The sequence below is a fragment of the Psychrobacter celer genome (genome assembly GCF_016107555.1).
In the GTDB taxonomy this organism is placed as follows: domain Bacteria; phylum Pseudomonadota; class Gammaproteobacteria; order Pseudomonadales; family Moraxellaceae; genus Psychrobacter; species Psychrobacter celer.
Map to the genome: position 1 here is coordinate 1 of NZ_JABASU010000020.1, position 57,671 is coordinate 57,671.

Genomic DNA, 57,671 nt, shown 5'->3' on the forward strand with positions numbered 1-57,671 from the left:
ATAGACAGTATATAGCGTTAGACCATACGCCAGCATGAAAAATGTCCATTACACCCATTTTTTATAAAAGGTTATGAAAGCAGATGGATAAAAGAGCGAATATTCAATGGTTCCCTGGGCACATGAACAAAGCCCGTAACGAAATCAAAGAAATCATGCCGCAGATGGACGTGGTCATCGAGGTGATTGACGCCCGTATTCCTTATAGTAGCGAAAACCCCATGGTCGCAGCATTACGCGGCGAAAAACCGGTCATCAAGATATTAAACAAAGCCGATCTCGCCGACCCTGATCTGACCCAAGCATGGATGGCGCACCTTGAGCAGCAAGCGGGCGTCAAAGCCATCGCGTGTGACAATAACAAAGCCGATGACGTCAAGCGCATCATCGCTCTATGCAAAAAAATGGTGCCCAATAAAGTTGGCACCGGTCGCCAAATCAAAGCCATGATCATGGGCATTCCAAACGTTGGCAAATCGACTTTGATCAATACCCTAGCAGGGCGTGCAGTAGCAAAAACTGGCGACGAGCCTGCGGTGACCAAGTCGCAGCAGCTGATCAAACTCGATGATGACATCATGCTCTATGACACCCCTGGTATGCTCTGGCCAAAGGTCGAAAACGAAAACTCTGGCTATCGACTCGCAGCGACCGGTGGCATTCGCGATACCGCGTTTGACTTCGCCGATGTCGCCAGCTATACCGCTGAGTATTTGCTGAGCGCTTATCCTGAGCTGCTAAAAACTCGCTATAAAATTGACGAGTTGCCCAAGACCGATTGGGAGTTTTTTGAAATGGCAGGGCGTAACCGAGGATTTATCAAAAAAGGCGGAGTCGTGGATACCTACCGCATGTCTGAGATTTTGATCAATGAGCTGCGTAGTGGCAAGCTTGGACGTATTACCCTTGAGACTCCAGCGATGATCGAAGCAGAAGAAATCATTGTCGCCGAACAACGTCTAGCGGCAGAAGAAAAAAAGAAAGCCCGCGAAGAAGAAAAGCGCTTACGTCGTCTAAAGACGCGGAAAAATCGGAAGTAAGTTCAGCTCAAGGCTTATTACTCAAAAAATAATTGCCTATATAAAAGCCCTGATGGGCTTTTTTTATGTCTATATTATCTGTATAACATAAGTATCGTATATCAAAATTATAACTATAGAGAGTGCTTAATGATAGATTACAACCTAATGAAAGAGTTAACTTTTTCCAGCAGAGATGAGTTCACACGTAAGCCTATCGCTGAAAAAATTATTAAGTTATTAGACTCAGCTATTGATGTGTCACCACTTATTATTGATGGTAAATGGGGTACAGGAAAGACAGAGTTTTGTTTTAAACTAAAAAATCTGATTGAGGAGAATAATCCGAATGATTATAAGGTTGGTTATGTAAATGCTTTTCAAGCTGATCATGCCAATGAGCCGCTCTTAACACTTATAGCAGAGGTGGCTAGTTTTTACGATGAAAAAGACGACAAGCGAAAGAATTTTATAAAAAATGCAGTCCCTTACCTAAGGCTTATTTCTGGTATAGGTCTCAAAGCAGGATTAGGATTTGCATTCGGTAGATATGCGGCAGATATTCCTGATGCACTGGCAGACGGAATGGAAGAAATAAAGGATGGGTCAAAATCTCTTATCGACCAGTCACTTGAGTCTATGATTAAAGATCAAGTAGAAGCGGAAAAGAATTTATCGACATTGCGCGATGCTCTATCAGATATTGCTTCCACAAACCCTATCATTTTACTCATTGACGAGCTTGACCGATGTCGTCCAGATTTTGCAGTGATGATGTTAGAGACCATCAAGCATGTGTTTGATGTAGATAATGTACAAATTATATTAATTACCAATGCTGAGCAGCTTAAAGCCACTATAAAACATAGCTATGGTAGCGAAACTGACTCACACAGCTATTTATATAAATTTTTTAAATATCAAATTAACCTACCAACGACCATCAAAGATGTTGAAGGCAGGTCTATTGAAAATAACGTCACTTATTTCAAGGTGACAGTTCAAGCTAGCAGGGTAATTCCTCAAGATTTTAAAGACAACGAATTTATCTACGATATTTCTAAATTTGTAAAAATTGCCCATCTGTCGTTACGAAAGGTAGAGCAAGTTGTTCGCTGTATTGAAACACTTATCATATTTGAAGATAACTCCAAAAGTAAAAATCCAGAGGTAGAGCAGCTTTTAATAGTATTTTTATCATTTGCATATATAGCCAACAAAAATTTATTTGAGCAAATTCGTGATAGAAATATACAAGTAACGGATATATTAAAATTCAGCTCTTCTTCCGAAGAGATTTACTTACAAAATGACCAAAGTATTTTAGAAAACTTCCCAACTAAGTTTTTTATCCTTCTAATACTACACGGCCTTTCAAAAGATGACTTTATTCACACTACAACCTATGATGGTAACATGGACTATCATATCAGCAGACTAGTAGAACATATATTAAAGGACTTCGACTTCATACAAGAATCGAATTCTACTTATCATATTGTAAACTCAAGTTACATTTACAAGTACATCGACCATACAATCAATAACCTTCTACTTTTCGATATCGTTAAGTAGTTATTTTTATTATATTATTTAATAGCATTGCGCCAAAGTTGGGTCGTAGCAAATACGTATATCAGGTATAATTGTTTACCTTCAAAAAATCAAATATAAGAGCCTATGACCCAGCCAACTGCCAACTCTATACCTTCTGAAACCAACTTTAATCACTCTACAACATCTCTAAATTCTTTCGCCCCGCGCCTACTCGATTGGTTTGCCGAAAACGGTCGCCATGACCTGCCGTGGCAACAGCACCAGACTGACACCCCCAATCCTTATGTCGTTTGGCTATCCGAAGTCATGCTCCAGCAGACACAAGTCACCACCGTGTTGCCCTACTTCGCGCGTTTTATGGAATCGTTTCCGACCGTGCAAGATTTGGCCGCTGCCGACTGGGATGTGGTCGCCGAGTATTGGGCGGGGCTTGGCTACTATGCACGCGCGCGTAATTTGCATAAAGGCGCAAAGCAACTGACCGAGATAATTGACGAGACCGGTGATTTTCCGCAGACGCTAGCGGGCTGGGAAGCCATCTCTGGCGTTGGGCCGTCGACCGCTGGGGCGATTATGGCGATGGGCTTGCACAAGTATGGTGTCATCTGTGATGGCAATGTCAAACGCGTCCTTACCCGCTGGGCAGCCATTGACGGCGATATCACTAAATCTGCTACGACGAAAGAGTTATGGGCATTAGCGGAGCGTTTAACACCGACAGAGAACTCAGGACTGTTCGCACAAGCCATGATGGATATGGGCGCAACGTTATGTACGCGTAGCAAGCCTGCCTGCTTATTGTGTCCACTACAAGAGGACTGTCTTGCCCATGCACAGGGGCGCGAAACCGATTATCCTGTCAAAGCGAAAAAGCAGCCCAAACCGAGTAAGTTTAGCGATGCGTTACTGATAGAAAATGAAAACGGTGAAATATTGTGGCTACAACGCCCTGATAACGGCATTTGGGGCGGATTGTGGAGCTTACCATTACAGTTTGTGGAGAAAGTTGACGGTAAAGCGAATAACAAGGCAACTGGCAAAACTACTGCTAATAAATCAGCAATGAGCGACGATAAGTCATCAAGCTTGGCAAGTGGCGTGCGCAGTCATGAAAAAGTCTATGAGACAGAATTTACCACTGGTGAGCAGATTATTCATGAGTGGTTAGATAAGCATAATGTGATAGCCGCACCCATTAATCAAACCTTGCTTGATGATGCGCCTATCAAGCATTCATTGACGCATTTTCACTGGTATTTGACGCCGCAATCAATCACTTTAGACAATAAGCAAACAACCGCATTGAGCACAGCCTTGCAAGCGGCAGAGATTAATCTTCATTGGTTGACCGCAGATGATGCGCGGGTAACGCTAGGATTACCGCGGGCGATGGTAAAGATTTTAGAGCGGTAAGTAAGTGTGGTCGAACCACTATAAATAAACACAGTGCTACTGGGATGAGTTTTGCGCAGCATCGGGGTACGCAGCACGCAAGGAAAATTTATACCAGTAGCACGCTGGCATAGCTTGTATTTTTTTATTTAAGATTTGGGCACCCGCAGACGCATCAAGCCTTCTTGCTGCACCGTTGCGACGAGCTTACCATCTTGCCAAAACTGCCCATGATTTAGACCTTTTGCATTGGACGTGGTATCACTCCACATGTCATAGAGCAGCCAATCATTCAAATCAAATTCACGGTGGAAGTGCATCGAGTGGTCGATACTGGCCGCTTGTAAGCCACTGGTCATAAAGCTGACCCCATGCGACATCAGCCCTGTACCGACTAAGTAAAAATCAGACGAAAATGCCAGTAGCGCTTGCTGAATCGCCACCGGCTGATTGCCCAGCTCGCGGATACGCAGCCAGTTGGCTTGTTTTGGCTTCATCGGCTCAGGATGGATAGGATCACGCGGTTTGACAGGCTTAATCTCGACATGACGACGACGCATAAAACGTGCTTTGAGCGCATCTGGCACTTTGCCGACGTACTCTTCTTTTAAATCTTGCTCGGCAAGCAGGTCGTCTGGTGGCGGATAGACGGGCATATCTTCTTGATACTCAAGTCCCTCCTCCATCGGCGAAAACGAGGCAATCATCGAAAAAATCACTTGCTCAATAGGCGCTTTACCGCGTACTTCTTTGTACTGAATCGCGGTCACTTCTCGTGCAGAGAGGCTACGCCCATCGCGTAGACGGCGTACTCGATAAATCACTGGCTGGTTGATATCACCGCCACGCAAAAAATAGCCGTGCAGTGAATGGCAGGGTTTGTCTTTATCCAGCGTATGGGCAGCTGCCATGATTGCTTGCGCCAAGACTTGCCCACCAAAGATACGACTGCCCACATAGTCATGGCTTTTCCCCTCAAAGACATCAGGGCTCACTTCAATAAGCGATACGGTAGCAAGCAGCTCATCAATCAGTTGCGAATAATCAGACATGACGATAGGTTTCCTTATTTTTATCAAAAACGCGGCGCGGCTGCACCAACCCACCTAATGATAGCCAGATGATATAACGGCAAACCTGCTGCGTTTGAATGTAAAATAATATGAAATCACTTGCTAAAAATACACAAGAGAGATGTTAGAACAAAATTTTAGCGTAAAAATACAACGATAGCAGCGCTATACACGTATTTATTATCCACTGAAAGGCTAAACATATTACCCAATATCCCGCGCTTTGACCAGTTATGAGTCGCTTACCCACCAGTCTTGACCGCCTTTTTTATCTCATGACAAAATTACCCGCTGATGGCTTACGCACACGCTTGGCTATCACAAGGTTTGAGGCAGAGGTATCTATCGCAGCATCAGTGCATCAGCCTAATAAAAAACGAGATGATCGGCGCATCTCGTTTTCATTGCTATGCTTCGTTTATGGCTTGACCGCTACCAATACGCGGATAGAGTCTGGTACCAGCGATAGGTTGCCTAATGCCTGCTCGCCTTGTGCTTTTAGCTGCTCTAAGCGCTCTACTTCTTCTGGACGTACATTGGGGTTGATGGTTTGTAGATGTTTTAGGCGCTTGATTTCACGCGACCACTGCTGATTGAAACGGGCACTTGCTTGCTCACCGATTTCTGCCAGCTGCTGGCGGGCGATCTCTTCGGCGTCGTAGTAACGCTGTTCGATCACATCACCGCGCACCTTGATGACTTGGCGGGCGCGGTTTTTGTCCAGTCGCTCGATGTGCGGCATGATCATCTCGCTACTGATGCGCGCTGACAGATCACTGCCTTGCTCACTGATAAATACCCGAATGTTTTGCGTGGTAATGGTCGCAGGCAGATTGAGCACTCTTGGCGCGATGGCCTCGACACGGAAGTTTACCTCGAGCAGCACCATGCCTTGGGGCACGACCGCGCTTTTTAGCATCGCCACCGTGGTATTACCAAAGGTGCTGGTGCTGGCCAACTCGTAAATCGCGCGCATCAGCGGATGCTCATGGGTAATAAAGTCGATATCTTCACGCAGCAATGCCTGCCCGCGATCAAAGGTCAAGGTCATCCCATCTTCATCGCCCAGTGGCAGGCCATCGATGTACTCACTGATCTCAGTACTATCGATAGGAGCGATGACCCACGAGCCATCGCGCTGGATACTATGATCGATATTGGCAGAGGCAAAAAAGCGCTCCATAAAGTGTGGCAGCAGATTGTTCTGATCAAAGTCAATCATGGCATCTTTGATACGCCCAGCGACACGTGGACGGCACGAGTTGTACTCCAGCAGACGGTCACGGCCAGCTTGTAGCTGCGCTTCTAGCCCTAGGCGGGTTTTTTTCGCTTCGGTGATGATGTCTTGTAGCATGGCACGGTTGTCGGGCGTATCAGCACTCTCTAGCACAGGCTTTAGCGTTTGGATGTATTGCTCTTGCACACTTTGGGCAGTCGGTGATATCTGACTAAACATATTGAGCGCTTTGTCATACCAATGATATAAACGCTCCTGCGCGGTGCCCTGCACATAAGGGACGTGAAGCATGATCTGCTGTGTCTGACCGATACGATCTAAGCGGCCTATGCGCTGCTCTAGCGTGTCTGGATTGGCAGGTAAGTCCCACAGTATCAGCTGGCTTGCAAACTGGAAGTTACGGCCTTCTGAACCAATCTCTGAGCAAAGCAATATCTGCGCGCCCTCGGAATCAGCAAAAAACGCCGCCGCTTGGTCACGCTCAAGCAGTGTCATCTGCTCGGTAAAGATAGCAGTCTTAATGCCTGCATGTAAGCGCAGTACCGCCTCAAGACTCTCAACCGTCGCCCCACTACGAGCGATCAATAGCACTTTTTCATGCTTTAGCTCACCGCGCAAGATATCAATCAACCAAGACACACGTGGGTCATCTTCTAGCCAGCCACCATCGGGCTGGTTTTCTTCGCCCCACAGCTGCTCACGCAGTTTGCCCGTGGTTTGGTAGCTATCAACCCATGCGTCAGGCAGGGGCAGTGGATATGGCTGATGGCTTCGTCCATAAAACCCTTTGACACTCTCACGAGTATTGCGAAATAAGATACGGCCGGTACCATGACGGTCCAGTAGCTCGTTAAGGGCATAAGTACGCAAGCGTTCATCGTCATTGATTGCGCCCAGCTCATCCATACTAATGTCTAATAAATGGCTCAAAGCTGCGATTTGCCCATCACTCAGCGGCTTGTCTTCTATCAACACGCCAGCGACGGCAGCGGTTTCGGCAAAGGCTTCTTGCCCATCAATAAACTCATCCAAATCATCAAAGCGATCAGGATCTAGCAGGCGCAAACGCGCAAAATGGCTTTGCGCGCCGAGCTGCTCAGGCGTTGCGGTCAGTAGCATCACCCCAGGCGTCTCTTCAGCAAAGTCAGCAATCAAATCGTATTTGTCATTGCCGCCATGCTCTTCATCCCAGTGCAAATGGTGCGCTTCGTCGACGACCAATAGATCAAAGCCCGCTTCCATCGCCTGATCGTACAAATCAGGATGATCAAGCAACAAATCCATACCCGCGATGATACATTGCTCGGTGGCAAAGACGTTTTGTTCAGGATCATGCTCTTTGATCGCGGCAGTACGTACCAAATCAAACAACGCAAAATTTAGGTTAAAGCGGCGACGCAGCTCGATCATCCATTGGTATTGCAGACTGTCTGGTACCAAGATAAGTACGCGCTCAGCCTTTCCTGTGATTAGCTGCTGATGAATGATTAAGCCCGCTTCGATGGTTTTACCCAGACCCACTTCATCGGCCAAAAGCACACGCGGCGCGATACGCTTGCCGACCTCGTGAGCGATATACAGCTGATGCTCGATAATATCGACACGCGCGCCCATTAGGCCTTTGAGCGGATGACCTGCCAGCGCCGACTGCATGCGCAAGATGTCTTGGCGCAACTCGTACCAGTCGCCACGCTCGATGCGACCAGCGAGCAGACGCTCAAGCGGCTTGGCAAGCGTGATATTGGCCGCGAGTCGGGTTTCCATGATACCGCGCTCATGCTCATCGACGCTGTACTTGAGCACACCCATCACCTCGTCTACCGCATTGACCGTATAGCCGTTGCCATCTTGGTCATAAATGCTATCGCCCGCCTTAAATACCACGCGCGACAGTGGCGCTGAGTTTTTGGCATAAACACGCGTCTCCTCGCTTTGCGGAAACAAGATGTGCACACAGCGATCATCCACATCGATGACCACACCCAAGCCAAGCTCAGACTCTGTATCAGATAAATAACGTTGGCCAACGGCGAATTCAGTACTGTGCAGTGAAGCGATAGAGGTAGTCATAAGGCGATGTCTTTTTTGTACTCAGGTAATAAGAAATAAAATAGATAGCAATGGCCGCTAATGGTGGCTGTGCATAGGGGAACACCCATTTAGTCGACAGCTAAGGTAGACCATTATATAACGTTAGCGGCTAGATGAGTGCGCTTAGTTGACTTTTCAAGTAGACAATTGTGACAGCGCTTGGGTTTCTCAGGTTTTTATGGTTTGGTTTTTGACTAAACCCACCGACGTGCTACATTAAGCCTCACCCCCATAAAACCTTAAAACCATAGAAAAAATCAATACAACAATCAATTCATCAGGGAGTCACTATGCGAGCGGTTTTTTTAGACAAGGGTACTTTTTCGGACGGTATCGATTTGCCAGCCCCAGCTGGGATTACAGATTACATGACTTATCATGACACGCCAAAAGACAACCACGTCATCCTTGAGCGCTGCCGTGACGCCGATATCATCATCACCAATAAAGTCCAAATAGACGCCGAGGTGATCGGTCAACTGCCCACCCTCAAGCTGATTCAGCTGACTGCCACAGGGATGAACAACGTCGATCAAGACGCTTGTGACAGACATCATGTCACCCTTTATAACGTCGCAGGTTATGCGGTCAAAAGCGTGCCTGAGCATACCTTTATGCTGATGCTTAATGCCATGCGCGCAGGCATTCATTATCATCAAAAAGTCGCCGATGGTACATGGCGCGACAATGGCAATTTTTGCTTGCTCGACATACCGCTGATCGACTTAGAAGACAAGACGCTTGGCATCGTCGGCGTCGGTACCATCGGCAAGCGCGTCACCGAGATTGCACGCGCCTTTGGCATGACGGTGTTATGGGCGGAGCATCAAGGGCGTGCGCCGCGCAGTGCAGACTATACTGCCTTTGATGACGTACTGGCGCAGTCAGATGTATTGAGCTTACATTGCCCACTGACCGCACAAACCCAGCATCTTATCAATAAGGACACCTTTGCCAAAATGACCAAGCAGCCCTTATTGGTCAACGTTGCGCGCGGCGGCATCGTCGATAGTCAAGCATTAGCAACTGCCATCCATAACGAGCAAATCATCGGCTACGCCAGCGACGTGTTTGAGCAAGAGCCGATCATGGCAGATGACCCGCTACTCAGCCTCAGCGAGCATCCACGGGTGATATTTAGCCCGCACAATGCTTGGGGCAGCAAAAGCGCGCAACAGACCTTATGGCAGATATTAACTAAGCAGGTGAGCGACTTTATCGAGCACTGTCATCAACCCTAAATAAAGCTGGCAGGCAAGATACTAGGGCGCGGCGTCATTTTAAAGTAGGTAAAAAATGCGGACATGCCCTAACCGCAAAACCGTAGCCAGTCGTACTTTATGTTGCGATACTTAAGCATGATGCGATCACTGATATCGTTATTGCTCATATGGTTAAGTCATCATCTGGTTCAGTGGCCAGATTAAAACGGGCACGGACTCTCCCAATCCATCCACGCACCCAGTGTCGGGTGCTTTAGGCGTAACTGCTGTGCGTGCAAGTTTAGCCGCGGGGCTATCATCAGTGCCGCCCCTTCGGCATAAATCGGATCACCAATCATCACATGACCGGCATGCACCATATGCACACGTAACTGGTGACTACGGCCCGTGACTGGCTTTAGTAGCACGCGCGTGACGGTCTGATCATTGCACATTTCGTGAGCCAAGACCTCATATAAAGTCAGCGCCTGTTTGGGCCAATCGTGATCGACGATATGCCGCGGTTTGGTCGTGGGCTCATAACGTACCGGCACCGATATCTCACCGGTCGCCCCGATACTTTCCCATTGGCCAAAGACGCGCGCTTGGTAGCTTTTTTGTGGCAACCGCTCAATAAACTGCTTACTAATATGGCTTTGGGCAGCGGCATTTTTGGCAAAAATCAGTAGCCCTGAGGTGTCCATATCCAAGCGGTGAATGAGTTTGACGGCTGGATTGACGCGCTCAAGCCGCGCAAGCAAGCTGACCTTAAGGGTTTTGCCATCGACGCTGAGGAGGCCCGCTGGCTTATCCACCACCCAAATATCATCATCTTCATAGACTGTAATGTCTTGGGCAAATGTTTTAAAAAACGCCAACGAATACGCGCACTCTTGCCGGTTTAAGGCGTTGACTTCTTCTTCAGTAAAAGGCATAAAAATCGGTTACTTATATAAATGAGAGTAAAGATGACATGATAGAGGCAATGACATAGAAAAAAAACCAAAAAGTGACAAGTGACAGCGCACTCACTGGCTGTAGGGTTGTGTTTCGATTTATTGTATCAATCGTAATTGTTAAACAATTTAACCAGCCTGCATCTGTCAAGTAAGAACAAACATGTTAATATGATGGCACATTTTCACCATTTCGAAACGACTCTTTAGCCGCCTATCATTACTTTATACCGCTGGTCTTTAGCTACACAAAGCCGCGATAAATTAATGAACGACGATAAAGACAATAAAACAAGAGAGATAACTATGTCAGACCTAATCGTAAATACCACCGATGCAAACTTTGACCAAGACGTGCTGCAATCAGACCTGCCTGTATTGGTAGATTTTTGGGCGGCGTGGTGTGGCCCTTGTAAAGCCATCGCGCCTATCTTAGAAGATCTAGCCGGCGAGTACCAAGGCAAAGTAAAAATCGTCAAAGTCGACGTCGACAACAACCCACAAGCTGCCAGCCGCTTTGGTATCCGTAACATCCCAACGCTATTTGTCTTTAAAGACGGCGAAAAAGTTGACTCAGTCATGGGCTTACAGCCAAAAGCAGAGCTAGCCAAAGTACTTGATAAGCATCTATAAGCACTGCTATCAGTGTCGATACGCTCGTGTCAGTCTATCTGCTGCGAGTGTCTACACGTCATAATAGATGCACATCAGCAAAAAACCATTGTCCTGCTAAGATAATGGTTTTTTGCTCGTTTTTTATGCAAAAAAACCAATAATACGACTTTTTTGGCAAAATTTATTGACAATGCCATTGTGAAGACCGTATAGTCTGCTGACAAGAGAAAACGAACCGTTTTCCTAAGTGTCTTGTCGCTATTCTCCTCGTGTTTATCAACAAAAACACAATCGTCATTATAAACACCATTACTGAACGAAATGACTAAACACAATTACTGATACTGAGTTTTTGACGCAGACTCTTATGTAGCCTTCTGTATCCTTATTTCTTATTACCTTGCACTCTATTCTTGCAACTTGTACATAAGTCAACACGCAATACCCAAACTACATAACTCTGGCTCTGTGCTCGCGCCCTCTATCGCCATACTATCGTTGTTTTAATCACTGTCGTGACTTGTGCTGCTAATGGCATCTCTCATCTGATCAATTGCTAATGACCTACCTATGAATCTAACTGAACTAAAGAAAAAATCAATCTCTGAGCTATTGGCCATCGCCAAAGACATGGGTCTTGATAATATGGCGCGTAGCCGTAAACAAGACATTATCTTCGCTATCTTAAAGACCCACGCCCGTAACGGCGAAGCCATCTATGGTGACGGCGTGCTCGAGGTCTTACCCGATGGCTTTGGCTTTTTGCGCTCATCAGAGGGCTCTTACTTGGCAGGTCCTGACGACATTTATGTCAGCCCCAGCCAAATCCGCCGCTTTAGCCTAAAGACAGGCGACAGTATCGCTGGGACGATTCGACCACCAAAGGATTCTGAGCGTTATTTTGCGCTACTAAAGGTCGGCGAGATCAACTTTGATACCCCCGATCGCTCACGTCACAAGCTGATTTTTGAAAACCTCACGCCATTATTCCCCACCGAGCAGTTAAAGCTAGAATTAGGTAACGGTACGACCGAGGATTTGACAGGCCGTATCATTGATTTGATCGCACCAATTGGTAAAGGTCAGCGCTCTATTATTGTCGCACCGCCAAAAGCGGGTAAAACCATGCTTTTGCAATCGATTGCCCAATCTATCACTCGCAACAACCCCGAATGCTATCTGATCGTCTTACTCATTGATGAGCGTCCAGAAGAAGTGACCGAGATGGAGCGCACGGTACGCGGTGAAGTCGTTGCCTCAACCTTTGATGAGCCGCCGCAGCGCCACGTACAAGTTGCCGAAATGGTCATCGAAAAAGCCAAGCGCTTGGTCGAGCATAAGCAAGACGTGGTCATCTTACTTGACTCCATCACTCGCCTCTCTCGTGCGTATAACACCGTCATTCCATCATCTGGTAAAGTGTTGACCGGTGGTCTAGACGCCAATGCCCTTGAGCGTCCTAAGCGCTTTTTTGGCGCAGCGCGTAACGTCGAAGAAGGCGGCAGCTTGACCATCATCGCCAGTGCTTTGATTGACACCGGTAGCAAAATGGACAGCGTCATCTTTGAAGAATTTAAGGGTACCGGTAACCAAGAAATTACCCTTGAGCGTGACTTAGCCGAAAAACGTGTTTTCCCAGCGATCAATATCAAAAAATCTGGCACTCGCCGCGAAGAGCGCCTGCTTGATGAAGACAAACTACGCAAAGTCTGGATCTTGCGCAAATTGCTACAGCCAATGGATGGTGTCCAAGCCACTGAGTTCTTGCTTGAACGCCTAAAAGAAGCCAAAACCAATGATGAGTTTTTTGAACAAATGAAGCGTAAATCACAAAACTAATGTGCGATGATAAGCTTTACTCATACCAATAGCACTATGTCGTTTTTGATATGGATCGACTATAGATATTAAAGACAAATAGCAAAAACCGCCTTAGGGCGGTTTTTATGTGTTGGGTCGTAGCAATATGGCCAGACGACAAGCTATAGTAAGTGCTAAATAAAAAAATTACAGCCTCTATAGCGGATTGCCTATATCACACGAAGCAAATATAAGACCCTATTTCTTTACATATAGATAGCGCTAGCAGTGACAAAAACAGTTAGCGTATTATCAATACAAATACAATGACACTAAGCAAAATCCCTACCAAGGATACAGTGGGGAAACATCTTTTACAGCTTGCTTGCAAAGCTTAGCGCTTTTACTACGCCTAGAGACGAATTAATGGGTTAATATAAGTGTTAACATAGATATACTCTGCTATCAGGTGCGATAGCAGTACACGTACTGAAATATTGAAAACTCTTAATATAATCCTATGTCTTGCGATAGCAACACAGATTATTCTAAGACAATTGCTGGATTCGCTTGGCATGGTTTATCTATATCAAACACATAGCACTAAAAATCTCGTATTCTTTTTTTGACCCAACTTGATAATTTGACAGGTGATATTATGAAATTTGCTAAAACTATCGCAATGAGTGCCATTACTAGCTCTGCTTTAATCATGGGCGGCTGTGCGACCAATGGATACAACTCTGGCTTGAGCAATACCGCTAAAGGTGCAGCAGCAGGCGCAGCAGCGGGCGCTTTGATCAGAAGTGGCGGCGACAGTAAAGATATCGCTCGCGGGGCATTGGGCGGTGCTGCTGTTGGTGGCGCTGGCGCTTACATCCTAGACCAAACCAGATAATTTGGTTTATAACGGATAGACAGCACTTCTAGACAACACTTCAAGCAGTTTGGTTAGACAAGTCTTTTCAAAGACATACCTTCTGAGTATTTTAAGCTTAGATAAGTAAAGACGCTTTGAGCTTAAAAGACACTGATGTGAACTTTCTCATAAGCTGTCTAAATAGTATGTAGAGATAAACAAAGGGCCTGCAATCATTGCAGGCCTTTTGCGATTAGCAGGCGTGTATTTTTATTTTAAACAACGGTCAAATCAGAATACATCAAATATGTGACTAAAAAATCGCTCAATTAAGTATAGTCAACTCAAAATCAAATGACGATACCGTTAAGTGCGCGACTCGGATGCTGTCTTTAAGTGTAGGTTGCACCACTACTGGCAGCGTAGACGAGCCAGCACGCAAGGAAGACTTATACCAGTAACGTCATATCCTTTTTTAAAATGCATCAACTCTAACCTATCAGCGTTATAGAGCGCCACTAAAGGTATCACATGCCTGTACATTGCCACTCTGCAGACCGCGAGTAAACCATTGCACACGTTGTTGGCTGGTACCATGCGTAAAATTATCTGGTACAACTGCGCCGCCGCTTGCACGAGCGAGACGATCATCACCGATTTGGCCTGCAGCATTGATGGCCTCATCAATATCACCTGCTTCTAAGAACTGTACGCGCTCCTGATTGCGCTGCGCCCATACCCCAGCAAAACAGTCCGCTTGTAACTCTTGCATGACCGACAGTTTATTGGCCTGTGCACGGCTGACTTGACGACTAGCCTCATTCACCTGCTGGGTAATGCCAAGTAACGTCTGCACATGATGGCCCACCTCATGCGATATCACATAGGCTTGTGCAAAGTCGCCTGCCTTACCTTGGTTATCTTGATCCCCTGATCCTTGCTGATCGCCTGCGATACCTAGGTTTTGACGCATTTCCACAAAAAACGACGTGTCCAGATAAATGGTTTGATCCCCCGGACAATAAAATGGCCCTGTTGCAGCGCTGGCACTCCCACAAGCAGAGCTGACTTGACCGTTAAACAATATGAGCGACGGCTCTTGATACGTACTGCCCGCTTCATTAAATATCTGATGCCAAACGTCTTCTGTATCGGCCAATACGACTTTGACAAACTGCGTATCGCGGTCGTCACTGGTGGCAGGCTCACTCGCCGTACTGCCGCCACCGCCTGCCACCACTTGCCCTGTCTGTAATGCCGTCATGGGGTTGACCCCAAAAACCAACCACAAAATACCCGCGATAATAATACCGCCGATACCACCCCCTATCATCTTACCGCCGCCGCGACTACTGCGCACGTTTGAGCTGCCTCGCCTACCTTGCCACTTCATACCATCTCTCCTTAAATATATGATTTATACCATCATACTATCGACCATTTATACAAGTATTTTTAGTTCTTTATTGTCTGACTCATTGTCGCACCTAGCTTTTACGGTATCTCCAAGCTTTTTTCTTATTATTTTTTATGACTTTTATATAGTCAGTTGAAAATAAAACTGGCATAAGTTCCAAAGCGCTACTGGGATGAATTTTGCGTAGCCCCTGTGTATACAGCACCCAAGGAAAGTTTATACCAGTAGCGCTATAACATTTTTGAATTGAATATACTATATGCCTATCAGTAGCCTTTAGCAGATACAGTACAAAAACAACGCCGAAATTGATTACGTTATCGTAAAATTTACTGACCACAATACGCCAATTACCGAATACCAGCCATATTCAATGAAAGCACTACACAACACCAACAGTTAAAGAATATCAAGACAGCAAATATGCTTTTATAATAGGCCGATCTTATTGATTATACGCATATTATTTGGTGTTACTCTTTAAGAAAAGATAAGAGGCTTAAGATGTAAAATTACATTTACAATTTTATTGTTACTGAATTGTACAGCCTCTTTCCATTCAGAAAGAAAACATATAGAATGCGTGAAAGCTGAGTAGTTGTAACTAAGATTAGTTGGACTCTGAAAAACATCAGATTTCGACCTTTTTTTGGCTTTTGTTACTACTACTGCTCATTTCATTTTTTCGGAGAAACAACTATGAACCTTAAATTACTTGCTCTAGCTGGTATCATGACTGCATCTATGGGCCTAACTGCCTGTGATAGCAACACTGAAAACGCTGCTGAAGATCTATCTGACGCACAAGAAGAAGTACAAGACGCTCAAGAAGAGCTAAACGAAGCTGCTGCTGACGGCGAAGCTGTACCTGCTGACGCAGAAGCTGCTGCTGCTGAAGCTGAAGCTGACATCGCTGATGCACAAGCTGCAACTGCAACTGACGAAATGGACGCTGAAGTACCTGTAGACGGTACTACTACTAGCGTTGATGTAGCTAGCGAAACTGACACTGCAGCTGTTGATGCAGCTGACGAAGTGGTTGTTGAAGAAGCTCAGTAATTTTATTGGTCATACAATAAACACTGTAGTAAAAAAGAGAGCCTATGCTCTCTTTTTTTATGCCTGCTATTGAAGCAAGATGATAGCAGGATAGCCTGCTAACTAGATGGACACTGATTGTTTGCGCTAAGCTAGTAGACAAGATATACCCAAAAAGTCCCTATTAAACAGCGTTATCTTTGGTTCTTTTTTCTCTGAGCAGCGCCTATATGTATAGACACAGATTAAGCATCAAACAAACGCTCATCAACCTGCTGGCGAAATTTTTGACCTGTCTTAAAGGTCACCACTCGGCGCGCAGATACGGCAACGGGCTCCCCTGTCTTTGGATTGCGACCAGGTCGGCTATTTTTGTCTTTTAGCTCAAAGTTGCCAAAGCCTGAAAGCTTGACTTCTTTGCCATCAATCAAACTCTCTGACAATTCCTCAAAAAAGCGCTCTACCAAACAGCGGCTATCTTGGCGCGTTAGGTTTAGGTGGCTCATCAAGTGCTCAATCATGTCAGATTTGGTTAAAGTGCTCACAGTACGACTCCTATGCTATGTCGTGATGTCGAATATCATGGTTTAGCGGTATGAGGGGATAGCAGTTATTATAAAGGTTTTTTGTGGTCTTTTTAATATAGACGTTATAAAATCTCTTTTATTAATAACCACTTACCATTTTTTAGACAAAAAACGTCTCGATCATAATTTTTTTGACAAATAAGGCACCACAGCCTTTTAATTAAAAAAGGCCATGATGCGTTATCAGTTTTCGGGTGTAGAGGTTAGCTGTCACGCAGCTGTACTGAATGCTGCTCAATTAAAGCTTGAATGACTTTATCAGTGGCAGTTTTTACTGCCTCGTCAGATAGGGTTTGTGTCACATCTTGCCATATCAGAGCAAACGCGAGCGAGCGCTGACCTGTCGGTACTTTGTCACCTTGATAGACATCAAATAACCACATATCACTCAACAAGGCTCCAGCAGCACGGCGCACCGTCGACTCTAGCGTCTGTAGGCTAATCTCGGTATCTACCAAGATGGCTATATCACGGCGCACTTGTGGAAACTTACTTGGCGTGGTGATGTCATGCTGCTCGCGGGCCAAGTTAAGCAGCGGCGCAAGCGATAACTGGGCAACCCAAGTGGCAGGTAGATCCAGCTGTTTGGCAGTGCTCGGATGCAGCTGACCCAACCAGCCGACATAGATATCATCGATATACAGCTTGGCGCTTTGACCAGGGTGCAAAAATGCTAGCTGGCTACGCTCGTAGTGTACGCGCGCACGATCGATTTGGGCTGGAAGTAGCTGCTCGATATCGTGCTTGAGATCATAAAAATCTAAAGCTCGGTTTTGATAAGCTTGCTCATCCCAAATATCGCCAACTGCGACCAGCGCCATGCTCGGCGTCTGCACCAAGTCACTGACACTCTGACCGACAAAGCTCAGACCTGTTTCAAAAAAACGTACACGCGGCTGCTGACGATTGAGGTTGTACTGCACACAAGGCAACAAGCTTGAGAGCAATGTACGGCGCATGACCGCCAGATCGCTTGAGATCGGATTGGCCAATGCCAACACTTCACCTAACGCTTCATCATCAAGTAGCGTCTCAAGTTTGGCATCACTAAAGCTAAAACTAATCGCTTCCATATAGCCATTATTGACGAGTGCCAGCTTCATCTCATGCGTCAAATCAGCCGTATCGTCATAATCCATACTGACTTGCAGATGCGGCAGGACGCTTGGAATATTGTTATAACCGTAGATACGGGCGATCTCTTCGATAAGGTCTTCTTTAATACTCATATCAAAACGGTACGACGGCGGCGTACAGATCAGACTCTCCGCTTGCTGCGCGACCTCAAAGCCCAGCTGGGTTAAGATACGCATCATGACCGCAAGCTCTATCTCGATACCGATGACCTCACGGACTTTACTGATTGGCAAGGTAATCGGCGTACGGGCTGGCAAGTGCTCGCTATTTTCTACTTTTACTATTTGCCCAGCTTGCCCGCTTGTGACACTAGTAATCAAATCAACAGCACGCGCCAAAGCAAGTGCTGGCAGCGCAAAGTCTACCCCGCGCTCAAAGCGCTGCGAGGCATCGGTATGCAAGCCAAAACGACGCGCGCGCGCCGCGATAGCCAGCGGATTAAAAAACGCACTTTCTAAAATAATATTGGTGGTGCTATCGGTGACGCTACTGCGCTTACCGCCCATGATTCCCGCTAAGGCAAGCACGCCCTCATCATCGGCAATCACCAGCTCATCACCAGTTAGAGCAATGGTTTGCTCATTCAGTAGCGTCAATGTCTCTGCAGGCTGCGCCAAACGCACCACAATATCACCTTGAATGGTATCGGCATCAAACGCATGTAATGGCTGACCAAGCTCCATCAATACATAGTTGGTCACATCCACCAAAAAGTTATGCGAGCGTAGTCCTGACTGAACCAAAGCATCAGCCATCCATTTTGGCGTATCGATACTACGATCAATATTGCTGATTGATTGTAAGAGATAGCGTGGGCACGCTTCATTGGCACTAATGGTGACCGCAGGCGTTGCATCACTGTTCGTTACCGCTACATCAGTGGCAATCTCCGGCTGCTGCATCGGCAGATCATTAATCACTGATATCTCACGGGCAATACCGCGCACGCTAAAGCAGTCGCCACGGTTTGGCGTGATAGAAATATCGAGTATTTGATTGTCTAAACCTAGATAGTCACGGATATCAGTGCCAATGGGTGCATCTGCAGGTAGCTCAAGTAGGCCATCTATGTCGTCAACCAGATCGATCTCGGAGGCACCGCACAGCATACCGTTTGAGGCCACGCCGCGTAGCTTGCTTTTCTTAATCTTAAAGCCCGATTTACCATTACTGGCATCATCACTTGGCAGTATCGCCCCAACGGTTGCCACGGGCGCTTTCATACCGACCGTCACATTCGGCGCGCCGCAGACGATTTGTAATGGCTCAGACTCACCAATATTTACCTGCGTGACGCGCAGCTTATCGGCATCAGGATGCGGCTCGACACTGATGACCTCACCGACCACCACACCGCTAAATGCACGGGCAACGGCAAAGCGATCATCAATCTCAAGCCCTGCCATGGTCAGCTGTTCGGCCAATTGCTCGCTGGTATTATTGGGGTTCACCCATTGACGTAGCCACTGTTCGCTAATTTTCATAAATATCTCGGATCAGAATTTTGTAATAAAGATGTTGGAGTAAAGCTTGGCACATACACTTGTTGTATCAACAAGGCGCGCTTTTTATATAAAAAAAGCACTCTAGCCAAATTGCTTTAAAAAGCGCACGTCATTTTGGAAAAACAAACGCAAGTCATCGATGCCATAATACAACATGGCAAAGCGCTCAATACCCATACCAAAGGCGAAGCCAGTGTATTTATCGCTATCGATACCGCAGTTGGTCAGCACCTGCGGATGTACCATGCCGCAGCCCATCACCTCTAGCCATTTGCCATTGTCATCGAGGATATCCACTTCAGCTGAAGGCTCGGTAAATGGGAAAAACGACGGACGAAAACGTACAGTCAACGCTTTGGCAAAAAACGCCTCTAAAAACTCACTGATCAAGCCCTTTAGCTCAGCAAAGGTGCTCGACTCGGTCACCATCAGCCCTTCTAGCTGGTGAAACATCGGCGAATGCGTTTGGTCTGAGTCGTTACGATAGACGCGGCCTGGGCAAATGATACGAATCGGCGGCTCGTTCTTTTCCATGGTGCGAATCTGTACCGGACTGGTGTGCGTACGCAGCAAGTAGTGCGCATCAAAATAAAACGTATCATGCATCGCGCGCGCAGGGTGATGCGATGGGATATTAAGCGCTTCAAAGTTATAGTAGTCGCTCTCAACTTCAGGGCCTGTCGCGACGTTAAAACCTGCCTGCACAAAGTACTGTTGCATACGCTGGGTCACCATCGTCACTGGATGCAAATGGCCTTTTTGGCCGCCGCGCGCTGGCAGGGTGATATCGATACTCTCGCTTGCAAGCTTGGCATTCAATGCAGCGACTTCTAGCTGCTGCTGCTGCTCGGTGAGCGCCTGTCCGATACGGCTACGCACACTGTGCAACCAGCCGCCGTAGGTTTTTTTGTCATCGCTACCAAGCTTACCCATCTGTTTTGACCAGCCGGTAAGCGAGCTTTTTTTGCCCGTTAGCTGTACACGCAAGTCTTGTAGGGTACGCGCGTCGTTTACTTGCAAAATTAGCGCTTCAGCAGCACTGGCAAACTCATTGAGCTGTGCTTCATTTAGCTCAATAAGCTCTGGAGACAAGGTCGGTAGCGCCGACAAATCGGTGATAGCAGCAGGGGTAGTCATAAGACGCATTATTCCTGATTTAAACGGACTATTAAGTAAGTATAGTGCTTGGTAATTGTAGGGGTTTGACCAAATATTGCAAACCATTTGCTCGGTTATCTCACGATGACCATGAGTAATGCTAATGGCTTGAATATGTGGACATATATATCTAGCAAAATAGATATTTAGCAAAAATGCGTGTGTTCAACCGCAATAGTAATGACGCCAAAATAATTTACTATAAAAAAAGCCACCGACCAGCGGTAGCTTTTATTAATATCGTACTATTAATCAATATTAGTCCGATCCATCTAGGTATTTGCTAAAAAAGCAGGCCACCTAACGGAAAGGGTAATATTTAGGCCAATTCCGCTTTTGCTTTTTCGACCAATGCGGTGAAAGTAGCTGCATCATGCATAGCGATGTCAGCTAAAACGCGACGATCGATTGCGATGTTAGCTTTTTTCAAGCCATTGATAAAGCGGCTATAGCTTAAGCCGTTGATGCGAGCACCAGCATTGATACGTGCGATCCAAAGACGACGGAAAGTACGTTTTTTGTTGCGGCGGTCACGATAAGCATATTGACCAGCTTTGGTCACTGCCTGTACCGCTACGCGGTAAACACGTGAACGGGCACCGTAGTAGCCTTTAGCACGCTTTAAGATTTTTTTGTGACGGCGATTTGCCTGTACACCACGTTTTACACGGGCCATAAATTACTCCAAGATTTTTTAATCATTATTAAACGAATCACAATGTCGTTATATAAGTGAATACCAGACATCGTTGTCAGATTGCAAAGTCAAATACCTTTAATACATTAAAGCTAAGTGACCATAGGCTATTAGATGTATGGGCACATACGACGAACTGCTGCTTCGTCAGACTTGTCCACCATCTTTAGACCGCGCAACTGGCGAATACGCTTAGCTGATTTCTTGGTCAAGATATGGCTTTTGAAGGCTTGCTTACGCTTAAAGCCATTCGCTGTTTTTTTGAAGCGTTTAGCGGCACCGCTTCTGGTTTTCATCTTAACTTTCATGATGAGTTGCCTCTTTGTCTTTGATAGAACCTGGTCGTCAAATCGTCAGTCATAAATAGTGGCTTTAAAAACAACCACTAAACTGTTATTTGCCTCGAGGTGGGAGGCGCTATTTTAGCAGATAGCGCCCTGTTTTGCCAAGTGAATTTTCGCCCAAGCGCTCAGCTGTTTATATAGCCAGCGCTTTTAGTAAGCGCATATCACTATGGCTCCCCTACACTCCGCCAAATAGCCCGCTACAAAGACGGCGATACACTTTATAAGGTCGGGTCATAAAATCAGGTCATAAAGTCGGGGATTTTTTTGCAAATAGATTGAATGTGAGGCAAAGCTGTGCTTAAGTAGAGGTTGGGCTTGATTGCTTATCGTGCACGAATTGTATACCAATAACGATAGCCATTGACTCGGTATTGTGCTCATCCGTTTTATGACCATAATCCGTCCTGACGCTGTACACCTATAACATGATTGGCAACCCCCATCATTGCCTGCCATCACTCTAGGAGATAACGTGTCAAATCAAGAGTTAGACTTTGATGACAGCCTATTTGTATTTGAGACAGTGATGCGAGTGCGTCATACTGAAATCGATAGGAGTCAGCATATCTCGTTTGAAGCGTTGACCGCTTTGCTTTGTGAGGCGCGGCATCGGTTTTTGCATGCAAAAGGTATACAAGATATCAATGCGGAGCATCGAGGACTGATCATCGATGGCATACAGCTAACCACCAATAGCCGTGTACGGGCGCGCGAAGAGCTGTTGTTTGAGGTGGGGGTCGAGCCGCTGTATGATAACGGCGGCCATATGATCATCAAAATATCACGTATGTATGGTGGCGAGGTGGTGGCAAAGGCGCGGATCCATTTTATCAGCTACGATTTTCACCTCAACAAACCCGCCGCCTTGGATAAAGACACAAAAGCGGCGCTATATCCGCATTGATTTAGGCTGTGATGCCCTTGACGCTCTGAACCCCTACCACCATTAGGCCAAAATATCACACAGAGGGACGAGCGCAGCCCCACTAACTCTCTATTTCCTATTTCTCATCACAAGACAGACATATTATGACTTTACCTGCTTGGCTTGCCGCCATAAAATTTAATGCTGATGGTTTGATCCCCGCTATTGCTCAAGATCATGAATCTGGGCGTATCCTCATGATGGCCTGGATGAATAGCGAGGCCCTCCAGCTCACCGCCGAGACAAAGACAGCGGTGTATTTTTCGCGCTCGCGTGGTCAGTTGTGGCACAAAGGAGAGTCGTCAGGCCACACCCAGACAGTCCATGATATCCGCTTAGACTGCGATGCAGATGTAATCGTGCTGAGCGTGACACAAGCGGGCGGCATCGCCTGTCATACGGGACGTGAGTCTTGTTTTTATCAGCGTTTAGACTTATCAGGCGCGCAGCCTCAGTGGCAAACGGTGGATAAAGTATTAAAAGATCCGGCAGAGATTTATGCGTCTACGTCGGCGGCCGAAGCCGTCTCTGACCCCCAACGTCACGATGCCAGCCCTAAAGGGACTACTGAGAAAGAGACTACTCAGATCGATACCCACTCGATTTTACAGCAATTAGATCAGGTGTTAGCAGAGCGCAAACACGCCGATGCTGACAGCTCTTACGTGGCAAGCTTGTATGCAAAAGGCCTAAACAAGATATTAGAAAAAGTAGGCGAAGAGAGCACCGAGAGCATCATCGCCGCCAAGGACTTGGCTATCTGCGACGTTTCTGGCGACCAAGCACACTATGATGCCGCGCGTCATGAGCTTATCTATGAAGTGGCTGACGTATGGTTTCATACGTTAGTCGGGCTGGCATGGTTTGATATCGAGTCAGACGCCATCTTAAACGAGCTGGGCCGACGCTTTGGTCTCTCAGGTATCGATGAGAAAGCGTCGAGATAACCTATCATATAGTGAGTTCAGTATAAAAACGATACAGTGGGACTGGAATAAGTTTTTCGCAGCCTCTATCTGCGTAGGCACAGCGCACAAGGAAAATTTAGACCAGTTGCACGTTGATATATAATGTATCTGTTTTATTTAGGATCGACTATATGTCGAAAACAAAAGTGCCACTACCTATTTACTCTGTGTGATTGTTGCGACTGTCACCTTTTTGTCATAACAGCAAGGTATAATAGTATTTTTACGTCAGCGTTATGTCTGTATTTTTGTCAAATAGATCAATATTCTATAAAATAACAGTAGCGCGGTGGCGGCAATACTGATGTCAACAACTAAAGAGCAGCATTCACACTCAGAAATCTCAGACATGAGGTCTCAGACATTAAGGATATCATTATGGGCAGTTTTTCTATTACACATTGGCTGATATTACTGGTGGTGGTGGTGGTGGTATTTGGCACCTCAAAGCTTAGAAATGCCGGCAAAGACTTGGGCGGTGCGGTCAAAGGCTTTAAAGACGCAGTCAAAGACGAAAATGCTGAGCATGCCAAAAAGCAAGTGGTACTCGATCACGACGGCGCAGCTCATCCAGCAGAGCGCCAAGCATCTAATAAAGTCGATGAGCATAGCAGCACGCTCCCTACTGACGATAAGCATCATTGATCATAGCAAATACCATGCTAGGTATAATGCCGCTAGCATCCAGATAGTGACAATCCACCATTATGTTTGATATTGGGTTTTCTGAATTACTGCTCTTTGGCGTGATTGCTTTGATCGTCTTGGGCCCCGAAAAGCTGCCGCAAGCGGCGCGCACGGCTGGGCAGTGGTATGCCAAAATTCGCCGCACTGTTTCCACCCTACAATCAGAAATAGAGGCTGAGCTCGACTTGGCTGAGACTCGGCAACAAATGCAAAAAGAGCTGGCAAAAATCCGTCAGACAGAGGCGGAGATGAGACGTGAAATGGCAGAGATGCGCGGCAGTATGCAAGAGTTTGAGTCGTCACAGAACCGCGCCCTAACAGCCGATCCGCATGCAGAGCATCAGCCTGTGATTAACGATGACACAGCACGTCAAAAGGCTGATACTGCGCACAATACCGTAAATGAGCAGCCTGAGATGGCAACGGCATTTGCACACGCCTATGAGCGTAATAAACCCTCTGACGGCATCGATCAGCAAACAGCGCCGCCCATCATGACCAAACCTTGGGAAAACATGTGGTTTCGCCTCGGTGATTATGATAAAGCACGGCGCCTACCCGCTGCCCCCTATCTCCCCAATTATCAAGCAGACATCCTATTAAATAGCGCACCTACCAATCCTATCGCCTCACAAGCGTCTGCCCAGATGCAGGAGGCCGACTGATGGATTTGTTTAAACGCAAAAAAAGCCGACAAGAAAAAATCGGCGATACAGCGCCAGAAAAAACCCGCTCAGCCGATATGGCCTATGATAACGATGATGGAGATATGTTAAGCTCGCTTGGCGATATGCCCATCACTGAGCATCTCATTGATTTACGCCGTCATCTGATCAAAATATGCATGGCGGTGCTGGTGGTATTTTTGGCCTTGGTTGGGTTTTCACGCGAGCTTTATAACCTGTTATCGGACCCATTGGTCGCGCAGTTACCTGCCAACTCGACAATGATTGCCACCGATATCACCTCAAACTTTATGGCGCCGATACGCTTGAGTATCTTTGTCGCCGCCTTTGTGGCCATGCCTTATATCTTGTATCAAATTTGGTCATTTGTCGCCCCAGGTCTGTACAAAAAAGAAAAAAAAGTCGCCATTCCAGTGCTGATGTCTTCTATCGTATTGTTTTATGCTGGGGTGGCGTTTTCTTATTTTATTGTGCTCAAAGGGGTTTTGAAATTCTTTATTACCTTTGCACCGCAAAACGTCTTACCCATGACAGATATCGACAGTTATTTGAGCTTTGCCCTAAAGCTGTTTATGGTATTTGGCTTGACCTTTGAGATACCAGTCGTCACCTTGCTGTTGATATTGGCCGGTATCGTCTCCATTGACAGCTTAGAGGATAAACGCCGTTATATCATCGTTGGCTGCTTTGCAATCGCGGCCGTGGTGACACCGCCTGATGGGGTGTCGATGTTGATGCTGGCTTTTCCGATGTGGCTGTTGTTTGAGCTGGGGCTGTTTTTGGCGAAGATTTTGATTAAAGAAGAGCGCCGCCCTGCTTTGGCAAATGAGAGTCAACTTGATAAAAAGTAATACCTTAGGCAACAAACGACGCCGTTGATGATAAGCTACGCCCCTGACGACTATCGGTATTTGACAAGCGCCATTGACCTAATCGCCAGCCATTGTTTATGCAGTGGCTTTTTTTGCCTTTATGGTTTTTGACCCTATGGTGTTGCCCTTATAGTTGTTGTCCTGTCTTGTTTGTCCGCAGATTGTTAGATCATTTTTTACTCATCCATCGTGTCAGCAGATGTTGACACCGTTAGTATTTTAGGTAGCTTTTATGTCCGCATCTATGCCCGCTTATATGAGCGACCCCACCGATGAGCAGCTAAATGCGCTAAATATGGCGATGGATCACAAGTCGTTTAAAGTGGTGGCGTATGCTGGCGCGGGTAAAACCACTACGCTCAAGCTCATCGGCGAGCGTCTGCGGGGGCGCGGCTTGTATTTGGCTTTCAACAAAGCGATCGCCAATGATGCTCGGCAAAAATTCCCCAGTCACGTGGACTGCCGTACGTTTCACTCACTTGCTTATCGCCATGTCGCGCGTGATATCACTGCCAAATTGTCCTTACCACGGTTTTCACCCAAGCGTTTGGGCGATGATTTGGGGCTACAATCGGTGCAAGTACGTCGGCAAATGGATGGGGTAAATAAATACATCACTTTGACCCCAGCCCGCCTTGCGCGGTTTGTCAGCGATGCGGTCAGTCATTTTTGTAGTACCCATGCCAGCTACCCTGCGCCTAGGCATTTATTGTTTCCCAGCTGGCTCGATGCGGCAGATAGCGAGCAGCTGCGTGAGATGCTCTACCCTGCCGTCGAGCAGCGCTGGCTACAGTCTATCGATGCCCGCCATCCTGCTGGTATAGGTCATGATATTTATCTTAAATTATGGGCACTCTCCAAGCCCAGTATCCCAGCAGATTTTATCTTGTTTGATGAAGCGCAGGACGCCGACCCTTTGATGATGGGTATCTTGACGCAGCAATCAAAGCAAGTTATCTATGTTGGCGATGCTCATCAGCAGATCTATGAGTGGCGCGGCGCGGTCAATGCGATGAAGAAACTACCGCTACCGCAAACCTTATTGACCCAGTCGTTTCGCTTCGGCGAACCTATCGCTGAGGTGGCTAATACGTTACTCAAAGCGCTACAAGAAAACGTGCCTCTTAAAGGCAACCCTAATAAAAGCTCCTCTACTGAGAAAGGCCTCGTACATAGCAAAAAGGACGCCATTCTTTGCCGTACTAACGCGGCGGCTATGGCGCAGTTGTTAACCGGTCTAAAGTTAGGCCACCGTGTGGCGCTACAAGCCGATACCGAGCGTATGCTAAAGTTCTGCCAAGCGGCAGAAAACCTCAAAAACGGTAAATCTGCTTATGGCGTGCCAGAGCTGGCGTATTTCTATAACTGGTCGGATGTGCAAGAGTATTCAGAAACCAATGAGGGCAGCGATCTAAAAACTTTGGTTAAATTGGTCGATGATCACGGTACCAACGTCTTAAGTCAAGCGGTCAATAGTTTGACCAGCATCGATAACGCCGATTATGTCATCTCTACCGCGCACAAAGCCAAAGGGCTTGAATGGGGGCGCGTACAGCTCGATGACGATTTTTATTACGACGTGACCACCAATGCAGTCAAGATCAGCCCAGAGGAGCTGCGCTTGCTCTACGTTGCCTGCACACGCGCGCAGAGCAATCTCGACATTCATCATATCAAAGACTTGATCATCGGATTGCAAACGGGGAAAAAGGTCATCTTTGGCAATACCTAACACCGCTCCGCTCTATTCGATCACGTTATCGCCTTTCATATCGCCTTTCATTTAGATACTAAGCCTTAATCATGACTCAACATTCATCCCTCGAAATACGCCAGCGCACCCTGCAGCAACTATTTGCCCATCCTGTGCGCCTACTCGCTCCAATGGAGGGGCTAACCGATCCGTTAATGCGGCAAATCTTAACACAGATTGCCGCCGATTTAGGCCGTCCCTATGATTGGTCAGTCAGTGAGTTTATACGGGTGACTCAAACGCTGCTGCCCGCGCATGTGTTTTATAAATATGTGCCAGAGCTACATCAAGACACCAAAACGACTGCTGGCACGCCCATACATATCCAGCTGCTCGGTAGTGATGCTAGCCTGATGGCAGAAAACGCCGCGTACGCCTGTGAGCTTGGCGCGCCCGCCATCGATATCAACTTTGGCTGCCCTGCCAAGACCGTCAATAGCCACCGCGGCGGCTCGGTACTGCTCGATGAGCCAGAGGTCATGTATGATATTATTAGTACCGTACGCCGCGCAGTGCCTGCCCATATTGCCGTCTCAGCGAAGATTCGCTTGGGCTACACAGATACCAGCCGTATGGACGATATTCGAGGTGCGATTGGGGCGAGTGGCGCAGACTGGTTGACCATTCATGCCCGCACCAAAACCCAAGGCTACAAGCCGCCCGCTTATTGGGACAAAATCCAAAATTTTAATAAGCTGAATATCCCAGTGATTGCCAATGGCGAGATTTGGAATAGTGAGCAAGCACAGCAATGCATGAGGCAGGCAGGCACACCGCACCTGATGCTAGGACGCGGCGCTGTGACCCGTCCTGACTTGATTGCCCGTGTCGATAGTAGCCATGATGATGAGAGCGCGGCGGCCAGCGTTAGAGCAGATAGCAAGACCTTGACATGGAACGCGCTCATACCGCATCAAATTAAGTTTTTGGAAGGGGCAGCAAAAAACGATGTGGTACTGGTGGGCCGCTACAAACAGTGGCTAGGGATGCTAACCAAAGGCTATGATGAGGCGCAGCCGGTGTGGGAACGCATCAAGCGTGAAAAAGACAAAGCCGTCATCATCGATGCTCTTATCACCAGCGTCTCATCAGCGACGGCATAAATAGCAAAGACAATAACGGCTCGTCTTTTATCATAAAACAGAAGCTCGCCGCGGCGGCTAATTGTTCATAAGACCTAGCGCTAGACGCTCACACGTATTGCTAAATAAAACAGCATGAGTGGACACGCCATCGACAGCGTCCACAGTATCGAACGAAACGTCGCTAAATTGCTGATATAAGCGATGCAAAAGCCAATACGAATCAGTACGTACAACCAAGCCAACACGTTGACAATCAGCTGAGGCACAAAAAACAACATCGCCACCAGCACTGCTGCCAAAAATACCGGTAACGTCTCATAGCTGTTTTGCTGAGCGGCATTGGCGCGCGCAGCGGCGCCTGTTGTCTCTTGCAAAAAACGGCGCGGATGGGCGTTGTCAGCCAGCCGAAAGCCGCCAAGGGCTTTTGCACTCAGCGCCATCACGAGTGGCAACAAGCTTGCCACCACCATCGCCCAAATCGCGGATGCGGCGGTATCAGGAATCAACCCAAAAAATACATTCATGCGCGCCCTCGCCCCTACCCTGCAACCACTTCAAAATCATGCGTGATATTCACCCCGCCCTGTACCAGCATACGACTGGCCGAGCAGTATTTTTCTGCTGATAGGTTCACCGCTTTTTCGACCTGCTTATCCTTGATGTCTTGACCGGTCACGATGAAGTGCATATGAATGTCGGTATAGACAGCAGGGACGGTCTCAGCGCGGTTTGCGGTCAGCTCACAACGTACATCCGTGACCTCTTGACGTGATTTTTGTAAGATAGACACCACATCATAGCTGGCACAGCCGCCCAAGCCGAGTAAGATCAGCTCCATCGGGCTTGCGCCATTTTCTTTGTCGGCGTCGATTTGCAGATTATGCCCTGAGGGTGAGACGCCCAAAAAGGCTTTTTTCTCTTGCCACGTGACACTTGCTTTTGATTCTGACATGTTCGTTTTTCCTTATTTTGATTGGCAGATAACCTGATTATTATTTTCAATAATACACGCGATAAGGTTAGTGTAGCACAAGCCAAAACCAGATTTTATAAAGACCTGATAAAGCAGCAGCCATCTGTATTTATTTGACGGCAACGCACCATCATAACCTTGCATACCTTTTTATTAAGCAATAGTTAACAAACTCAACCTGTGTTTGCTCATGTTTATCAAGATTACCTTAAGAAACTAACTTACAAAAGTCTATTTATAAGCTATTGATTTTAATAAGTAAAACTCGTGAAACATTTTATAGCAAAATACTGTTACACATTTTGCTTGTTTCTTGGTTTAATAACGGTAATGAATCTTATTTTGGCCAGATATAGGTGACAGTCGACTTATAATAATTAAGATAGTCATCATGGTATCGGTTTGAAATAAGCTATTTTTAAACAAATTAAAAGGGTTAGTCATGATAGATGCAGACGGCTTTCGCGCCAATGTCGGCATCATCTTGGCAAATACACAAGGGCAAGTACTGTGGGCAAAACGTATTGGTCACAACGCTTGGCAGTTTCCTCAAGGCGGCATCGACCGCGGGGAGACGCCGATGGATGCGATGTATCGCGAGCTCTGGGAAGAGGTCGGCCTACATCCGCGTCATGTAGACTTATTGGCAGTCACTCAAGACTGGCTGCGCTATCGTCTGCCTAAGCGTTATGTACGCCATGGACAGCACCCTTTGTGTATTGGGCAAAAACAAAAATGGTTTTTGCTGCGCTTAGATGAGCCAAATACTCAACACATTCGCTTTGATGAAGGTAAACCAGAATTTGACCACTGGCAATGGGTCAGTTATTGGTATCCTCTAGGACAAGTGATTCATTTTAAACGTGGGGTATATCGCCGCGCCTTGCAAGAGCTGGCGCGCGAGCTTCCCCTAAAACAAGAGCTGATCCTTCCGGAACAGGACAACCATTTGCTGGCATGACTTTGATAGAGTCTTGATAAAGTTTTGGTGTGATTTTGGCATCGCTAATTAACTATATATGCTCAATATGCTCACTGTGATACTGTTATGGAATCACCGTGAGCATTTTTATGCGCCGGTTGCAGCCGCGCTTGCCTCGCGGCTAATGAGCGTGGCGGTGGTTTTACTACTTGCCCCTTTATGCTTGTCTTGGCGCAAGGTTAAGATGCTTTGAGTACGGGTACCATAAGTAGGGAGAGGGGCCTGCCGCTGATCAAATGCCACAGGCTCGATATAGACAGAGGACAGCATCTGCTCAACCTCTCTACTCATGCCGGTATCGGGTAGCTGATCGGCGGGGGCTTGTCGGTTGTCAGATAGCACCGCATAGGCAGCGTCCTGCCAGTAAGCAGGCGAGCTGTCTTCGGCGATAAGTGGCAGCACTTCTTGACGCAGCCTACCACGCAGTTTTTCGGTTTTGAACCAACCGTCGTCTGGCTGACCGTTTGAGACCACATGCAATCCTGCATACAGTGGCGTGGGCGCATGGCCGCGATTATTGACCATCACTGCTTGCAGCGCATCGCCAATGATCAGGTTAAAACCTGCATAGTCTTGCAACTCAATTTGCCGAGCAAAGTCCATCGGGCTTCTATCACTGGTTAAAAAATCTGTAACCAGTGCCCCACGCGAGCGCTCATCTGCCCCTGCCTGCACCCCATCACGAAAGTTTAGCACCGCCGCCCAGCGTCCATTTTGCTCATAAAGACCGTCGTGCATGACTTGGTGAATACCCAGCCAAGTACCGCCACTTTGCTGATCGCGACCTGCATAAATCGGCTTATCAGGCCACTGGTGCAGCGGCTCAGTCGGACGCTGCAAAAACTCATCTCGATTGGATAAGAGCACCAGCGGCACCTCATCAAACAACTGCCAAGCGATGGCGACGATACACATAATTTTCCTTTTATGGGATTGGTAGTTTATGGGACTGGTCGTCTTTTTAATAGGTAATCTTTTCAGTACAAAATAACGTCGTTTAAAATGTCCTGCATCTTTTTATAGTCGATTCTGAATAAAACAGATACATTATATGTCAACGTGGAACTGGTATAAATTTTACTTGCGTGCTGTGCCTGCGCCGACAGAGGCTGCGTAAAATTTATCCCAGTCCCACTGTATCGTTTTTATACTGAACTCACTATATTCTTATATCAATTGGTGCGGAGTTTTTTATCAGCAGGATAGCTAATCTGTGTGGTCGATCGAATCACTTTTGATTGTTTACTTGGCAAATCAAACTCCCAAGCGACCATGCCGGTATTGTCATTCCAGTCGCGTTCAGTGACGGGCGGGGTATGCACTGTGGTTACTTTAATACTGTCATCACGGCTGATAGGCTCACTAGCCAGTACCTGCAAGCGTTTGGTGCGGCTATGCTGATTGGTCAATTGATAAGCTTCGGTACTACTTAAGGTTTGCTTACGATTAAACGCCCCCTTATCGCCTTGCTTATCTTCGTCGGTTATTTGTTTGATGGGGATATTTGGATCAACGCCAAAGCCGATACCCTGCTCTTTGAGCGTTTGATACTGATAGCGCGCTTGACCAATATAGTTATCATCACGGTAGAGCTGAAGCGCTCCATCGGCCCATGCAGGTGTCAAAAATGGTGCCGATGCATACCAATAAGCCGTTTGCTCAACACTTGGCGTACTGCGGATCCAAAGCTTGCTACGCCCAGACTGCTCATCAATGACCGTACGCACGTGCCTACCGTCACTTGGCAAGCTCACGCGCTGCGGCAACCGGTACTCGATGATGCCGTTTTTGTTTTGACGACTCACGCTAAAGCTCGGTAGCGGTGCCATCGTCGGTGCCGACGCCTCCCTGTCATCGCTACTTCTTTCTGAGACAACGATGGAAGAAGGCTCCATCATGGATGATGCAACCCTAGCACGTGATGCTTGATCTTTTTCATATAAAGACAGGCGCGCCACATTTGGCAGCTGGCCTGTGGTGCGTTGATTGGGGTTGACTGAGCTGAGTACGACAGGGACGTTTTGCCAATTCTCTCCGGTTTGCTGAGCGATGATGGCTGATGCGGTGATGCTAAGCTGCTCGGTATTGGTATCCAGACGCGCCTGATAAGTCGGCTGCCAACCTGCGCCGCGCACTTGATAATGGAGCTTTACCGCGGCGGGCTTGCGGCTGGCAGTACGGACACTGACCTGTGTCACGCGATTTTGCGTCGATGTGCTACTGCCCGCCATCGTTTGATTAAGCGCAGCCTGTGCCCGCGCTTGCCGCTGCTTGATATCCCATATGCGTTTATTGATACTTGCCGCTTGTGTTTCTATATCACGAGCGGTATTGGCCACTGTGCCCTCTGTACTGATTTGACTGACCTTGGTGAGGTTTTGTAGATAGGCTTTTGCCAGATTGGCGGCTTCTAGCTCGGCATTGATTTCAGCAAGCGCGGCTTGTTGCGATTGTACGTTGGCATCGCCCTCATACTGACACTGCGCTGCTTGCTCACCGCTTAGCGTCTCGATACTGACTTCACCGAGATTGACGCCTGTGACGGCCTGCACGCTCACGCTGTCTTTGTCGATATAAGGAGACAAGCAAGAAAACACCAGCGTCTGCTCTCCGTTACCCTTGACAGGTAGCGCGCGGGTGACACTGGCCAAGCCTTGATAAATGGTGACTTGCTCGATAATGCTACTTGCTGCATATGCAGGCGTCAGGGATAGTGCCAGCAGACTGGGTAGACTGAGCAAGATCAGGCCTTTTTTTGCCCAACGGTACTCAGTGGCTGCTTCTACTTTTGATACATCAGCTTGCATAATCTATCCTTAAAATACGGTTTATCCATTCATACGGCCTATCAGCGCCAGCCCATATCCGCTCATGCTTCTGAAAATATTGAGGTATTTATCATTAGCAGCTTTTTTATATCTTAGGGGTTTTCTGTCGTGGTTTCTAGCGGCTGGCAGGCGCAAATCACATTTATGCAGTCTCTGTGATGCAATTGTCTAACCGTAATTTGGTATGCCTGCCAAGCTATTTTTGCTATTATGACCCCCATTCTATTATCAATAATTATGATGTCCTTATGATGATTCATCCTCAGTATGATCCCGTAGCGCTGTCCTTGGGCCCTGTAGAAGTACATTGGTATGGCTTGATGTATCTGCTGGCATTTGCCGCCGCGTTTGGTCTGGCATGGTACCGCAGTGGCCAGCGTGAGAGCTGGACCACTGACATGGTGTCAGACCTTGTTTTTTATGGCGCGCTCGGTGTCATTTTGGGTGGCCGTATCGGCTATGTGCTGTTTTATCAATTTGGTGAGCTGCTACAAAACCCCGCCTATTTATTTAAGGTGTGGGAAGGCGGTATGTCGTTCCACGGCGGCATGATTGGGGTTTTACTCGGCATGTTGTATTTTGCCCGTAAGTACAAAAAAACACCTTTTCAAGTGCTGGATTTTATCGTGCCGTGTGTACCGACGGGGTTATTGTTTGGTCGTATCGGCAACTATATCAACGGTGAGCTGTGGGGGCGCGTCTCTGATGGCGGCTATAACTGGCTGACCTACTTCCCGCAGGCCGCGGCTTTTGATATGCAGCAATTGCAAGCCAATCCTCAATTACAGGAGTTGATGATGGAGGTCAACGGCCAGTATTTACTGCCCCGCCACCCATCACAGCTCTATGAGGCCTTTGCTGAAGGTCTGATGCTATTCTTGTTTTTGTGGTGGTACTCTGCCAAGCCGCGTCCACGTATGGCGGCATCGGCGATATTCTTATTAGGTTACGGTATCAGCCGCTTTATCATCGAGTTTTTCCGTCAGCCAGATGCCGACCAAGGTTTTATTTTACTTGGCTGGATGACCAAAGGGCAAATACTGAGCACACCAATGATTATCATCGGCTTTGTACTGTTGGTTTATGCCTATAAACGCGGTATCTATGACTGGGGTAAGCAAGCCGCCTATTAAGCGCGCTTGCACTATAAATGTCCAAAAACAGATTAAGACTTATTTAATGACGCGCTTTGATAGCGTAGAAGAGCAATATTATGAGCAGTTACAGTAGTAAAAACGAGCAGGCTTATTTGGACTTGCTGCGTCACGTCATGAGTGAAGGCACTGAAAAAGGCGATCGTACGGGCACAGGTACGCTAAGCCACTTCGGCGCGCAGATGCGTTTTGACTTATCAGACGGCTTCCCGTTACTGACCACCAAAAAAGTCCACTTTAAATCCATCGTGTATGAGCTATTATGGTTTTTGAGCGGTAGCACTCATGTCGATTATCTACAAGAAAACGGCGTGCGTATCTGGAACGAATGGGCCACAGCGGAACAGACGGCGCGCTTCAATCGTCCTGCGGGCGATTTAGGGCCAGTATACGGTCACCAATGGCGCAACTACGGCGCGACCAAAGACGAGAATGGCCGCTATAACAATGACGGCGTCGATCAAATCGCCCAAGTCGTGGAGCAAATCAAGACCAACCCCAACTCCAGACGCTTGATTGTCTCTGGCTGGAACCCAGGTGAAGCCGAGCAAGTCGCCCTGCCGCCTTGTCATACGCTGTTTCAGTTTTTTGTCGCGGACAACAAACTCTCCTGCCAGCTTTACCAGCGCTCAGCGGATTTATTCCTAGGTGTGCCGTTCAATATCGCCAGCTATGCCCTACTGACCCACATGATTGCGCAGGTTTGTGGGCTGGGCGTGGGCGAGTTTATCTGGACCGGCGGCGACTGTCATATTTATCAAAACCACCGCGAGCAAGTCGAGCTGCAACTGACGCGTGAGTGTTATGCACTACCGACATTGACGCTCAACCCTGATGTCGATGATATTTTTGCGTTTCGTTTTGAGGATATTAGCGTAAACGGTTATGCATCACATCCCGCTATCAAAGCAAAAGTCGCGGTATAAAGACTGTTTTTTACTTCATATGACTGATGAAAACAATAAGGACATATTATGAGTTATGCCAATACCCAAGTCGCCCAAATCGCTGCTATCAGTAGCAATCGCTGTATCGGTAAGGACAATGAGCTGCCGTGGCATATCTCAGCAGATTTGCAGCATTTCAAACAAATGACCACCAAAGCAACAGGCGGTGCGGTTCAAGGTATCGTCATCATGGGGCGCAAAACCTTTGAATCAATGGGCAGCAAGCCGTTGCCAAAACGTGTCAGCTTTATTATCAGCAGTCAAATGGACTACGCCGAAAAGAGCGGCCTAGTAGGCAAAGACAATGCGCATGTGGTGCATAATTTGGATGATGCTTTAACGCAAGCTGCCAGTCTCGCCCATGGTGCTCACTTAGATACGATTTGGGTCATCGGCGGCGAGCGGGTATTTCGTGATGCCTTTATGTACACCGATCGTATTGAGCTGACACACGTCGATACCGAGATCCCTGACGGCGAGGCGTTTTATCCTGAATTGCCGAGCGACTTTGCAGTCGCAGAAGCGTCTGAGTCGATGCATGATGAAAAAAGCGGATTGGATTTTAAGTTCGTGACTTATAAAAGCGTGGAAAACTAAAAAATGACGAAAAAGCTTTTACCACTTGCACTTCTCTTCGCATTTATGACAGGCTGCCAGAGCCTGCCTCAACGAGAGCCTGTTATAGTTCCCCCTAAAGTCATGCGCTCCGTAGACTTTACTATCCCTCCTCGAGTATCAAGAAGGATGAGTCGGGGAGAAAGTTTGGACCTTGTACTTAAATTATATGTTAATAAGAACGGCACAGTTGACAAGGTCAGTATTCAAAAATCGTCAGGCAATCGACATCTAGATAGAAATGCTATTATACAAGCTCGCAAAATGATATTTCATGCAGCAACTAAAGACAGTAGGTTTATAGAATCAACCGTGAGGTTACCTATTGTTTATAAAATGCTTAGAGATGATATGCTTCACTGAGCTATAGTCGATTCTAAATAAAACAGATACATTCTATTTCAGCGCGGAACTGGTATAAATTTTTCTGGCATCCTCTGCCTGCAATTCATCCCAGTCCCACGATATCGTTTTTGTACTGAACTCACGATATATCTGTTTACTCATGCAGCACTTTATAAATGGTCTTGGCCAATACTGGACCGATGCCCTGTACACCCGACAGCTCTTGCTGCGAAGCCCCTAGCAGTTGCTGCATCCCGCCAAAGTGATTGAGCAAGTCGCGGCGGCGCTTTTCTCCCAGCCCCGGTATCACCTCCAGCACCGACGACGAACGGCGCTTATCGCGCTTTTTACGGTGCGCCGTGATGGCAAAACGATGCGCCTCATCACGAATATGCATCAATAAATGCAGCGCCTTGCTGTCCATGGGCAGATCCAGCGGCTCATGATCGATAAAATGTAATACTTCTAAACCCGCCTTGCGCCCTTCTCCTTTTGCCACACTCACAAGCAGCGTGTCATTTAAAATACCCAGCTCGGTCAAGACGTCTTTGGCGATATTAAGCTGACCTTTCCCGCCATCAATCAGCAACAGATCAGGCAGGGGCTGTTTTTTATAGCGCCGCGTCAGCACTTGCTGCATCGCCGCATAATCGTCACCGCCTTGGATATCATGAATCGCATACTGACGGTAATCGCGGCGGCGCGAGCCTCCTTGATCGAACACCACACAGCTACCGATGGTCGCCTCGCCCATGGTGTGCGAGATGTCAAAGCACTCGATACGGTCTATGGCGCGATCAGTGACATCAGCCAGTACGTCCTTTAGCGCACCAAAGCGCGCATGCAGCTCTAGATAGTCGCCCAGTTTGGTTTTTAGTGCATTGTTGGTGTTCAGTTTGGCCAAATCCAGCCACTCTGAGCGGTGCTCGCGCACATTGGTTTTGATAACGACTTTGCTCTCAAAGTGGGTGGCCAATGCTTCGCTGATTGCTTGTTGGTCAGGTAGCGCATGACTGAGAATAATCTCACTTGGCAAGTCGTCGGTCACCTGAAAATAAAAAGAGGTAATAAAGGCGGACAAATTATCCGCGAGCGACTCACTGCTATCAACATCAGGGAAATAGTTTTTGCCACCGAGTACGCGGCCGCCGCGCACCGTCAGCACATTGACACAAGTCATGCCTGCCTGACTGGCAATCGCAATCACATCGGCCTCGCCTTGCACCGTATAGACGGCCTGCCGCGCTTGTACTTCGCGCAGCATAGAGAGCTGATCCCGATAAAAGACTGCTTTTTCAAAATCCAACGCTTCAGCAGCACTTTCCATCTTTTCAATTAGCGCACTGTGTATGTCACTTGAGTCGCCTTTGAGAAAACGAATGGTGTTATTCACATCTTCTGCATATTCTTCTGGCGACACCAAGCCCACACAGGGCGCACGGCAACGCTTGATTTGATACTCAAGGCACGGACGCTTACGCTGCTTAAAAAACGTATTGGTACACTGGCGCATCTGAAACATCTTTTGCATGAGCACCAAGGTTTCTTTGGCCGCATGAGCAGAAGGAAAAGGCCCAAAAAACCGACCTTTTTGATGATTGCCTTTGCCGCGGCCATAAGCCAATCTTGGATAAGGCTTATCCGCTGAGATAAACACATACAGATAAGATTTATCATCACGCAGTAGGACGTTATAAGGGGGACGGTATTCTTTAATCAGGTTTTGCTCAAGCAGCAATGCCTCGGTCTCACTACGGGTAATGATGGTCTCGATATCGTGAATCCGTGCCACCAGTGCCCGCGTCTTTGGATGGTCAATGGTCTTAGCGAAGTAGCTATTGACGCGACTTTTTAACGATTTTGCCTTGCCCACATATAAAATATCACCGTTTTTACCCAGCATTTTATAGACCCCTGGCAAGTTTGGCAGGCGCTGAATTAGATGTTTAAGGCGGGCTTTTTTATCATCGACGGGACTCGACTCTGAGACATTAACCATAAAATTTATTGCTCTTAAGACACTGATATACAGCTATTTATGGGGCGGCAGCCTATGTTTTACAAGCCATCAAACTTATCCGCTTACACACAAAAAAACCAGCACAAGGCTGGCTTTTCTTTTTTTGTGGTAGGCAAAATTTCTAATGACGGAAGTTCGGTAATAGTGCAGGAATGCCCGGCAACAGCCCAACCACCGCCATGACACCAGTCAATATCACAAAGGTAATGACAGGAATAACCCAGCGGCTCATCTTTGATAGGCTCGCACTACGCTCCTTTGAGCCAATCAAACCTAGGTTATCAAGCACCAAGGTAATCGACCAGCCAAAGGCTGGGTTGACCAATGCCGAGGCAAAGACCACAATCGCAGCAGACTGCGTGGTTTTACCTTCGCGCGTCATCTCCATCCCCGCCTCAAGCAGCGGAATAAAGACCCCGACAATCAGTGCCACACACATCACCGGCTCCCAAATCGCCAAATCCATCGGATAGCCCCAGATACCAGCGATCAAACAAAACAGTCCTGTGAGTACCGCACCCGCTGGAATCGGGCGTTTGGCAATCGCAGCTGGTACGATATACGTACCCCATGATGACGCAAAGTTTGCGCCACCAAGGATAGAGCCTGCGACCTGACGGATAGAGGCACTAGTCATCGTGTCATCGATATCCATCAACACGCGCTCGGTACGCTTTGGGTAGCTGATCTTTTGGAAGACCTGATGACCCAAAAAATCCGGCGACCACATAGCGACGGCCAATACCGCAAATGGCAATACTACCACAAAGCTTTCAATCGTCGGTAAGCCTAGCATCCAGCCCGTGTCCTCCCCCCACCAGTACATCGGGTTCATATTTGGCAGGCCAGGCGCTGTCTCAAAGGCAAAAGGCGCGCCCATGGCAAAGGCCACACCGCCACCTAACAAGCAGCTTAACGGTACAGCCAGCCAGCGCTTTTGAAAGTTTTCTAACACCGCATACAGGATGATGGTCAGCAAAATCACCACAAAGGCGATATGCGCCATGCCGATACCTTCGGCCCATGCAAAAAGATTTTTGACCTGCGAGAGGGTGCCAATAAAACCCAAATAAAGCAGCAGACCGCCACACACGCCTTTACTGGTCAAGTTTGCCAGCAGACTGCCTCCTTTACTAATGGCTAGTAATAGCCCAAAAGCACCGATGAGCAAGCCAAAGGCCATCGGGTGACCACCAGCAGCAACGACGATAGGAATCAGTGGAATCAGTGGCCCGTGCGTACCAGCAAGGTTGGCCGTCGGTAGCAGAAAGCCTGAGAATAAAATCACAAAGAAAGCGACAATTAACAGCTCATAGCGCACGTTTTCTAATACAAAGGCATCGCTTAGCCCAAGCGGCCCTGCAAACGTAGCGGCAATAGCGCCTACCATCACGACCTTACCGATCGTTGCGGCCATCGCAGGGATGGTATCTTCATACTCAAAACGATAATCACGAAACGGCAAGTTTACCCGCCAGCGCTTGGGCTGCATGATTTGTAGTTCATGATTTAGATAGGCGTCACGACTCTCAAAGCTTGAGCTGGGCTTGTGTAGATCAAGGTAGCTGCCTTGTGGCTCGCTGTCGTAATTGGATGGACTTGATGGTGGCGGATTAGACCCTGAGGCAGGGATCTGAGTGTTACTCATCACATTTCCTTATGTCGACTGAGGCTTCGATGGACGGGCAGTGCACTGATGTGACTTGATAGAATCACAGGGCAGTACAAATTGCAGGCTATTGTATGTCACAGGACAGTGAAATGCGAGCGCGGAACCATGTAAAGATACTATGCGTCTCGGTTTGATTGATAACTTAAAGTTTTAAATTATCATTTTTGCAAACTTATCAATCATTTATTTTAGAAAAACAACCACAGATTGCTTAGCGATGACCGTGCTCAGGGCGACATGCTGCCTCATATATTCATCATTTATCTTATTTATAATGAGGCATACTTACGCTTTAAACCTAGCGGTAAAGACGATTTTTACTTATGATAAATAGCTTTCACGCTAGATACCCTGCAACAGGTGTCAGCTATTTGACTTAATAATTAAAAATCGAAAAGAAGTAACAGGATTCCTTTATGAGCTTACTACCCACCAACCTTGAGACCTTAAAGCGTCGCGCCAAACAAAGCATCATGCCATTGTTGACACCGCATTTACTAAAACTGCGTATCAACACCTACGCGCCTTACGTCGGAGCTGGCATCAGAATCGAGCATATCAGCCTCGATCAAGGTTTATGTGTGGTCAGTATGGGTTTGAATAGCTTAAATAAAAACATCGTCGGCACCCAGTTCGGTGGCAGCCTCTACTCTATGGTTGATCCGTTTTATATGCTCATGCTGATGCATCAATTGGGCAGTCATTATGTGGTATGGGACAAAAGCTCACATATCGACTTTGTCGCGCCAGGCCATAGCAAAGTTACCGCAAGGATGAAGATACCGAGCGCTGAAATCATTACCATTCAAGAGCTGGCCAAAGATGGAGGGGCGGTATTTCGCGACTACAGTGTCGATATCGTCGATGAGCAGCAAAAAGTTGTGGCCACTGTCACCAAGACACTGTATATCCGTTTGCGTAAGCACAGTAAATCAAAGGATCAAAGCATACGCATCGACACCGCTGATAGCGCCTAATCTCACGCATCTGCGTTCATAGGCACACATGTATTCTCGCCCATACAAAAACCCCAATCCAGCTATCGCATAGATTGGGGTTTTGTCTTTTTGGTATGGCCCGCTTATTTATAAATAAACCTATGAATAAGGGCTGGTATCTATGCTTGTCCGAGCCTTTGCTGGCGGTGATAATCACAGACTAACAAAGACTCAGAGCAGCGCTTAGATACTTATGATCACGTATGTGCTCACGTAACTTGTGCTTAGATACCTGGCGCTGTTTCAACCGCATCAGGAACACCAGCGTCAGTTTTTTTCTGAGCTGTTGGACGAGCACCAAGCTTTTCGCGGATACGTGCTGATTTACCAGAGCGCTCACGTAAGTAGTATAGTTTCGCACGACGAACCGCACCACGGCGTTTCACTTCGATGCTATCGATCAGTGGTGAATGCAACTGGAACGCACGCTCAACACCGACGCCGCTTGAGATTTTACGTACGGTAAATGCTGAGTTTAAACCGCGGTTACGCTTAGCGATGACCACACCTTCAAAAGCCTGTAGACGCTCACGCTCACCTTCACGTACTTTTACTTGTACGACAATGGTATCACCGGGTGCAAAGCTTGGGTGTTCACGCAATTGAGCGTTTTCGATGACCTGAACCAATGGATGCTTGTTGCTCATGAGAGTTATCTCCTCACATTAGATAATAGAGGCTTCACGCATATCACCTGTTTGTAATAATGAATTGCATCTTATTATGAAAAGACGCAACGTAAATGGGTTATAACCAACGGCCACAATATGATGACTCGTTTTATTATTGCTCAAAATTTTATTGTTTAACTGTTTATCAAATTTAAAAACGATAAAACGACGGGTTAACCCCTATTTTTATCTGTTTTTGCCAGTGCCTTTAGCCACTTCGCTTGCTCTGCCGTTGGGGTAAACGCCTGCCATAAGTCTGGCCGACGCGCTTGCGTGCGACTGACTTGCTGAGCAAAACGCCACTTAGCAATATTGGCATGATGACCTGAGAGTAATACCTCAGGGACGCTCATACCTGCAAATTCATGCGGCTTGGTATAATGCGGACAATCAAGCAAACCATCGACAAAGGAGTCTTGCTCAGCGGACTGATCATCGCCCATGATATCAGGCAAACGACGTATCACACTATCCATCAATACCATGGCAGGCAGCTCACCGCCTGTCAGCACATAATCCCCCAATGACACTTCCCTATCGACATATCGTGATAGTAAGCGCTCATCAACACCCTCGTAACGACCGCACAATATAATCATGCCATCGTACTCAGCCATGCTGACCACACTACTCTCACTGAGCGTCTGTCCTTGTGGCGACATATAAATCACCGGACAGTGCTCACTATCGACACGGCAGCCGTGCTGACTCGCTCGCAAGCGCGCATCCTCTATGGCTTTTGATAATGGCTCGGCCATCATCACCATGCCAGGACCGCCACCATACGGGCGCTCATCAATACGGCGGTAGTTATCGGTGGTATAATCACGTGGATTAATGCACTCAATCGTCACGTGCTCTCCAGCAACTGCCCTTCCTGTGATACCAAAATCACGAATCGTGGCAAACATCTCAGGGAAAATACTAATGACGGCAAAATACATCTGATATCTACTTAATCGACGCAGTGATCATACTGGCGCTAACGCCAAAAAATTGTCTTACTCATACTATTAATAGTTATTAGCTACTTGATTAATAGATATTTGACTAATATCTATTTAACTAATAGTCACTTGGCCATGCTACCAGCACCGTTTTTTCAGTCATATCGACCTCAATAACGGTTTGTTTGTGCCATGGAATCAGGCGCTCTTCATCATCCAAGCTGTCTGAATTTGCTTTCACGCGCATGATGTCATGCGCGCCAGTTTCAAACATCTCGGTGATATCGCCCAGATACTCTTCTTGCTCGTTTATCACGCGCAAGTCGATCAAGTCTGACCAATAATATTCATCTTCAGCCGTTTCTGGCAAGACGTCTTGCTCGACCCAAACGGTCACACCGTTCATCGTCTCCGCAACATTGCGATCAGGTACCTGCTCAAACTGAGCGACGATTCCTGTGCCTTGTTGACGCCATGCTTTCACCGTCAAAGGCTTCATACCAGTGGCAGTTTTCATCCACCACGGCTGCATGTCAAATATCGCCGTCCGCTCCTCTGTATCACTAAATACCCACAGCCAGCCTTTAATACCATAAGGCTTTTTAAGCTGACCGATTTTCATAAGGGTACTAGCGTCTGGAGCAGATGACATAACGGCTAACCTAGTAATGACTAACAAACAGTAAGTAAAACAATCACGATTAAAGCAACAATCATTGAAAACTGCGTTAAAAGCGATAAACAGTTAATGGCGCACCCTGGTCAGACCAGTTACGCTATGTGTTCTCAAGTCTATTGAGACTGCCATAGTCAAACTATAGGCACCTCAGCGACCAACAAACTTAAGCAGTGGCTTCAGTTTGAGCGGCAGACTTGCTATAAGCTTTTGCTAATGAAGCAACGCGATCTGAAGGCTGTGCACCTTTGGCGATCCACGCATTGTACGCTTCCATGTTTAGGCGTACTGCTTCTTCAGACTCTTTAGCGAGTGGGTTAAAAAAGCCGATGTTTTCAATATAGCGACCGTCACGCGCGCGGCGTTGATCAGCAACAACTACTTGATAAAATGGGCGTTTCTTGGCACCGCCCCGTGCTAAACGAATAACAACCATGTGAATTCTCTCTTTCGCAGGTATACCAAAAAGGGCATAATTATATCACAGTCTTGATTTATTGAAAACATAAACTGTGCTTATTTAATTATTTATTAACAATAGCTTAAATGGTTATCGATGTAAAATCCTTCTAGGATTTGCATATGGCAATCCTCTGCTATTGCGCCGTTATTTTTGGTGGATGACATCCTTTCTAGACCAAATAACGCTATACTTTATAACGCCTCATGTAACCTACTGGATTGTTATGACTCCATCAAATTTACCAACCCGTCGCAAAGGCTGGCTTGCGCGCTCTTACTCCAACACTTGGCTGACGACTTTGATGGTCGCCTTTATCGTGCTGATCAGTGTCAGTTTATCGATTTTGTTTTTTTGGCGCAGTCTGTATTTGCCAGAGCTCAAAAATCATGCGCGTTATTTGACCAGCGAGCTAAAGCTGATGAATAGCGTCAATAAAGACTGGCAAGCGCGTCCTGATGTGCGCCAGTGGATTTATCGGCACTCGCATGTGGTGGTGGTGGATAATCCAAGCGACTTTCCGGAGGTAGCTGATAAAGCCTTTGTCGGTATCTTCACCAACGTGTTGCAGCGAGAGATTGGCGCTCAATTAGGGCGACCTGTTGAGGTGTATTTTAAATTTAAGCCCACGCCGCAATTATGGGTACAGGACAGCCGTGACGACAGTTTTTGGATTCGTGAGCCTGTGGTGTATTACTCACAGTATAGCCCAAGTCTGCTGGTGTTATTTTTGATTGGTTTGCCTATCTTGTCCTTGCTCACCATTATTTTACTGGCGCGGCAATTAAACCGCCCGCTGCGCTATCTGCAGCGCGCCGCGACCAATTATATTCGTCTTGGTCACGCCACCACCCTGCCCACCCAAAAAGGCCCAACAGAGATACGTCAGGTCAATATGGCCTTTAATCGCCTATTTACCACGCTCAGCCAAGCGCAAAAAGAGCGTACCATCATGCTTGCCGGTATCTCACATGATTTGCGGACGCCGCTGACCCGAATGCGGTTGACCGCTGAGATGCTGCCGGATGATTTTTTTCGTGAAGGGCTGATTTATGATATTGAAGATATGGATGCGATTTTGGAGCAGTTTATCTCGTTTATGAAAGATGGCTCCGATGAGCCTGTGAGCCTGACCAATCTGGACACCATATTTAATGAAATCATGGTGCAATTTGCGCCAATGGAGTTTATCTATCAATCTGAGTGCCATAAAGTGGTACCCGTCAGGCCGCTTTCTATCAAACGTTTGATTATCAACCTTATAAATAATGCCAATCGCTACGGCAAACCGCCCATTTATCTATCGGCAACCGTCATACCGACCTTTGTCGAAACCGCTGTAGATGAAGAAACCGATGTGGTGACGGAAAACGTAGTAAACCAAGAAGCACAAGAACAATTGGTAATCTGTGTGCGCGATTGCGGCGATGGCGTGGCAGAAGACCAATTAGAGCGAATCATGCAACCATTTGAGCGCGGCGAGACGGCACGTACCACACAAGGCAGTGGTCTAGGCTTAGCCATCGTCAGCCGTATTGCAGGGTTACATCATGGTACGGTTGAGGCCATCAATCACCCTGATGGCGGTTTACAAGTGTGCGTACGTATCCCGCTACTCTCTAAGGTGGCTGGCGATGAAACCTTAGCCGCCGATACGCCCACTACCTCAGAGCCATCTGATGAGAAACAGGCCACAGACAAGCCGCCTAACCCTTAAAATTAAGGTTAGGGGCAGACTCAAGCCGCCCCTTGGTTTTAAATCTCAGTCTTTGCTACCAATCACCGGCGGGATGTGCTTAGCACTATTGGTAAAGGCCAGCGGCTGGGTAATCTCCGCTTTGGCCGCCTCTACGGTCTGAGTGCTACTCGGCTGCTGCACAAATAAATAATACCCCAAGGTAATCGCATTTACTATCACCAACCCGCCAAATAAGTATGGCATCCTTTGCCCTCCTCTACTATTGCTCTGCTGATCACTGGCTGTCTTTGCTTATCATTGGTTTTCAATATCACGCTCACTTCTTTCTTGCGTCAACTCATCTGCCGCCAATATCTGTGTCAAGGGCTTAATCGGCCAAGTCATGACAAACCTTGCGCCGCCAAGCTCACGGCTTTCATCTACCTTCATACTGCCGTTAAACCAAAAGGCAATGCGCGAAACGATAGACAGACCAAGTCCATAGCCACCCGATGCACGGGTGCGACTGTCATCCAAGCGCGAAAATGGGATAAACACCTTTTCGCGGTCTTCTTCTGGGATTCCATGACCGTCATCTTCGACACTGACAAAGGCATTGCCCTTTTTGACGCCTGCACTAATGATAATGGTGGTTTCTGCATAGCGTAGAGCGTTGCCTGCCAGGTTCTGAATCACGCGGTGTAGATAGCGACGATCGGCAATTGCGGTCACCTTTGCATTTGGCAAGTTGGTGACTATCTTGATGGGTTTACCTAGCGCGTTGGTTTCGCGCTCGACCTGCTCTAGCAGCTCTCGAAGATTGACAGGCTCTAGATCAAGCTTTGGTGAGCCCTCTTCTAGCTTGGCGTACGTCAAAATCTCGTCAATCAAACCATTTAGCGACTCAATATCTTCATCGATATAGTCACGCTGCATAAAGCGCGAGTCCTCATCATCAGTATCGGCCAGCATATCGACGGCAAACCGTATACGGGCAACAGGCGTACGCAGCTCATGCGAGACCGCGCGTGTCAGCTCACGCTGTGACTCAATCAAACGCTTGATATGTGAGGTCATGGCGTTAAATGTCGCTGACAAACGCGCAATCTCATCTTGGCCAATGACCTGTACTTGGATATCTAGATTGCCTTTACTGACTTCGTTGACGCCCACTTGTATCAGTTGTAGCTTACGCTCAAGCGGAAAAATCAGCGCATACACACCCAAACTAATAAGGAACATACTGATCAAAATCATACTGATGATCAGATTGAGCGGAAACCAGTTAAACAAAGGAACCGGACCGATCAAGATAGCCATGTCATTGATTTCGGAGGGCACTATCACTCTGATCGCTGAGTTGCTCTTACTACTGTTGGTATCCTGCAAAGAGATGACCACCTCATCACGGCGCAAACGCGCTATCTGATCAGAATCCAGATCGAGGGTGTTGACCGCCTGAAACGCAAGCGGAAAAGAAAACTTGTCTTCTAGCTCAGCGAGGCGTGCACGCTTATCCGATAAAGTCATCTGATAAGACAAATCATCTAACAAAAACACAGCAATAGCACGCACTTGCTGTTCGGTCACCTGTGACACCCTCGCGGTCAAGACGCTTTGGCTGTCGGGCAGAGGATAATAAACATCTGCATATACCGGCTGATTGTTATAGCGAACCACGGCATTGTCATTTTCAAGACGGCGTAGCTCGCTGGCGGTGAAGTCCACTTTATCAATCGGTATGATACTAAACGTCGAGCCAAACAAGCTACTGGCATCTGATAACCAATACGCTCGCTGCTGCTCATTGTCCTGATGCGCAATTCCTTCACTGACCAAATGAAACGCCCCTTTGGCCATGGTTTCTCGATAGGACTGCACCCGCTCTTTATTGATAGTATCCATCAATAACTGCGCGAACAAGGCCACGCATAAACAAACGATAAGCAGCCCGGCATAAATCCGAACGAAAATACTGTGTTTTAAAGAAGAAACTAATGACATACGTGCCGTGACCAACTTAGTAAATAAAATCTGCTGATAGTACCCAGCATAGTGCTGCTACATTATGATGGCTTAATTAAACCACATAACGCTGTATTTAAGTTTAAAAATTAAAATTTAGCCACAAAAAAACCAGCAAAGGCGCTGGTTTTTTTGTGAGAATGCGAGACAATTTGTCTTCACTCAGATGTGAGCTGATTAGTTGCCTTCTTTAACAAACAGATAACCCTTACTACGGACGGTCTTAATACGTTTTGGGTTTTCTGGATCATCACCGATTTTTGGACGGATACGCGAGATACGCACATCAATGGAGCGGTCTTGACCATCATACTCAATACCGCGCAGGCGCTCAAAGATATCTTCACGCGATAAAATGCGACCAGCATTCGATGCAAGTAACCATAATAGGTCATATTCGGCGCTAGTAAAATCTACCAGATCATCACTAAGCGTGACTGAACGACCACCATTATCGATGACCAACTCACCAAACTCTAAACGCTGCGGCACATCTTCTGATGGCGCGTTTTCTGAGCGACGTAGCAACGCACGAATACGAGCAAGTAGGACGCGTGGCTGCGCCGGTTTGGCAACATAATCGTCAGCACCCATCTCAAGGCCGAGTACTTGATCCATATCTTCAGTACGGGCGGTCAGCATCAAAATTGGATTCTGGTAATGGGGACGTACTTCACGGCATACTGTCAACCCATCGCTACCAGGAAGCATGACATCAAGCACCACCATATCAGGCTGTTCGTTGACGATACGGCGAATCGCACGATTGCCATCGGTTTCGATGGCGACTTCTAGACCGTTTTTGACCAAGTAGTCTTGGGTCAACATGGCCAGACGCTCATCATCTTCAACAATCAAGATTCGGGGGGTGTTGTCTTCTTCAGTCGTTGTCATTGTTATATCCTCTAATACATCTCATTTAAAAGCAGTAAAAGTAAGAGCGGTAAAATTAATAGCACCATATTGTGGCACGATTGATGTTTGTATAGCTGTTACAACTTGGTAGCACAGTATACTATTAAACGTACGGCTTCCTATACTATAGCCTATAGTCAGTAACAAAACCTATAAACTATAATGATTAAAACTTTAGTTTACGTCCAAAGATTCTACCTCTTTCATGCAAATTAACGGTTTAAAGACTTTTTTAGCGCTTTAATACTGGCATAGATATTGATGCATCACTGTTTACGCATCGCTCAGCACCTATGACAATAGCAATCATGTTTTCAACGCTCACGCAGCATTTACATACTGTCGTCTCTAATATAACCAGATATTCTCATTGTCGCCAGTGTCTTTTTATCTCTGTTAATAAAGTCAGCAGCAAACCGCGATATTGATTACTTTTGTCATATGATTTTAGCTGATACCGGATATATGACAGACATAAAAAAAACAGCCCATGATGGACTGTTTTTTATGCTTACCAAGCATACCAAATAAGAGAGGCTACTTAGTATGATAGAAAATACATTAAGCGCGGTTTTTATATTTACGAATCGTTTGTAGCTGTGCCACAGACTCTGCTAAAGAAGCCAAAGCGGCATTGGTCTGAACCGTATCAGACTGATTGACCAGCATTTGCTCCGCTTTTTTACGCGCTTCGATGATTTTACTTTCATCAAGATTGTGTGCACGCATGGCGGTATCCGCCAATACAGTGACCATCTTTGGCTGAACTTCTAAAACGCCACCTGAAACATAAATCACTTCTTCTTCACCGTTTGGTGTTTGCACGCGCATCGCACCCGGTTTTAGCAAAGTAATAAGCGGTGTGTGACCTGGCAATACACCAATCTCGCCTTCGGTACCCGTAGCTATTAGCATGCTGATCTCGCCCGAATACAACTCTTCACGAGCACTTACGACGCGACATTGTAACGTTGCCATATTTAACTCCTTACGATCAAAACTCAATCAAAACTGCGATGCGTTATCTACTGGCAAGTAGACAGATAGTAGCCCACTTGCCTTTTAGCAATTGCTAACGCAACTTACGCTGCAGTAGATTTCATTTTTTCTGCTTTGGCCACTACTTCTTCGATGCTACCAGCCATGTAGAACGCTTGCTCTGGTAGGTCATCGTATTCACCAGCGATGATTGCTTTAAAGCTGGCAATGGTATCGCGTAGTGGTACATATTTACCAGGCGCACCAGTAAAGACTTCGGCAACGTGGAATGGCTGAGATAAGAAGCGCTGGATCTTACGAGCGCGATAAACAACCAGTTTGTCTTCTTCTGACAACTCGTCCATACCTAGGATGGCGATGATGTCTTTTAGCTCTTTATAGCGCTGCAACACTTCCTGCACACCACGAGCGACGTTATAGTGCTCTTCACCGATGACTTGTGGATCTAGCTGACGTGAGGTTGAATCTAGTGGATCAACCGCAGGATAGATACCTTGTGAGGCGATGTCACGGCTCAGTACGACTGTCGCATCCAAGTGAGCAAACGTCGTTGCTGGTGATGGATCCGTCAAGTCATCCGCTGGTACATAAACGGCTTGCACTGAAGTGATAGAGCCTGATTGCGTTGAAGTAATACGCTCTTGCAGCAGACCCATTTCTTCAGCGAGTGTTGGCTGATAACCAACCGCTGATGGCATACGACCAAGTAGTGCTGATACTTCAGTACCGGCTAGTGTATAACGGTAGATGTTATCAACAAATAGCAGTACGTCACGACCTTTACCAGTGGCAGGATCTTTGGTGTCACGGAAGTACTCCGCCATGGTCAGACCCGTCAGTGCAACACGTAGACGGTTACCTGGTGGCTCATTCATCTGGCCGTATACCATCGCAACTTTAGATTTGCTAAAGTCTTCGGTGTTTACAACGCCAGCTTCTTGCATTTCGTGATAGAAGTCGTTACCTTCACGAGTACGCTCGCCAACACCTGCAAACACAGACAAACCTGAATGTTTCAGAGCGATGTTGTTGATCAGCTCCATCATGTTTACGGTTTTACCAACACCCGCACCACCGAACAGACCAACTTTACCACCTTTGGCGAACGGGCATAGCAAGTCAATAACTTTGATGCCTGTCTCTAGTAGCTCAGTGCTGTTTGATTGCTCAGCATAACTTGGTGCTTCACGGTGGATAGACCATTTCTCGTCAGCAGTAACAGGACCTTCTTCATCGATAGGACGACCAAGAACATCCATGATGCGACCTAGCGTACCAGTGCCAACAGGCACAGAAATCGGTGCACCGGTGTTAGTCACAGGTAAGTTACGCTTTAGGCCTTCAGTTGAACCCATTGCAATAGTACGTACGATACCATCACCTAGCTGTTGCTGCACTTCTAGGGTGGTTTCGGTACCATCTACTTGCAAGGCATCAAAAATTTGAGGAACTTCATTACGGTTGAACTCAACGTCAAGAACCGCGCCAATAATCTGTACAATACGACCGCTACTCATTGCGTTCTCCTTGAACTTCTATATATAGGTGTAGTCAATTATGAAACAGCAGCAGCACCGCCAACGATTTCCGAGATTTCTCGGGTAATCGCCGCTTGACGCAGCTTGTTATAAACCAACTGTAAATCGTTAATAAGGTCACCAGCATTATCTGTTGCCGCTTTCATCGCAACCATACGTGAAGACTGCTCGGAGGCAATGTTTTCCATTACCGCTTGATAAACAATCGACTCGATATAGCGACCAAGCAATTCATCAATCAATGTCTTGATATCAGGCTCGTAGATATAATCCCAGCTAAGTTCTGTCTGTAGACCACTGTCTTCATCATCAAATGACTGCTCTGGTAGAGGCACCAACTGATTAACCGTTGGCTTCTGAGTCATCGCATTGACGAATCGGTTATAGACGACATAAATACGGTCAAGTTTACCGTTACTGTAGTCCTCAAGCATGGCTTGAACCGGTGCATTTAATTGCTCAAACGTTGGTTTGTCACCATAATCGGTCACAGCCGATGTAACATTACCACCAAAGTTTTTGAAGAAGCTGACACCTTTGGCACCGATGACTGCAAACTCAGTTTGTACTGACTGATCTTGATAATCTTGGATACTTTTAGTTAAAGCTTTGAATAAGTTAATATTCAAACCACCCGCTAGGCCACGGTCAGAGGTGATGACAATATAGCCAACCTTATTGACTGGACGCGATACCATATACGGATGTTTGTAGTCTGATGAGGCATGCACCAAATGTGAAATAACCCGGCGCATACTATCAGCATACGGGCGACCCACTTCCATGCGCTCTTGCGCACGGCGCATCTTACTCGCTGCTACCATTTGCATGGCACGAGTGATTTTCTGGGTGCTTTTAATACTGGTGACTTTGGCACGTATCTCTTTTAAGCTTGCCATAATGATTCCAATATAAGAGGGTTAAAAAGCATTGGCGCATGCAACATTTGATAAACAATCACCTTTAAAAAAGGCAATATTTTGTGCATAACGCGATCTAATACCGACGGTGGTTAAGACAGTGGCGCTTTTGTTTTAGCAAAAAGCGTATCAGACAACGCGCCACTTTTTAAACGAGCAGTCATCACCAGATCGGCTTAACCCATTAAATTAATAACTGTGATTTTGTTTAAAAGTCTGTACTGCTGACTTTAAACGACCTGCGATATCATCGTTGTAGTTCGCAGTGTCATCAATCTCGCGCATCAATTCACTTTGCTCATCATGCATATAGCGTAAGTAGGCTTCTTCAAAATCACCAATCTTTTCAACTGGCACATCAGCTAAAAAGCCTTCGTTTGACGCATAGATAACGGCCGCTTGCTCAGAGATTGACATTGGCTGATACTGTTTTTGTTTCATCAGTTCAGTCACGCGCTCACCATGATCAAGCTGTTCACGAGTCGCATCATCAAGATCAGAGGCAAACTGAGCAAAAGCTGCCAATTCACGATACTGAGCCAGTGCGGTACGAATACCACCAGAGAGCTTTTTGATGATCTTAGTCTGCGCAGAACCACCAACACGAGATACCGAGATACCAGCGTTGACTGCTGGACGGATACCTGAGGCGAATAAGCTAGACTCTAGGAAGATCTGACCATCAGTGATCGAAATGACGTTAGTTGGTACGAATGCAGATACGTCACCTGCTTGGGTTTCGATGATAGGCAGAGCGGTCAAAGAACCAGTTTTACCTTTCACTTCGCCATTGGTGAATTTTTCTACGTAATCCGCGTTGACGCGTGATGCACGCTCAAGTAAACGTGAGTGTAAGTAGAATACATCACCAGGATAGGCTTCACGACCTGGCGGACGACGTAGCAATAGTGAAATCTGACGATAAGCAACGGCTTGCTTTGATAAATCATCAAATACAATCAGTGCATCTTCACCGCGATCACGGAAGTACTCACCCATCGTACAGCCTGAGTATGGTGCAAGGTACTGTAGTGCTGCTGGCTCTGATGCCGAAGCGACTACAACGGTGGTATATTCTAGCGCACCGGTTTGCTCAAGCTTACGTACGACGTTGGCAATAGTAGAGCGTTTCTGACCGACTGCGACGTACACACACTTAATACCAGATGCTTTCTGAGCGATGATCGCGTCGATGGCCATTGCTGTTTTACCCGTCTGACGGTCACCAATGATAAGCTCACGCTGGCCACGACCGATTGGAATCATGGTATCAACGGCTTTATAACCGGTCATCACTGGCTGATCAACTGACTGACGGTCGATAACGCCTGGAGCGATTTTTTCGACTTTATCTGTCAATTTGGCATCGATAGGGCCTTTGCCATCGATAGGATTACCCAAGGCATCTACAACACGGCCTAGCAGCTCAGGACCTACTGGTACTTCAAGGATACGACCAGTACAATAGGCTTTTTGACCTTCTTGCAGCTGTAGGTAATCACCAAGTACTACCGCGCCGACAGAATCACGCTCTAAGTTAAGCGCCATTCCATAGATTTCGCCTTCAAACTCAATCATTTCGCCGTACATGGCATCTTCAAGACCATGAATCTGCACGATACCGTCAGATACTTTGACAATCGTGCCTTCATTCTTTGCAGTTGCACCCGCATCAAGGTCTTGAATACGCTGCTTAATCAGGTTACTGATTTCCGCTGGATTCAATTGTTGCATTGCCTTGTTTCCTTTAATTTATGATAACCCGCCCACTGACTTAAATGCTCTTACGCTCACGCAGATTTTATTTGGCTGCGCTACTGAGTGGCATTAGGCAGTTAGCTGTGTTTTTAACTGTTGTAACTTGCCGCGCATCGAATCATCAATGATTTTGTCACCGACTTTGATCGTAGCGCCTGCCAATAGACTTGGATCGACCGACTCGTGAATCACCACACTCGCATTTAACGAGGCAGCAAGACGCTTTTGAATCGTTTCACGCTGGGCGTCGGTCAATGGATAGGCAGAGGTCACATATGCGTCAAGCTGCTTTAAGCTTATGGCCTTGTGACGGCGATAATGCTCATAAACTTCAGGAAGCAGCGCCAGACGCTCTTGTTCTGATAACTGTTTAACGAAGTTACTAAGTGCTACTGATACTTTAGGATAGCTGGTGTCAGCGCTTGGTTGAGCACCTCGGTTCTTATCTAATAGCTGCTTAAAAGCAGAGTCATTAGAACCCGCTACTTGTGTATCATAAAGATCGACCAAAGCAGCTGACTTATGCTCAGCAGAAACAGCTGGATTGTCCAGCCAAGTACTGAACGACTTGTCATTGACAACGCGGCTGGCAATAAATAAGAAGTTTTCCCACTCATTTACCACACCATTTTCGTTGGCATAGTCAAACGCGGCTTTAGCGTACGGTCGTGCTAAGGTTGATAAGTCAGCCATGATATCCTCACAATTACAGCTTCGCCGCCAGTTGGTCTAACATACTGGCATGTTTTTGCTCATCGACTTTGTCTTGCAAAATCTTCTCAGCACCAAGTACAGCCAGTTCAGCAACTTGCGCACGTAATGATTCACGCGCTTGATTGATTTCTTGGTCGATAGATGCTTGTGCTTGTTGGCGAATGCGCTCACCTTCTGCTTGCGCTTGCGCTTTTGCATCTTCGACAAGCTGGTTGGCACTCTTGTTGGCTTGCTCGATTAAAGCCGCGGCTTTAGTCTTCGCAAGATCAAGCTCCTGCTGGACATCTTGCTCTGCGGTCGCCAAGTCTGCTTTTGCTTTTTCTGCGGCATTCAAGCCTTCAGCGATTTTACGCTGACGCTCATTAATGGCCCCGATAAGTGGTGGCCACACGAATTTCATGCAAAAAATCACAAATATTGCAAAAGCAATGGCTTGACCGACGAGGGTAAAATTGATATTCACGTGATCACCTCTTTGTTAATGAAAAATCAGTTTCATTGATCATGTTTGGCAGTCAAATCTTGACTATATTGGATAATAAATCTTTGAATACCAAACATTTACAACTGAGCTTTCGGATTAACCTGCTAGAGGGTTAGCGAACAACAACAGCATAGCAATACCAACACCGATCATCGGAATAGCATCCAAAAGACCTGCTACGATGAACATACGAGTTTGCAACTGTGAGCCAAGCTCTGGTTGACGAGCAACGCCTTCTAAGAATTTACCACCTAGAATAGCAAAACCAATACCTGTGCCAAGTGCGCCAAGACCGATAAGTAGTGCTACTGCGATAACTGTGTAACCACCTAATACTGGATCCATTGATGTATCCTCATTTACCTATTGAATGTCTAATTAATGTTCAGTTGATGATGCAAGCGACATATAAACTATCGTCAGCATCATGAATACGAACGCTTGAAGTGTAATAACTAAGATGTGGAAGATAGCCCACGGTACCGATAACGCCCATTGAATCCAAAACGGCATTAGAGCAATCAGTATGAAAATCAATTCCCCAGCATACATGTTACCGAATAGACGCAGACCAAGTGATACAGGTTTGGCTATCAGAGTAACTGCTTCTAGGATGAAGTTGATGGGGATCAAAATCACTTGTACGATTGGGTTTTTGGCACTAAATGGGTGTAGCGTTAGCTCACCAATAAAGCCGCCCACGCCTTTTTCTTTGATGCTATAAAAGATAATCAACGCAAAGACAGAGAACGACATGCCAAGCGTGATATTAGGATCAGTCGTTGGAACAATCTTAAAGAAAACATGATGGGGATCATGACCCATAGCAGCGCCAACTTGGCCAGCTAAACCTGGAATAAAATCAACAGGGATCAAATCCATCAAGTTCATCAAGAAGATCCAAACAAAAATAGTCAACGCCAATGGCGCGATCAATTTTGAGGTACCACTGTATGAGTCGCGCACGTTGTTATCAACAAACTCAACGATCATCTCAACCGCAGCTTGCGTCTTGCTTGGTACGCCTGAGGTGACTTTTTTGGCAACCATCCAAAAGATGGCACAAAATAAAATACCCAGACCAATTGACCATAGCATAGAATCAAGATGGATAGCGTTAAAGCCCATTTGCGCTGCTTCTTCAGCAGTATGAGCGACTTTCCAGCCCTCGCCCGGCAGATAACCGTACGTCCAATTCGTTAAGTGGTGAGAGATATATTCTGATGATGTTTGCTCGGATGCCATAATGTAAGCTTCTTATTAATCAACGATTTAATCAACTACCAAAAATATGGTTGTCATCTGATGAGGGGTGGTCTTTCTATGTATGTTGCGACTAAGCAAATATATAGAACAAACCAAAGCACTCATGTAACCAATAACATCCAACCCATAGTTCTATTACGATGCGATGTTTGATGGCGTAAGTTAAATTTTAGCTATCAAAAAAGGGCTTATGATAACTCAGTAATAGCCCTTGCATGTATACGCAAAATTATTATATATGTGCTTGCTTACTGCCACATTTTTGTAGCTATCGCTCAATTCGGCGCTTATAAGCAAAATATTTCGCTGCCTATATTAATGCAGCGTTGTATTCGTGTAAAGTCAATTATGACTTTTTTATCCACCGTATGAATAAGTTAGCGGCTACTGACCTTTAGTCGTATAGGTTTGCTTCATTTGCTGGGTAGAAGTATTTAATACTAAACCCAAAGCTTATTAAGACGTTGTGTTGTTTTCATCGTCATTTTGCGCTTATCAATGAATCTTCGTCGCCTATATCGCTATCTTTATATTCCTATCGATAAAAATCATATCAATAGAAATAAAGCACATGTCATTTTTTGACTTTATAGAATCAGTCATAGAGAAATTGGACGGCAGGGTGACTTGCCTAGTACTATTTAATCAGTAACCTGCACAGATAGATCATCATCGATACCATCATGAGCTACCAGCACTAGCGTATGTGCCACAACATCCAACTGTGACTAATTTGCATTACCATAAAACCGATAAACAGCGCTGGCGCAGATAGGGGTTGTACGGTAATAAAAATTAGTGCAAAACCAAACACAGTCAATAGCCATTTGGCCATCTGACCTCGATATAGCTGGCTGACAATGTGTCTGCGCGCGCGATATCCGGTGTACCAAAAAACAAAAGAAGCAAATACAGCCTGTGTGATAAAGCTCAGTAGTGCACCGATTGCGGTGCTCTTTGCGATGATGAGCTGACTATGTAGCCAGCTTATATCTATCATCCAAGCGGCAATGATCAAGATAAATAACAGCCAGGCTTGGCGTTTGATATAAATACCAATCTTGTCTTTTTGGGTGCGTTTGGCGGGTTTGGTCATGGTACGCCTATAGCCTTATAGCATTGGGATAAGACAGCAGAAATACTCGCAGCCTTTTTATCCGTGAATGACTCACTCTACAGGTGTTACCTTTTAACCAAAATAAAACGCCACTTATTATAAGGAGGCTGCAGCCGTTAAGCAAGCAAAATCTACCTTTTATCTCTCCCCTACCCCAATCACTGCTCATGGCTGCCATCAAGAGCGGCAAGCCTGCGCCCGTTATCATTCATTCTAAATAAAGGGAGTAGCGCTATGCCAGCATGCTCCTGTGTTTATCTTATAGTCGATACACTCTAAAAATGTCATAGCGCTACTGGGATGCTA

53 protein-coding genes are annotated in these 57,671 nt (G+C 46.7%); 22 read left to right on the forward strand and 31 right to left on the reverse strand.

Annotation, left to right across the window (positions count from 1 at the left end):
- Positions 1–83 precede the first annotated feature (83 nt).
- From ylqF to mutY, 3 genes are all read left to right on the forward strand, one after another.
- Complete coding sequence (ylqF, locus tag JFC05_RS09435) at positions 84–1,040, forward strand: ribosome biogenesis GTPase YlqF (protein ID WP_105244265.1); 957 nt, start codon at positions 84–86, stop codon at positions 1,038–1,040.
- A 129-nt stretch (positions 1,041–1,169) separates the two neighbouring features.
- On the forward strand, positions 1,170–2,594 hold the full coding sequence (locus JFC05_RS09440) for a KAP family P-loop NTPase fold protein (protein ID WP_198336715.1): 1,425 nt from the start codon (positions 1,170–1,172) through the stop codon (positions 2,592–2,594).
- 105 nt (positions 2,595–2,699) lie between these two features.
- Positions 2,700–3,989 (forward strand): A/G-specific adenine glycosylase, encoded by a 1,290-nt coding sequence (gene mutY, locus JFC05_RS09445; RefSeq protein WP_198336716.1) that lies wholly within the window; start codon positions 2,700–2,702, stop codon positions 3,987–3,989.
- A 128-nt stretch (positions 3,990–4,117) separates the two neighbouring features.
- On the opposite strand, the gene JFC05_RS09450 is transcribed toward mutY, so the two are convergent.
- Both JFC05_RS09450 and rapA read right to left on the reverse strand, forming a co-directional pair.
- Positions 4,118–5,020 carry an acyl-CoA thioesterase gene (locus JFC05_RS09450; protein WP_192993173.1) on the reverse strand — a complete coding sequence of 301 codons (903 nt, stop codon included), beginning with the start codon at positions 5,018–5,020 and terminating at the stop codon, positions 4,118–4,120.
- A 439-nt stretch (positions 5,021–5,459) separates the two neighbouring features.
- Positions 5,460–8,348, reverse strand: coding sequence for an RNA polymerase-associated protein RapA (gene rapA / locus JFC05_RS09455; RefSeq protein WP_198336717.1), 2,889 nt, complete (start codon positions 8,346–8,348; stop codon positions 5,460–5,462).
- A gap of 311 nt (positions 8,349–8,659) precedes the next feature.
- On the opposite strand from rapA, the gene JFC05_RS09460 reads away from it, so the two are divergent.
- Positions 8,660–9,610: a D-2-hydroxyacid dehydrogenase gene (locus JFC05_RS09460; RefSeq protein WP_198336718.1), complete on the forward strand. Its 951-nt coding sequence runs from the start codon at positions 8,660–8,662 to the stop codon at positions 9,608–9,610.
- Between the two features lie 182 nt (positions 9,611–9,792).
- Here JFC05_RS09460 and JFC05_RS09465 read toward each other — a convergent pair whose 3' ends face one another.
- On the reverse strand, positions 9,793–10,506 hold the full coding sequence (locus tag JFC05_RS09465; protein WP_198336719.1) for an RluA family pseudouridine synthase: 714 nt from the start codon (positions 10,504–10,506) through the stop codon (positions 9,793–9,795).
- A gap of 327 nt (positions 10,507–10,833) precedes the next feature.
- Here JFC05_RS09465 and trxA point away from each other — a divergent pair, with 327 nt between their 5' ends.
- From trxA to JFC05_RS09480, 3 genes are all read left to right on the forward strand, one after another.
- A complete protein-coding gene (gene trxA, locus JFC05_RS09470; RefSeq protein ID WP_226940880.1) occupies positions 10,834–11,160 on the forward strand; it encodes a thioredoxin in 327 nt (108 codons plus the stop codon).
- A 552-nt stretch (positions 11,161–11,712) separates the two neighbouring features.
- On the forward strand, positions 11,713–12,981 hold the full coding sequence (gene rho / locus JFC05_RS09475; RefSeq protein ID WP_198336720.1) for a transcription termination factor Rho: 1,269 nt from the start codon (positions 11,713–11,715) through the stop codon (positions 12,979–12,981).
- Positions 12,982–13,600: 619 nt separating this feature from the next.
- Complete coding sequence (locus JFC05_RS09480) at positions 13,601–13,840, forward strand: hypothetical protein (protein WP_198336721.1); 240 nt, start codon at positions 13,601–13,603, stop codon at positions 13,838–13,840.
- A 466-nt stretch (positions 13,841–14,306) separates the two neighbouring features.
- Here JFC05_RS09480 and ypfJ read toward each other — a convergent pair whose 3' ends face one another.
- A complete protein-coding gene (gene ypfJ, locus JFC05_RS09485; protein ID WP_198336722.1) occupies positions 14,307–15,194 on the reverse strand; it encodes a KPN_02809 family neutral zinc metallopeptidase in 888 nt (295 codons plus the stop codon).
- Positions 15,195–15,917: 723 nt separating this feature from the next.
- On the opposite strand from ypfJ, the gene JFC05_RS09490 reads away from it, so the two are divergent.
- Entirely contained in the window at positions 15,918–16,277 is a 360-nt protein-coding gene (locus JFC05_RS09490; protein ID WP_075101942.1) for a hypothetical protein, read from the forward strand.
- A gap of 224 nt (positions 16,278–16,501) precedes the next feature.
- On the opposite strand, the gene JFC05_RS09495 is transcribed toward JFC05_RS09490, so the two are convergent.
- The 5 genes from JFC05_RS09495 to rpmI all read right to left on the reverse strand — a co-directional run bounded on the left by JFC05_RS09495 (position 16,502) and on the right by rpmI (position 21,648).
- Positions 16,502–16,801, reverse strand: a complete 300-nt coding sequence (locus JFC05_RS09495; protein ID WP_075101941.1) for an integration host factor subunit alpha — start codon at positions 16,799–16,801, stop codon at positions 16,502–16,504.
- A 245-nt stretch (positions 16,802–17,046) separates the two neighbouring features.
- Positions 17,047–19,464 (reverse strand): phenylalanine--tRNA ligase subunit beta, encoded by a 2,418-nt coding sequence (gene pheT, locus JFC05_RS09500; protein ID WP_198336723.1) that lies wholly within the window; start codon positions 19,462–19,464, stop codon positions 17,047–17,049.
- Between the two features lie 102 nt (positions 19,465–19,566).
- On the reverse strand, positions 19,567–20,622 hold the full coding sequence (pheS, locus tag JFC05_RS09505; RefSeq protein ID WP_198336724.1) for a phenylalanine--tRNA ligase subunit alpha: 1,056 nt from the start codon (positions 20,620–20,622) through the stop codon (positions 19,567–19,569).
- A gap of 340 nt (positions 20,623–20,962) precedes the next feature.
- A complete protein-coding gene (gene rplT, locus JFC05_RS09510; RefSeq protein ID WP_075101938.1) occupies positions 20,963–21,319 on the reverse strand; it encodes a 50S ribosomal protein L20 in 357 nt (118 codons plus the stop codon).
- Between the two features lie 131 nt (positions 21,320–21,450).
- The gene (gene rpmI / locus JFC05_RS09515; protein ID WP_011281253.1) at positions 21,451–21,648 is read right to left on the reverse strand and encodes a 50S ribosomal protein L35; all 198 of its coding nucleotides are present in this window, start codon (positions 21,646–21,648) and stop codon (positions 21,451–21,453) included.
- 511 nt (positions 21,649–22,159) lie between these two features.
- Between rpmI and JFC05_RS09520 the strand changes: the two genes are divergently transcribed.
- The 7 genes from JFC05_RS09520 (at position 22,160) to JFC05_RS09550 (ending at position 28,681) form a co-directional block, all read left to right on the forward strand.
- Positions 22,160–22,591: an acyl-CoA thioesterase gene (locus JFC05_RS09520; protein WP_198336725.1), complete on the forward strand. Its 432-nt coding sequence runs from the start codon at positions 22,160–22,162 to the stop codon at positions 22,589–22,591.
- A 125-nt stretch (positions 22,592–22,716) separates the two neighbouring features.
- The gene (hisIE, locus tag JFC05_RS09525) at positions 22,717–23,559 is read left to right on the forward strand and encodes a bifunctional phosphoribosyl-AMP cyclohydrolase/phosphoribosyl-ATP diphosphatase HisIE (protein ID WP_198336726.1); all 843 of its coding nucleotides are present in this window, start codon (positions 22,717–22,719) and stop codon (positions 23,557–23,559) included.
- Positions 23,560–23,958: 399 nt separating this feature from the next.
- A complete protein-coding gene (gene tatA / locus JFC05_RS09530; RefSeq protein WP_198336727.1) occupies positions 23,959–24,225 on the forward strand; it encodes a Sec-independent protein translocase subunit TatA in 267 nt (88 codons plus the stop codon).
- A 62-nt stretch (positions 24,226–24,287) separates the two neighbouring features.
- Positions 24,288–24,932: a Sec-independent protein translocase protein TatB gene (gene tatB, locus JFC05_RS09535; protein WP_198336728.1), complete on the forward strand. Its 645-nt coding sequence runs from the start codon at positions 24,288–24,290 to the stop codon at positions 24,930–24,932.
- Positions 24,932–25,804 carry a twin-arginine translocase subunit TatC gene (tatC, locus tag JFC05_RS09540; protein ID WP_198336729.1) on the forward strand — a complete coding sequence of 291 codons (873 nt, stop codon included), beginning with the start codon at positions 24,932–24,934 and terminating at the stop codon, positions 25,802–25,804. Before tatB ends, tatC begins: the two co-directional genes overlap by 1 nt.
- A gap of 253 nt (positions 25,805–26,057) precedes the next feature.
- Positions 26,058–27,557, forward strand: coding sequence for a UvrD-helicase domain-containing protein (locus JFC05_RS09545; protein ID WP_198336730.1), 1,500 nt, complete (start codon positions 26,058–26,060; stop codon positions 27,555–27,557).
- Positions 27,558–27,628: 71 nt separating this feature from the next.
- Entirely contained in the window at positions 27,629–28,681 is a 1,053-nt protein-coding gene (locus JFC05_RS09550) for a tRNA dihydrouridine synthase (RefSeq protein WP_198336731.1), read from the forward strand.
- 80 nt (positions 28,682–28,761) lie between these two features.
- On the opposite strand, the gene JFC05_RS09555 is transcribed toward JFC05_RS09550, so the two are convergent.
- Positions 28,762–29,187, reverse strand: coding sequence for an MAPEG family protein (locus tag JFC05_RS09555; RefSeq protein WP_075101930.1), 426 nt, complete (start codon positions 29,185–29,187; stop codon positions 28,762–28,764).
- Between the two features lie 14 nt (positions 29,188–29,201).
- Positions 29,202–29,615, reverse strand: coding sequence for an OsmC family protein (locus JFC05_RS09560; RefSeq protein ID WP_198336732.1), 414 nt, complete (start codon positions 29,613–29,615; stop codon positions 29,202–29,204).
- Positions 29,616–30,078: 463 nt separating this feature from the next.
- Between JFC05_RS09560 and JFC05_RS09565 the strand changes: the two genes are divergently transcribed.
- Positions 30,079–30,597: an RNA pyrophosphohydrolase gene (locus JFC05_RS09565; RefSeq protein ID WP_198336733.1), complete on the forward strand. Its 519-nt coding sequence runs from the start codon at positions 30,079–30,081 to the stop codon at positions 30,595–30,597.
- A 108-nt stretch (positions 30,598–30,705) separates the two neighbouring features.
- Here JFC05_RS09565 and JFC05_RS09570 read toward each other — a convergent pair whose 3' ends face one another.
- Both JFC05_RS09570 and JFC05_RS09575 read right to left on the reverse strand, forming a co-directional pair.
- Positions 30,706–31,533 (reverse strand): NRDE family protein, encoded by an 828-nt coding sequence (locus tag JFC05_RS09570; protein WP_198336734.1) that lies wholly within the window; start codon positions 31,531–31,533, stop codon positions 30,706–30,708.
- A 257-nt stretch (positions 31,534–31,790) separates the two neighbouring features.
- The gene (locus tag JFC05_RS09575; protein ID WP_198336735.1) at positions 31,791–33,425 is read right to left on the reverse strand and encodes a DUF4139 domain-containing protein; all 1,635 of its coding nucleotides are present in this window, start codon (positions 33,423–33,425) and stop codon (positions 31,791–31,793) included.
- A 269-nt stretch (positions 33,426–33,694) separates the two neighbouring features.
- On the opposite strand from JFC05_RS09575, the gene lgt reads away from it, so the two are divergent.
- The 4 genes from lgt (at position 33,695) to JFC05_RS12975 (ending at position 36,525) form a co-directional block, all read left to right on the forward strand.
- Complete coding sequence (gene lgt / locus JFC05_RS09580; protein WP_198336736.1) at positions 33,695–34,579, forward strand: prolipoprotein diacylglyceryl transferase; 885 nt, start codon at positions 33,695–33,697, stop codon at positions 34,577–34,579.
- An 80-nt stretch (positions 34,580–34,659) separates the two neighbouring features.
- The gene (locus JFC05_RS09585) at positions 34,660–35,526 is read left to right on the forward strand and encodes a thymidylate synthase (RefSeq protein ID WP_198336737.1); all 867 of its coding nucleotides are present in this window, start codon (positions 34,660–34,662) and stop codon (positions 35,524–35,526) included.
- Positions 35,527–35,574: 48 nt separating this feature from the next.
- Positions 35,575–36,144, forward strand: coding sequence for a dihydrofolate reductase (locus JFC05_RS09590; protein WP_192993205.1), 570 nt, complete (start codon positions 35,575–35,577; stop codon positions 36,142–36,144).
- A 147-nt stretch (positions 36,145–36,291) separates the two neighbouring features.
- On the forward strand, positions 36,292–36,525 hold the full coding sequence (locus JFC05_RS12975; protein WP_227697513.1) for a TonB family protein: 234 nt from the start codon (positions 36,292–36,294) through the stop codon (positions 36,523–36,525).
- 136 nt (positions 36,526–36,661) lie between these two features.
- Here JFC05_RS12975 and uvrC read toward each other — a convergent pair whose 3' ends face one another.
- Both uvrC and JFC05_RS09605 read right to left on the reverse strand, forming a co-directional pair.
- Complete coding sequence (gene uvrC / locus JFC05_RS09600; protein ID WP_198336739.1) at positions 36,662–38,506, reverse strand: excinuclease ABC subunit UvrC; 1,845 nt, start codon at positions 38,504–38,506, stop codon at positions 36,662–36,664.
- Positions 38,507–38,648: 142 nt separating this feature from the next.
- Complete coding sequence (locus JFC05_RS09605) at positions 38,649–40,175, reverse strand: DUF3360 family protein (protein ID WP_198336740.1); 1,527 nt, start codon at positions 40,173–40,175, stop codon at positions 38,649–38,651.
- A gap of 440 nt (positions 40,176–40,615) precedes the next feature.
- Here JFC05_RS09605 and JFC05_RS09610 point away from each other — a divergent pair, with 440 nt between their 5' ends.
- On the forward strand, positions 40,616–41,176 hold the full coding sequence (locus tag JFC05_RS09610) for a DUF4442 domain-containing protein (RefSeq protein ID WP_198336741.1): 561 nt from the start codon (positions 40,616–40,618) through the stop codon (positions 41,174–41,176).
- 245 nt (positions 41,177–41,421) lie between these two features.
- Here the strand turns inward: JFC05_RS09610 and rplS are convergent, their stop codons facing one another.
- From rplS to rpsP, 4 genes are all read right to left on the reverse strand, one after another.
- Entirely contained in the window at positions 41,422–41,844 is a 423-nt protein-coding gene (gene rplS / locus JFC05_RS09615) for a 50S ribosomal protein L19 (protein ID WP_105244305.1), read from the reverse strand.
- 197 nt (positions 41,845–42,041) lie between these two features.
- Positions 42,042–42,812: a tRNA (guanosine(37)-N1)-methyltransferase TrmD gene (gene trmD / locus JFC05_RS09620; protein ID WP_198336742.1), complete on the reverse strand. Its 771-nt coding sequence runs from the start codon at positions 42,810–42,812 to the stop codon at positions 42,042–42,044.
- A 121-nt stretch (positions 42,813–42,933) separates the two neighbouring features.
- Positions 42,934–43,467, reverse strand: coding sequence for a ribosome maturation factor RimM (gene rimM / locus JFC05_RS09625; RefSeq protein ID WP_198336743.1), 534 nt, complete (start codon positions 43,465–43,467; stop codon positions 42,934–42,936).
- Between the two features lie 190 nt (positions 43,468–43,657).
- Positions 43,658–43,927: a 30S ribosomal protein S16 gene (gene rpsP, locus JFC05_RS09630; protein WP_075101887.1), complete on the reverse strand. Its 270-nt coding sequence runs from the start codon at positions 43,925–43,927 to the stop codon at positions 43,658–43,660.
- Positions 43,928–44,177: 250 nt separating this feature from the next.
- Here rpsP and JFC05_RS09635 point away from each other — a divergent pair, with 250 nt between their 5' ends.
- Positions 44,178–45,668 (forward strand): ATP-binding protein, encoded by a 1,491-nt coding sequence (locus JFC05_RS09635; protein WP_198336744.1) that lies wholly within the window; start codon positions 44,178–44,180, stop codon positions 45,666–45,668.
- 45 nt (positions 45,669–45,713) lie between these two features.
- Here the strand turns inward: JFC05_RS09635 and JFC05_RS09640 are convergent, their stop codons facing one another.
- From JFC05_RS09640 to JFC05_RS09695, 12 genes are all read right to left on the reverse strand, one after another.
- Positions 45,714–45,893 carry a hypothetical protein gene (locus tag JFC05_RS09640; RefSeq protein ID WP_198336745.1) on the reverse strand — a complete coding sequence of 60 codons (180 nt, stop codon included), beginning with the start codon at positions 45,891–45,893 and terminating at the stop codon, positions 45,714–45,716.
- Between the two features lie 51 nt (positions 45,894–45,944).
- Positions 45,945–47,633, reverse strand: a complete 1,689-nt coding sequence (locus JFC05_RS09645; RefSeq protein WP_198336746.1) for an ATP-binding protein — start codon at positions 47,631–47,633, stop codon at positions 45,945–45,947.
- A gap of 198 nt (positions 47,634–47,831) precedes the next feature.
- Complete coding sequence (locus tag JFC05_RS09650; protein ID WP_198336747.1) at positions 47,832–48,548, reverse strand: response regulator; 717 nt, start codon at positions 48,546–48,548, stop codon at positions 47,832–47,834.
- A gap of 582 nt (positions 48,549–49,130) precedes the next feature.
- Positions 49,131–49,547, reverse strand: a complete 417-nt coding sequence (locus JFC05_RS09655; protein WP_075101883.1) for a F0F1 ATP synthase subunit epsilon — start codon at positions 49,545–49,547, stop codon at positions 49,131–49,133.
- Between the two features lie 104 nt (positions 49,548–49,651).
- Positions 49,652–51,085 (reverse strand): F0F1 ATP synthase subunit beta, encoded by a 1,434-nt coding sequence (gene atpD / locus JFC05_RS09660; protein WP_105244311.1) that lies wholly within the window; start codon positions 51,083–51,085, stop codon positions 49,652–49,654.
- Positions 51,086–51,123: 38 nt separating this feature from the next.
- On the reverse strand, positions 51,124–52,005 hold the full coding sequence (atpG, locus tag JFC05_RS09665; RefSeq protein WP_198336748.1) for a F0F1 ATP synthase subunit gamma: 882 nt from the start codon (positions 52,003–52,005) through the stop codon (positions 51,124–51,126).
- A 210-nt stretch (positions 52,006–52,215) separates the two neighbouring features.
- Positions 52,216–53,760 (reverse strand): F0F1 ATP synthase subunit alpha, encoded by a 1,545-nt coding sequence (atpA, locus tag JFC05_RS09670; protein ID WP_105244313.1) that lies wholly within the window; start codon positions 53,758–53,760, stop codon positions 52,216–52,218.
- A gap of 93 nt (positions 53,761–53,853) precedes the next feature.
- Positions 53,854–54,477: a F0F1 ATP synthase subunit delta gene (locus tag JFC05_RS09675; protein WP_198336749.1), complete on the reverse strand. Its 624-nt coding sequence runs from the start codon at positions 54,475–54,477 to the stop codon at positions 53,854–53,856.
- 13 nt (positions 54,478–54,490) lie between these two features.
- The gene (locus tag JFC05_RS09680) at positions 54,491–54,961 is read right to left on the reverse strand and encodes a F0F1 ATP synthase subunit B (RefSeq protein ID WP_075101878.1); all 471 of its coding nucleotides are present in this window, start codon (positions 54,959–54,961) and stop codon (positions 54,491–54,493) included.
- Positions 54,962–55,078: 117 nt separating this feature from the next.
- The gene (gene atpE, locus JFC05_RS09685; RefSeq protein WP_010197960.1) at positions 55,079–55,327 is read right to left on the reverse strand and encodes a F0F1 ATP synthase subunit C; all 249 of its coding nucleotides are present in this window, start codon (positions 55,325–55,327) and stop codon (positions 55,079–55,081) included.
- A 33-nt stretch (positions 55,328–55,360) separates the two neighbouring features.
- Entirely contained in the window at positions 55,361–56,227 is an 867-nt protein-coding gene (gene atpB / locus JFC05_RS09690) for a F0F1 ATP synthase subunit A (RefSeq protein WP_192993458.1), read from the reverse strand.
- Positions 56,228–56,945: 718 nt separating this feature from the next.
- Positions 56,946–57,344 (reverse strand): ATP synthase subunit I, encoded by a 399-nt coding sequence (locus JFC05_RS09695; protein ID WP_198336750.1) that lies wholly within the window; start codon positions 57,342–57,344, stop codon positions 56,946–56,948.
- Positions 57,345–57,671: the final 327 nt, after the last annotated feature.

Bases quoted from the DNA above. Each gene is read 5' to 3' on its own strand.
- ylqF (WP_105244265.1), top strand. From the start codon at position 84: ATGGATAAAAGAGCGAATATTCAATGGTTCCCTGGGCACATGAACAAA.
- JFC05_RS09440 (WP_198336715.1), top strand. From the start codon at position 1,170: ATGATAGATTACAACCTAATGAAAGAGTTAACTTTTTCCAGCAGAGAT.
- mutY (WP_198336716.1), top strand. From the start codon at position 2,700: ATGACCCAGCCAACTGCCAACTCTATACCTTCTGAAACCAACTTTAAT.
- JFC05_RS09450 (WP_192993173.1), bottom strand. From the start codon at position 5,020: ATGTCTGATTATTCGCAACTGATTGATGAGCTGCTTGCTACCGTATCG.
- rapA (WP_198336717.1), bottom strand. From the start codon at position 8,348: ATGACTACCTCTATCGCTTCACTGCACAGTACTGAATTCGCCGTTGGC.
- JFC05_RS09460 (WP_198336718.1), top strand. From the start codon at position 8,660: ATGCGAGCGGTTTTTTTAGACAAGGGTACTTTTTCGGACGGTATCGAT.
- JFC05_RS09465 (WP_198336719.1), bottom strand. From the start codon at position 10,506: ATGCCTTTTACTGAAGAAGAAGTCAACGCCTTAAACCGGCAAGAGTGC.
- trxA (WP_226940880.1), top strand. From the start codon at position 10,834: ATGTCAGACCTAATCGTAAATACCACCGATGCAAACTTTGACCAAGAC.
- rho (WP_198336720.1), top strand. From the start codon at position 11,713: ATGAATCTAACTGAACTAAAGAAAAAATCAATCTCTGAGCTATTGGCC.
- JFC05_RS09480 (WP_198336721.1), top strand. From the start codon at position 13,601: ATGAAATTTGCTAAAACTATCGCAATGAGTGCCATTACTAGCTCTGCT.
- ypfJ (WP_198336722.1), bottom strand. From the start codon at position 15,194: ATGAAGTGGCAAGGTAGGCGAGGCAGCTCAAACGTGCGCAGTAGTCGC.
- JFC05_RS09490 (WP_075101942.1), top strand. From the start codon at position 15,918: ATGAACCTTAAATTACTTGCTCTAGCTGGTATCATGACTGCATCTATG.
- pheT (WP_198336723.1), bottom strand. From the start codon at position 19,464: ATGAAAATTAGCGAACAGTGGCTACGTCAATGGGTGAACCCCAATAAT.
- pheS (WP_198336724.1), bottom strand. From the start codon at position 20,622: ATGACTACCCCTGCTGCTATCACCGATTTGTCGGCGCTACCGACCTTG.
- rplT (WP_075101938.1), bottom strand. From the start codon at position 21,319: ATGGCCCGTGTAAAACGTGGTGTACAGGCAAATCGCCGTCACAAAAAA.
- rpmI (WP_011281253.1), bottom strand. From the start codon at position 21,648: ATGAAAGTTAAGATGAAAACCAGAAGCGGTGCCGCTAAACGCTTCAAA.
- hisIE (WP_198336726.1), top strand. From the start codon at position 22,717: ATGACTTTACCTGCTTGGCTTGCCGCCATAAAATTTAATGCTGATGGT.
- tatA (WP_198336727.1), top strand. From the start codon at position 23,959: ATGGGCAGTTTTTCTATTACACATTGGCTGATATTACTGGTGGTGGTG.
- tatB (WP_198336728.1), top strand. From the start codon at position 24,288: ATGTTTGATATTGGGTTTTCTGAATTACTGCTCTTTGGCGTGATTGCT.
- tatC (WP_198336729.1), top strand. From the start codon at position 24,932: ATGGATTTGTTTAAACGCAAAAAAAGCCGACAAGAAAAAATCGGCGAT.
- JFC05_RS09545 (WP_198336730.1), top strand. From the start codon at position 26,058: ATGTCCGCATCTATGCCCGCTTATATGAGCGACCCCACCGATGAGCAG.
- JFC05_RS09550 (WP_198336731.1), top strand. From the start codon at position 27,629: ATGACTCAACATTCATCCCTCGAAATACGCCAGCGCACCCTGCAGCAA.
- JFC05_RS09555 (WP_075101930.1), bottom strand. From the start codon at position 29,187: ATGAATGTATTTTTTGGGTTGATTCCTGATACCGCCGCATCCGCGATT.
- JFC05_RS09560 (WP_198336732.1), bottom strand. From the start codon at position 29,615: ATGTCAGAATCAAAAGCAAGTGTCACGTGGCAAGAGAAAAAAGCCTTT.
- JFC05_RS09565 (WP_198336733.1), top strand. From the start codon at position 30,079: ATGATAGATGCAGACGGCTTTCGCGCCAATGTCGGCATCATCTTGGCA.
- JFC05_RS09570 (WP_198336734.1), bottom strand. From the start codon at position 31,533: ATGTGTATCGTCGCCATCGCTTGGCAGTTGTTTGATGAGGTGCCGCTG.
- JFC05_RS09575 (WP_198336735.1), bottom strand. From the start codon at position 33,425: ATGCAAGCTGATGTATCAAAAGTAGAAGCAGCCACTGAGTACCGTTGG.
- lgt (WP_198336736.1), top strand. From the start codon at position 33,695: ATGATGATTCATCCTCAGTATGATCCCGTAGCGCTGTCCTTGGGCCCT.
- JFC05_RS09585 (WP_198336737.1), top strand. From the start codon at position 34,660: ATGAGCAGTTACAGTAGTAAAAACGAGCAGGCTTATTTGGACTTGCTG.
- JFC05_RS09590 (WP_192993205.1), top strand. From the start codon at position 35,575: ATGAGTTATGCCAATACCCAAGTCGCCCAAATCGCTGCTATCAGTAGC.
- JFC05_RS12975 (WP_227697513.1), top strand. From the start codon at position 36,292: ATGAGTCGGGGAGAAAGTTTGGACCTTGTACTTAAATTATATGTTAAT.
- uvrC (WP_198336739.1), bottom strand. From the start codon at position 38,506: ATGGTTAATGTCTCAGAGTCGAGTCCCGTCGATGATAAAAAAGCCCGC.
- JFC05_RS09605 (WP_198336740.1), bottom strand. From the start codon at position 40,175: ATGAGTAACACTCAGATCCCTGCCTCAGGGTCTAATCCGCCACCATCA.
- JFC05_RS09610 (WP_198336741.1), top strand. From the start codon at position 40,616: ATGAGCTTACTACCCACCAACCTTGAGACCTTAAAGCGTCGCGCCAAA.
- rplS (WP_105244305.1), bottom strand. From the start codon at position 41,844: ATGAGCAACAAGCATCCATTGGTTCAGGTCATCGAAAACGCTCAATTG.
- trmD (WP_198336742.1), bottom strand. From the start codon at position 42,812: ATGTATTTTGCCGTCATTAGTATTTTCCCTGAGATGTTTGCCACGATT.
- rimM (WP_198336743.1), bottom strand. From the start codon at position 43,467: ATGTCATCTGCTCCAGACGCTAGTACCCTTATGAAAATCGGTCAGCTT.
- rpsP (WP_075101887.1), bottom strand. From the start codon at position 43,927: ATGGTTGTTATTCGTTTAGCACGGGGCGGTGCCAAGAAACGCCCATTT.
- JFC05_RS09635 (WP_198336744.1), top strand. From the start codon at position 44,178: ATGACTCCATCAAATTTACCAACCCGTCGCAAAGGCTGGCTTGCGCGC.
- JFC05_RS09640 (WP_198336745.1), bottom strand. From the start codon at position 45,893: ATGCCATACTTATTTGGCGGGTTGGTGATAGTAAATGCGATTACCTTG.
- JFC05_RS09645 (WP_198336746.1), bottom strand. From the start codon at position 47,633: ATGTCATTAGTTTCTTCTTTAAAACACAGTATTTTCGTTCGGATTTAT.
- JFC05_RS09650 (WP_198336747.1), bottom strand. From the start codon at position 48,548: ATGACAACGACTGAAGAAGACAACACCCCCCGAATCTTGATTGTTGAA.
- JFC05_RS09655 (WP_075101883.1), bottom strand. From the start codon at position 49,547: ATGGCAACGTTACAATGTCGCGTCGTAAGTGCTCGTGAAGAGTTGTAT.
- atpD (WP_105244311.1), bottom strand. From the start codon at position 51,085: ATGAGTAGCGGTCGTATTGTACAGATTATTGGCGCGGTTCTTGACGTT.
- atpG (WP_198336748.1), bottom strand. From the start codon at position 52,005: ATGGCAAGCTTAAAAGAGATACGTGCCAAAGTCACCAGTATTAAAAGC.
- atpA (WP_105244313.1), bottom strand. From the start codon at position 53,760: ATGCAACAATTGAATCCAGCGGAAATCAGTAACCTGATTAAGCAGCGT.
- JFC05_RS09675 (WP_198336749.1), bottom strand. From the start codon at position 54,477: ATGGCTGACTTATCAACCTTAGCACGACCGTACGCTAAAGCCGCGTTT.
- atpE (WP_010197960.1), bottom strand. From the start codon at position 55,327: ATGGATCCAGTATTAGGTGGTTACACAGTTATCGCAGTAGCACTACTT.
- atpB (WP_192993458.1), bottom strand. From the start codon at position 56,227: ATGGCATCCGAGCAAACATCATCAGAATATATCTCTCACCACTTAACG.
- JFC05_RS09695 (WP_198336750.1), bottom strand. From the start codon at position 57,344: ATGACCAAACCCGCCAAACGCACCCAAAAAGACAAGATTGGTATTTAT.